The organism is Sulfuriferula nivalis (assembly GCF_009937995.1).
GTDB lineage: Bacteria > Pseudomonadota > Gammaproteobacteria > Burkholderiales > Sulfuriferulaceae > Sulfuriferula > Sulfuriferula nivalis.
Genome location: NZ_AP021881.1, coordinates 2181391 through 2239061 on the forward strand (window position 1 = coordinate 2181391; position 57671 = coordinate 2239061).

The 57671-nt window shown below is 47.3% G+C and carries 48 protein-coding genes (2 of these 48 only partly in view); 25 read left to right on the forward strand and 23 right to left on the reverse strand.

Features of this window, described 5'->3' with window-relative positions; all coding sequences use genetic code 11:
• The 6 genes from mshL to SFSGTM_RS10765 all read left to right on the forward strand — a co-directional run.
• A protein-coding gene (gene mshL, locus SFSGTM_RS10740) for a pilus (MSHA type) biogenesis protein MshL (protein WP_162085163.1) crosses the window boundary here: on the forward strand, positions 1-1035 show its 3' portion. The gene continues 669 nt to the left of window position 1, outside the view; only the last 1035 of its 1704 coding nucleotides appear in the window; the start codon falls outside the window, past its left edge; its stop codon occupies positions 1033-1035.
• A gap of 12 nt (positions 1036-1047) precedes the next feature.
• On the forward strand, positions 1048-1941 hold the full coding sequence (locus SFSGTM_RS10745; protein ID WP_162085164.1) for an ExeA family protein: 894 nt from the start codon (positions 1048-1050) through the stop codon (positions 1939-1941).
• Positions 1938-2918 (forward strand): tetratricopeptide repeat protein, encoded by a 981-nt coding sequence (locus SFSGTM_RS10750; RefSeq protein WP_162085165.1) that lies wholly within the window; start codon positions 1938-1940, stop codon positions 2916-2918. Before SFSGTM_RS10745 ends, SFSGTM_RS10750 begins: the two co-directional genes overlap by 4 nt.
• A 287-nt stretch (positions 2919-3205) precedes the next feature.
• Positions 3206-5101, forward strand: a complete 1896-nt coding sequence (locus tag SFSGTM_RS10755; protein WP_162085166.1) for an ATP-binding cassette domain-containing protein — start codon at positions 3206-3208, stop codon at positions 5099-5101.
• Entirely contained in the window at positions 5088-5843 is a 756-nt protein-coding gene (locus SFSGTM_RS10760) for a DUF3025 domain-containing protein (protein ID WP_162085167.1), read from the forward strand. Before SFSGTM_RS10755 ends, SFSGTM_RS10760 begins: the two co-directional genes overlap by 14 nt.
• Positions 5803-6606: a hypothetical protein gene (locus SFSGTM_RS10765; protein ID WP_162085168.1), complete on the forward strand. Its 804-nt coding sequence runs from the start codon at positions 5803-5805 to the stop codon at positions 6604-6606. The genes SFSGTM_RS10760 and SFSGTM_RS10765 overlap by 41 nt, the downstream gene beginning before the upstream one ends.
• Positions 6607-6621: 15 nt before the next feature.
• On the opposite strand, the gene SFSGTM_RS10770 is transcribed toward SFSGTM_RS10765, so the two are convergent.
• Together SFSGTM_RS10770 and SFSGTM_RS10775 are read right to left on the reverse strand one after the other, a co-directional pair.
• Entirely contained in the window at positions 6622-7746 is a 1125-nt protein-coding gene (locus tag SFSGTM_RS10770) for a pyridoxal-phosphate-dependent aminotransferase family protein (protein ID WP_162085169.1), read from the reverse strand.
• Between the two features lie 141 nt (positions 7747-7887).
• Positions 7888-8412 (reverse strand): DUF302 domain-containing protein, encoded by a 525-nt coding sequence (locus SFSGTM_RS10775; protein WP_162085170.1) that lies wholly within the window; start codon positions 8410-8412, stop codon positions 7888-7890.
• Between the two features lie 82 nt (positions 8413-8494).
• On the opposite strand from SFSGTM_RS10775, the gene acnA reads away from it, so the two are divergent.
• From acnA to SFSGTM_RS10795, 4 genes are read left to right on the forward strand one after another with little or no spacing between them, the layout of a single operon-like run.
• Positions 8495-11170, forward strand: coding sequence for an aconitate hydratase AcnA (gene acnA, locus SFSGTM_RS10780; protein ID WP_162085171.1), 2676 nt, complete (start codon positions 8495-8497; stop codon positions 11168-11170).
• Between the two features lie 2 nt (positions 11171-11172).
• Positions 11173-11544: a YidH family protein gene (locus SFSGTM_RS10785; protein WP_162085172.1), complete on the forward strand. Its 372-nt coding sequence runs from the start codon at positions 11173-11175 to the stop codon at positions 11542-11544.
• A 55-nt stretch (positions 11545-11599) separates the two neighbouring features.
• Positions 11600-13615 (forward strand): methionine--tRNA ligase, encoded by a 2016-nt coding sequence (gene metG, locus SFSGTM_RS10790; protein ID WP_174237443.1) that lies wholly within the window; start codon positions 11600-11602, stop codon positions 13613-13615.
• On the forward strand, positions 13616-14515 hold the full coding sequence (locus SFSGTM_RS10795; RefSeq protein WP_162085174.1) for a patatin-like phospholipase family protein: 900 nt from the start codon (positions 13616-13618) through the stop codon (positions 14513-14515).
• Positions 14516-14517: 2 nt separating this feature from the next.
• On the opposite strand, the gene SFSGTM_RS10800 is transcribed toward SFSGTM_RS10795, so the two are convergent.
• A complete protein-coding gene (locus SFSGTM_RS10800; RefSeq protein ID WP_162085175.1) occupies positions 14518-15870 on the reverse strand; it encodes an EAL and HDOD domain-containing protein in 1353 nt (450 codons plus the stop codon).
• Positions 15871-15921: 51 nt separating this feature from the next.
• Positions 15922-16539, reverse strand: coding sequence for a histidine phosphatase family protein (locus tag SFSGTM_RS10805; protein WP_232525965.1), 618 nt, complete (start codon positions 16537-16539; stop codon positions 15922-15924).
• Between the two features lie 39 nt (positions 16540-16578).
• Here SFSGTM_RS10805 and SFSGTM_RS10810 point away from each other — a divergent pair, with 39 nt between their 5' ends.
• From SFSGTM_RS10810 to SFSGTM_RS10820, 3 genes are all read left to right on the forward strand, one after another.
• Positions 16579-16950 (forward strand): DUF8785 domain-containing protein, encoded by a 372-nt coding sequence (locus tag SFSGTM_RS10810; protein ID WP_174237412.1) that lies wholly within the window; start codon positions 16579-16581, stop codon positions 16948-16950.
• Entirely contained in the window at positions 16947-18635 is a 1689-nt protein-coding gene (gene recJ, locus SFSGTM_RS10815) for a single-stranded-DNA-specific exonuclease RecJ (RefSeq protein ID WP_162085176.1), read from the forward strand. The genes SFSGTM_RS10810 and recJ overlap by 4 nt, the downstream gene beginning before the upstream one ends.
• 152 nt (positions 18636-18787) lie before the next feature.
• On the forward strand, positions 18788-19210 hold the full coding sequence (locus SFSGTM_RS10820; RefSeq protein ID WP_162085177.1) for a hypothetical protein: 423 nt from the start codon (positions 18788-18790) through the stop codon (positions 19208-19210).
• A gap of 101 nt (positions 19211-19311) precedes the next feature.
• Here SFSGTM_RS10820 and SFSGTM_RS10825 read toward each other — a convergent pair whose 3' ends face one another.
• Entirely contained in the window at positions 19312-19869 is a 558-nt protein-coding gene (locus tag SFSGTM_RS10825; RefSeq protein ID WP_162085178.1) for a hypothetical protein, read from the reverse strand.
• Positions 19870-20063: 194 nt separating this feature from the next.
• Here SFSGTM_RS10825 and SFSGTM_RS10830 point away from each other — a divergent pair, with 194 nt between their 5' ends.
• The 3 genes from SFSGTM_RS10830 to SFSGTM_RS10840 all read left to right on the forward strand — a co-directional run bounded on the left by SFSGTM_RS10830 (position 20064) and on the right by SFSGTM_RS10840 (position 23701).
• Positions 20064-21095, forward strand: coding sequence for an aldo/keto reductase (locus SFSGTM_RS10830; RefSeq protein WP_162085179.1), 1032 nt, complete (start codon positions 20064-20066; stop codon positions 21093-21095).
• Between the two features lie 70 nt (positions 21096-21165).
• Positions 21166-21915 (forward strand): MBL fold metallo-hydrolase, encoded by a 750-nt coding sequence (locus SFSGTM_RS10835; RefSeq protein ID WP_162085180.1) that lies wholly within the window; start codon positions 21166-21168, stop codon positions 21913-21915.
• Positions 21916-22564: 649 nt separating this feature from the next.
• Positions 22565-23701 carry a hypothetical protein gene (locus SFSGTM_RS10840; protein WP_162085181.1) on the forward strand — a complete coding sequence of 379 codons (1137 nt, stop codon included), beginning with the start codon at positions 22565-22567 and terminating at the stop codon, positions 23699-23701.
• Between the two features lie 94 nt (positions 23702-23795).
• On the opposite strand, the gene pgaD is transcribed toward SFSGTM_RS10840, so the two are convergent.
• Both pgaD and pgaC read right to left on the reverse strand, forming a co-directional pair.
• The gene (gene pgaD, locus SFSGTM_RS10845; protein WP_162085182.1) at positions 23796-24257 is read right to left on the reverse strand and encodes a poly-beta-1,6-N-acetyl-D-glucosamine biosynthesis protein PgaD; all 462 of its coding nucleotides are present in this window, start codon (positions 24255-24257) and stop codon (positions 23796-23798) included.
• Complete coding sequence (gene pgaC / locus SFSGTM_RS10850) at positions 24254-25579, reverse strand: poly-beta-1,6-N-acetyl-D-glucosamine synthase (protein WP_232525966.1); 1326 nt, start codon at positions 25577-25579, stop codon at positions 24254-24256. The genes pgaD and pgaC overlap by 4 nt, the downstream gene beginning before the upstream one ends.
• Positions 25580-26125: 546 nt before the next feature.
• On the opposite strand from pgaC, the gene SFSGTM_RS10855 reads away from it, so the two are divergent.
• The gene (locus tag SFSGTM_RS10855; RefSeq protein WP_162085183.1) at positions 26126-26572 is read left to right on the forward strand and encodes a PGDYG domain-containing protein; all 447 of its coding nucleotides are present in this window, start codon (positions 26126-26128) and stop codon (positions 26570-26572) included.
• A 1-nt stretch (position 26573) separates the two neighbouring features.
• Here the strand turns inward: SFSGTM_RS10855 and SFSGTM_RS10860 are convergent, their stop codons facing one another.
• From SFSGTM_RS10860 to SFSGTM_RS10870, 3 genes are all read right to left on the reverse strand, one after another.
• Entirely contained in the window at positions 26574-27257 is a 684-nt protein-coding gene (locus tag SFSGTM_RS10860; RefSeq protein ID WP_162085184.1) for a toll/interleukin-1 receptor domain-containing protein, read from the reverse strand.
• Positions 27258-27383: 126 nt separating this feature from the next.
• Entirely contained in the window at positions 27384-28238 is an 855-nt protein-coding gene (locus SFSGTM_RS10865) for a transglutaminase family protein (RefSeq protein ID WP_162085185.1), read from the reverse strand.
• Positions 28239-28243: 5 nt separating this feature from the next.
• The gene (locus tag SFSGTM_RS10870; RefSeq protein ID WP_162085186.1) at positions 28244-29041 is read right to left on the reverse strand and encodes a transglutaminase domain-containing protein; all 798 of its coding nucleotides are present in this window, start codon (positions 29039-29041) and stop codon (positions 28244-28246) included.
• A gap of 181 nt (positions 29042-29222) precedes the next feature.
• Here SFSGTM_RS10870 and SFSGTM_RS10875 point away from each other — a divergent pair, with 181 nt between their 5' ends.
• Positions 29223-29480 carry a hypothetical protein gene (locus SFSGTM_RS10875; protein ID WP_162085187.1) on the forward strand — a complete coding sequence of 86 codons (258 nt, stop codon included), beginning with the start codon at positions 29223-29225 and terminating at the stop codon, positions 29478-29480.
• 6 nt (positions 29481-29486) lie between these two features.
• On the opposite strand, the gene SFSGTM_RS10880 is transcribed toward SFSGTM_RS10875, so the two are convergent.
• Both SFSGTM_RS10880 and SFSGTM_RS10885 read right to left on the reverse strand, forming a co-directional pair.
• Positions 29487-29945, reverse strand: a complete 459-nt coding sequence (locus SFSGTM_RS10880; protein WP_162085188.1) for a cyanophycin metabolism-associated DUF1854 family protein — start codon at positions 29943-29945, stop codon at positions 29487-29489.
• Positions 29938-32199, reverse strand: a complete 2262-nt coding sequence (locus tag SFSGTM_RS10885; protein ID WP_162085189.1) for a cyanophycin metabolism-associated ABC transporter — start codon at positions 32197-32199, stop codon at positions 29938-29940. Before SFSGTM_RS10885 ends, SFSGTM_RS10880 begins: the two co-directional genes overlap by 8 nt.
• 84 nt (positions 32200-32283) lie before the next feature.
• Between SFSGTM_RS10885 and SFSGTM_RS10890 the strand changes: the two genes are divergently transcribed.
• Positions 32284-34422, forward strand: coding sequence for a cyanophycin synthetase (locus SFSGTM_RS10890; protein ID WP_232525967.1), 2139 nt, complete (start codon positions 32284-32286; stop codon positions 34420-34422).
• 7 nt (positions 34423-34429) lie between these two features.
• Complete coding sequence (gene cphA / locus SFSGTM_RS10895) at positions 34430-36997, forward strand: cyanophycin synthetase (RefSeq protein ID WP_162085190.1); 2568 nt, start codon at positions 34430-34432, stop codon at positions 36995-36997.
• Between the two features lie 45 nt (positions 36998-37042).
• On the opposite strand, the gene grxD is transcribed toward cphA, so the two are convergent.
• The gene (grxD, locus tag SFSGTM_RS10900; RefSeq protein WP_162085191.1) at positions 37043-37351 is read right to left on the reverse strand and encodes a Grx4 family monothiol glutaredoxin; all 309 of its coding nucleotides are present in this window, start codon (positions 37349-37351) and stop codon (positions 37043-37045) included.
• Between the two features lie 139 nt (positions 37352-37490).
• Between grxD and SFSGTM_RS10905 the strand changes: the two genes are divergently transcribed.
• The 3 genes from SFSGTM_RS10905 to SFSGTM_RS10915 are packed head-to-tail and all read left to right on the forward strand — an operon-like array spanning position 37491 to position 39735.
• Positions 37491-38978, forward strand: a complete 1488-nt coding sequence (locus SFSGTM_RS10905; protein WP_162085192.1) for a helicase HerA-like domain-containing protein — start codon at positions 37491-37493, stop codon at positions 38976-38978.
• Positions 38978-39259 carry an antibiotic biosynthesis monooxygenase gene (locus SFSGTM_RS10910; protein ID WP_162085193.1) on the forward strand — a complete coding sequence of 94 codons (282 nt, stop codon included), beginning with the start codon at positions 38978-38980 and terminating at the stop codon, positions 39257-39259. The genes SFSGTM_RS10905 and SFSGTM_RS10910 overlap by 1 nt, the downstream gene beginning before the upstream one ends.
• A complete protein-coding gene (locus SFSGTM_RS10915) occupies positions 39256-39735 on the forward strand; it encodes a GNAT family N-acetyltransferase (RefSeq protein WP_232525968.1) in 480 nt (159 codons plus the stop codon). Before SFSGTM_RS10910 ends, SFSGTM_RS10915 begins: the two co-directional genes overlap by 4 nt.
• Positions 39736-39770: 35 nt before the next feature.
• Here the strand turns inward: SFSGTM_RS10915 and SFSGTM_RS10920 are convergent, their stop codons facing one another.
• From SFSGTM_RS10920 to SFSGTM_RS10950, 7 genes are all read right to left on the reverse strand, one after another.
• Positions 39771-42686, reverse strand: a complete 2916-nt coding sequence (locus SFSGTM_RS10920; RefSeq protein ID WP_162085194.1) for a bifunctional diguanylate cyclase/phosphodiesterase — start codon at positions 42684-42686, stop codon at positions 39771-39773.
• Positions 42687-42938: 252 nt separating this feature from the next.
• On the reverse strand, positions 42939-46025 hold the full coding sequence (locus tag SFSGTM_RS10925; protein WP_162085195.1) for an efflux RND transporter permease subunit: 3087 nt from the start codon (positions 46023-46025) through the stop codon (positions 42939-42941).
• The gene (locus SFSGTM_RS10930) at positions 46022-47164 is read right to left on the reverse strand and encodes an efflux RND transporter periplasmic adaptor subunit (RefSeq protein ID WP_162085196.1); all 1143 of its coding nucleotides are present in this window, start codon (positions 47162-47164) and stop codon (positions 46022-46024) included. Before SFSGTM_RS10930 ends, SFSGTM_RS10925 begins: the two co-directional genes overlap by 4 nt.
• A gap of 17 nt (positions 47165-47181) precedes the next feature.
• The gene (locus tag SFSGTM_RS10935) at positions 47182-48660 is read right to left on the reverse strand and encodes an efflux transporter outer membrane subunit (protein ID WP_162085197.1); all 1479 of its coding nucleotides are present in this window, start codon (positions 48658-48660) and stop codon (positions 47182-47184) included.
• Positions 48657-49229: a MarR family transcriptional regulator gene (locus SFSGTM_RS10940; RefSeq protein ID WP_162085198.1), complete on the reverse strand. Its 573-nt coding sequence runs from the start codon at positions 49227-49229 to the stop codon at positions 48657-48659. The genes SFSGTM_RS10935 and SFSGTM_RS10940 overlap by 4 nt, the downstream gene beginning before the upstream one ends.
• A gap of 137 nt (positions 49230-49366) precedes the next feature.
• On the reverse strand, positions 49367-50296 hold the full coding sequence (locus tag SFSGTM_RS10945; RefSeq protein WP_162085199.1) for a hypothetical protein: 930 nt from the start codon (positions 50294-50296) through the stop codon (positions 49367-49369).
• Positions 50297-50385: 89 nt separating this feature from the next.
• Positions 50386-50952, reverse strand: a complete 567-nt coding sequence (locus SFSGTM_RS10950; protein ID WP_162085200.1) for a LemA family protein — start codon at positions 50950-50952, stop codon at positions 50386-50388.
• Between the two features lie 140 nt (positions 50953-51092).
• Between SFSGTM_RS10950 and SFSGTM_RS10955 the strand changes: the two genes are divergently transcribed.
• Together SFSGTM_RS10955 and SFSGTM_RS10960 are read left to right on the forward strand one after the other, a co-directional pair.
• Complete coding sequence (locus SFSGTM_RS10955; RefSeq protein WP_162085201.1) at positions 51093-51692, forward strand: TetR/AcrR family transcriptional regulator; 600 nt, start codon at positions 51093-51095, stop codon at positions 51690-51692.
• 102 nt (positions 51693-51794) lie between these two features.
• Positions 51795-52328 (forward strand): carboxymuconolactone decarboxylase family protein, encoded by a 534-nt coding sequence (locus SFSGTM_RS10960; RefSeq protein WP_162085202.1) that lies wholly within the window; start codon positions 51795-51797, stop codon positions 52326-52328.
• Positions 52329-52791: 463 nt separating this feature from the next.
• Here SFSGTM_RS10960 and SFSGTM_RS10965 read toward each other — a convergent pair whose 3' ends face one another.
• From SFSGTM_RS10965 to SFSGTM_RS10975, 3 genes are all read right to left on the reverse strand, one after another.
• The gene (locus SFSGTM_RS10965; RefSeq protein ID WP_162085203.1) at positions 52792-55338 is read right to left on the reverse strand and encodes a sensor domain-containing diguanylate cyclase; all 2547 of its coding nucleotides are present in this window, start codon (positions 55336-55338) and stop codon (positions 52792-52794) included.
• Positions 55335-56228, reverse strand: coding sequence for a type 2 periplasmic-binding domain-containing protein (locus SFSGTM_RS10970; RefSeq protein WP_162085204.1), 894 nt, complete (start codon positions 56226-56228; stop codon positions 55335-55337). Before SFSGTM_RS10970 ends, SFSGTM_RS10965 begins: the two co-directional genes overlap by 4 nt.
• A 153-nt stretch (positions 56229-56381) precedes the next feature.
• Positions 56382-57671, reverse strand: partial view of an arginine/lysine/ornithine decarboxylase gene (locus SFSGTM_RS10975; protein ID WP_162085205.1) — the 3' portion only. Its footprint extends 951 nt past the window's final position; 1290 of the gene's 2241 nt are visible here — the last part of the coding sequence; the start codon falls outside the window, past its right edge — the gene reads right to left on this strand; the stop codon is at positions 56382-56384.

The window sequence follows — 57671 nt, forward strand, 5'->3', positions numbered from 1 at the left end:
AAAACATCCCTAACCACCATAGTCGGTGATAAAGATGGTCGTAATATTGTTGTTAGCCCGCAATCTGGCGTCGTGCTGATTCATGCCATGCCAAGCGAAATTCACCAGGTTGAAAACTACCTCAAAGCCATGCAATTAGCGGTAGACCGCTCGGTCATGCTGGAAGCCAAAATCATCGAAGTTCAACTCAGTGATGGCTTTCAGACAGGTATTAACTGGTCAGCTTTTAACCGTTATGGGCAAAGTCGTTTTTCAGTCGGCGCAGATCCCAACAGCTTGACAGTTCCAGGCGGTGCCCCCATTGCCAACAGCACGCTGGGCAGCGTATTTTCTGCAGGCATGTCCACCGCCATGAGCACTACCGCTGGTGCGCTGAACATTGCGGCGCAGTCGGACAACTTTGCCGCGCTGCTAAATTTCCTCGGTACCCAGGGCACGTCACGCGTACTGTCCAGCCCACGCATTGCGACATTAAATAACCAGATGGCCATATTAAAAGTGGGTACGGATGATTTTTTTGTGACCAATGTCAGCTCAACCAGTAGCGCCACTTCTACAGGCACCACTGCTACGCCGAATGTCACGCTACGTCCTTTCTTCTCAGGCATTGCACTTGATGTCACACCACAGATATCTGAAGAGGGAGAAATCATTCTGCACATACACCCATCGGTAAGCAAAGTATCTGAGAACTACAAAGTCATTGATTTAGGTACATCTGGCATACTCAAGCTACCGCTAGCATCCAGCACCATTTCTGAAACGGACAGTGTAGTACGTGTGCAGGATGGCAGCATCGTTGCAATTGGCGGCCTGATGCGTGAAAACTCAACCGATGACAAATCTGAAGTACCTGGTTTGGGCGGCATACCTGTCATCGGCTCACTGTTCAAACATACCAACCGTGCATCGCAGAAAAGTGAATTGGTCATCTTGCTCAAAACCACCGTACTTAAAAGCAGTAACGACTGGGCGCAAGACGTACTCCAGACACGCGACCGCATAGAGGGTATGCAACGCGGTGGCAGTCAGTAATTCCAGGATAATATGTACCTAGAACACTTCGGTCTGCGTGAATTCCCTTTCACGCTGACCCCAGATACCAGTTATTTCCTAGCCAGCCCGCATTATCAGGCTGCGCTTAACACCTTACTCATCGCCATCCACACCGGTGAAGGTTTTATCAAAATCACTGGCGAAGTCGGCACTGGCAAAACCTTGCTATGCCGCCAGTTCCTCGACCAGCTCGAAACCAGTCAATTCATTACCGTCTATATACCCAACCCCTACCTCACCCCACATAGCTTAATGCTATCAGTGGCTGATGAGTTGGGATTGGACATCCCCGCTAATACTGATCAGCATTACCTGCTTAAAGCCATCAACCTCGCCTTACTCGATTTCGCCAAACAAGAGAAACAGGTCATCGTCTGTCTGGACGAAGCTCAGGCCATGCCCATAGAAACACTGGAAGCCTTACGCCTGCTGACTAATCTGGAAACCGAAAAACGCAAACTGCTACAAATCGTATTATTCGGACAGCCGGAACTCGACCTGAAATTACAGAATGACAGCATACGCCAGCTCAATCAGCGCATTACCTTCCATTATCAATTACAAGCACTCTCACTCGCAGAGCTCAAAGACTATGTTGCTCATAGACTAAAAATAGCCGAGTATCAGGGGCCACCCCTGTTTACCGCCAGCGCACTCAAAAGCTTGCACCAGGCCAGTGGTGGCATACCGCGCCTGATTAACATCCTCGCACACAAGGCCATGATGTTAAGCTATGGTCTTGGAGCGCGAAATATTACTCCTCAGCAAGTACGCGCCGCTGCCAATGACACACCAGCTGCACGCCCGAACAAATCTATATGGATTAGCATGACTATAGCCCTCACCGTCGTTGCAACGGCAATCACCTGGATGATGTTACGATGAGTTTAATCAATCAAATGCTCAAGGATCTGGAACAGCGCCAGGCCAACCATGCTGACAATTTAGGACAAATCAGCACCGTTACCTTACCTGTTAAACATCATCGTATTACTTATGTCATATCAACCATAATCTTGATTAGCGCCGTCGTCCTGGCTGGCATCTTGTGGCAACAACGATCACAACCAGTGATAGTGCAGACGGCACCAGTTGTTACTCCACTTCCTGCACAACAAGGACTTATCCTGACTCAGGAACTCAGTCATTTACCTGTCCCTAAAACACCGCAAGCTCTACCCAAACTAGCCGCACCTGTAATCAACACCACGACTGTCGCAACAACCACGATTCCAGCACTACCTATTGCAATACCCTCGGTAAACACTACACTCATCAGTAAAAAAATAGAACCGCTCACCACCGCCCAGCTTGCCGAAAACAGTTACCGTAAAGCAGTCAGCCTGATGCAGCAAGGCCGTAACGAAGACAGTATCAACGAATTAAATCAGGCGCTCACTCTGGATCCCCATCATCACGAAGCGCGGCTAACTTTAGTAGGTTTACTGATAGATGCAAAACGTAACACCGAAGCGGAGCACCAACTTCAACAAGCCCTGATACTTGACCCGGCACAATCCGACACCACTATGCTGCTAGCACGCATACAGGCCGATCGTGGCGGTAACGCCGAAGCCATTAAAACACTGCAACGCGGTCTGCCCAATGCAGAAAACCAAGCCGACTATCAGGCACTGTTAGCCACCTTGCTGGATCGCACCGGCCAGCACAAAGCCGCCGTAGAACACTATCTGGCAGCTTTAAGATACGCTCCGCAATCAGGCACATGGTGGATGGGTCTGGGTATTGCCTTGCAAGCTGATGGGCAAGCAGACAAAGCCCGTACCGCATTCCTGCGTGCACGCGCCACCAATAGCCTCAATTCGGAATTATCAGCATATGTAGATCAGCAGCTGAAATAAAATACTATCTGCATGATAAAAACCAGTGCATAAAATCCCGAAATCGCACTAGACAAGTGCGCCAATAACCGATCACAAAAAACATAACTTGATGTTTATAAACAAATAAATATCTGGCACAGCAATTGCTAATGTATGAGTGGGGCGTAGGAATGAGCAACTCAGACTTACAATCCGTTTTCATCCTCCATGCGGTATTTAAGGGCATCTTCGGATGCCCTCTTTTTTGCGACTAACGCATGGCAGCAGCGTACAATAACGACTTTTCGTTTTAGCTCATCCTCACCGTGATACGCCTTACCAACCTCACCCTAGCCCGCGCTGCCAAAGTTTTATTGGAAAACGTTAGCCTCTCCATCCATCCAGGTCAAAAAGTCGGCTTAACGGGTGCAAATGGTACAGGCAAATCCAGCCTGTTTGCACTATTACGTGGCGAATTGCACGCTGAGGCTGGTGACTTGAACTTGCCTGAAACCTGGGTTGTCGCTCACGTCGCGCAGGACACGCCCGCATTACAACAAGCCGCGCTGGATTTCACTTTGGACGGCGACACCAAGTTGCGCCAGATTGAGCATCAGCTAACACTTGCTGAAGCGGCCAATGACGGTCATCGTGTAGGTGAACTACATGCCCAGCTCAGCGAAATAGATGGCTATTCAGCTCGCGCACGTGCGGCTGAATTACTGCACGGACTGGGTTTCACTGATGCCGATTTAAGCAAACCTGTCGCTGCATTTTCGGGCGGATGGCGGGTGCGACTGAATTTATCGCAGGCGCTGATGAGCCGCTCTGATTTATTACTGCTGGACGAGCCTACTAACCATCTGGATTTGGACGCGGTGATTTGGCTGGAAGGCTGGCTCAAAAGCTATCCCGGTACCCTATTACTGATTTCGCATGACCGAGACTTCCTTGACGCAGTGACCAGTCATATCGCTCACATTGAACAACGCGGCATTAAACTCTACACCGGCAGTTACTCTGATTTTGAGCGCCAGCGTGCTGCCCATCTCGCGGTGCAACAAGCCTTGTTTGACAAGCAACAGCGCGATCGCGCCCATCTGGAAAGCTTTATCGAACGCTTCCGCGCCAAAGCCACCAAAGCCCGCCAGGCGCAAAGTCGCATCAAGGCACTGGCACGCATGGAAGACATCAGCGCTGCGCATGTTGATTCACCATTTACCTTCAGCTTCCGCGTTCCCGTCAGCGCACCTGATCCGTTATTAGACCTGCGTCATGCCAGCGTCGGTTATGGTGCACAACCGCTGATTGCCAATATTGAACTCACGGTACGCAGTGGTGAACGCATAGGCTTGCTGGGACGCAATGGTGCGGGTAAGTCCACCCTTATCAAGCTGCTCGCAAATGAAATTGCTTTACTCAGCGGCACCCGTACCGAAGGCAAAGGGCTGGCAATAGGTTACTTTGCTCAACATCAGCTGGAACAGCTACGCCCTGAAGAATCTCCCTTGCAGCACATGACGCGCCTTGCACCTGATACCCGCGAACAGGAACTGCGTGATTTTCTGGGTGGTTTTGATTTTCGTGGTGATGCGGCGACATCGCCATGCGGCCCGTTTTCAGGTGGTGAAAAATCGCGCCTCGCGCTCGCCTTGCTGATCTGGCAACGCCCAAATTTATTATTGCTGGATGAACCTACTAATCACCTAGATCTGGACATGCGTCAGGCGCTCAACTACGCGCTGCAAGATTACCAAGGTGGCATAGTACTGGTATCGCACGATCGCAGCTTGCTCGCTACCACCTGCGACCGTTTCATGATCGTACATGACGGCAAAGCCGAAATATTTGACGGTGATCTGGATGACTATCGCGACTGGCTCAATCAGCAACGCATCAACTTGGCGCAAGCTAACCCCGACAAAATCGAACGCAAACAGCAACGCGAGCAAAACGCACAACAACGTCAGGCACTCATCGCCCAGCGTCGCCCGCTAGTCAAGGAAATCGACAAACTGGATCAGCAACTCGCCAAATGGCACACAGAAAAAGCCAGCCTCGATGCACAACTCGCCGACAGCCAGCTCTATGAACCTGCCCAGCGTGACGCCTTGCAAACCTTGTTAAAACGTCAAGGCGAACTCAGCACCAGTATAGAAACAGCGGAAGAACGCTGGCTGACGCTCAACGAAACACTAGAAACACTGGATGCCGACAATTAACTCAGACTGGCTGCACAGCTCCCCGTTGTACGCGCCCTTGTCATGCCTGCCTAACGCGCTCACACAAACATGTGACATCGCACTGCTCAACGACTACGCACGTAGCCAGAACATCTGCAATGCCCTAGGCACAACCATTCAGTTCGTCAATTGCACTAGTGAAGTTGCTTACGAAACCCACATCAACACCACCGGTGCAATTCCCACCCGCACCGACAACTGGCACGATTACTTTAATGCACTGGCGTGGCTAATCTGGCCACACACTAAGGCCACATTAAACGCGCTGCATATCCGCGCTGGCGTGACCCCGCTACGCAACCGCAGCCGCGACGCACTCACCTTGCTGGACGAAAGCGGCATCATCGTTGCCTGCAGCACACCCGAATTATGGCAAACGCTCACCCAGCACCAGTGGTACGAACTATTCGTCAACCAGCGCCAGCGCGTCAAAACCGATATAGCATTCCACCTCATCGGCCATGCACTCTATGAAAAGCTGCTCAACCCTTACCCCGGCATCACTGGCAAATGTCAGCTGGTTGAGGTCGATAAGGCATTTTTTCAATTGGATACCTGCGCCCGCCAGCGCCAGCTAGACCAACAACTCGCTCAGCAACTCAATGCCGAACCACCACTGACTCCCAAAACATTTCCACCCCTGCCAGTATTTGGCATCCCTGACACCATTGCAGAAAATTGTGAGCCTGCATATTATCAAAATACACAAATATTCCGCTAAAATCATAGGCTATATCACGCTGACGCCACCCATGAAAACACATTTCCTTGCCTGCTCGTTAGCCCTCACCAGTACCATATTCACCAGCAATGTATTTGCCCAGTCCGATCCTGAGGATTCCATACTGACTTTCAAGTTGACCCCATCGTATTACCACATCAGCAATGGCAATGATGGCACCGACTTAAATCTGCGCGCTGAATATGGTGGCCATTACGGCTGGGTAGGTTATTACCATGACCGGCAAGGTTTTGCACAAACCCGTGTAGGTTACGAATATCATGCCGATTTTGGCTATGTGCGCACAGTGGCATCAGCTCAAGCAGCAACGCACGGATTTGTTGGTGGCTCTCTGAACGCAGAAATTGGTGGCGACACTTATGCGCTTGTGGGTTGGGGGCGAACTAATCTGCAGGATTACTACAATCTCAATTTCGACCCCAATGATGCGGTTACCCTGGGCATAGGAACGCGAGCCATACAAGACACGGAGTTATCTCTATTCACTACTGCAGATGACCGCCTGGGCACTGGGCAACGCGTTACTCACTTGATTGCGCGTAAGATGCTGAACAAGCAACAACGGTTGACGCTGGATATCACTCACAAGAGTGGGACAAGCAGCGAGGGAAATAACGTAGCAGGTAACGGCATTTCGCTAGGCTATGATTTTGAACCATGGTTTGTGCGAGTTGCCTACGACCCTTACGTCAATTTCACGGAAAGCCAGATGCTGCTGTTCGCTTTGGGCAAGCGCTTCTGACTTATCCATATCAAATCAAAGTACTTGTTTCAATGCTGACAGGCAATAATCAATATTTTTTACGCTGCTGGCGTGCCCCATCAGGCCAAAACGCCAGACCTTACCCGCCAGATCACCCAAACCTGCGCCAATTTCCAGATTAAATTCATTCAACAATCGCGCACGTACAGCAGCATCATCGACACCATCAGGAATATAAACGGTGTTAAGTTGCGGCAAGCGGTAGTTTTCTTCCACCACAAACTTCAGACCCATCGCCTCAAAACCATCACGCAACATGACATGATTATCTGCATGGCGTGCCCAGCTATGTTCTATGCCTTCTTCAGCCAATATCACCAGTGACTCATGCAATCCATATAATGTATTAACTGGCGCGGTGTGATGATAAGTGCGCTTACCTGCACTACCCCAATAACCCAGTACCAGATTCAGATCCAGAAACCAGCTTTGCACGGGCGTCTTGCGTGCTTTGAGTTTGGCAATAGCACGTTCACTGAAAGTCACAGGTGACAAACCCGGCGTGCATGACAGGCATTTTTGACTACCTGAATACACTGCATCCAGCTCCCACTCATCCACCATAAGCGGAATGCCAGCAAGTGAAGTAACGCAATCGGCAATCACCAGCGCACCATATTTATGCGCAATGGCAGCCAATGCCTGTGCATCGGAACGTGCGCCAGTAGACGTTTCCGCATGCACAAACGCAAGCACTTTGGCATCGGGATTAGCGGCAAATGCAGCCTCGACCTTAGCTACATCCACAGGTGCGCCCCAGGCATCTTCAACTACTATGGGTACGCCACCGACACGCTTGACGTTTTCCAGCATGCGTCCGCCAAACACACCATTTTTACAGACGATGACCTTATCACCCGCCTCCACCAGATTAACAAAACACATTTCCATCCCTGCCGAACCCGGTGCAGAGACAGGCATGGTGAGAGCGTTCTCGGTCTGAAAGGCGTAGCGCAATAATTCTTTGGTTTCTTCCATCATGCCTACAAATGCTGGATCAAGATGTCCAACGGTAGGACGTGCCATTGCATCTAATACACGTTGCGGCACATCAGAAGGACCAGGCCCCATCAATGTACGGAGAGGCGGAATAAAAGAAGTAATATCAGGAGCTTGCATCGTGATTTAACCTAAGATGAATTAAACTGAGTCTATGATTTTAACTTAAATTGCTACTACAGGGATTTTTTAGGTTAGCTTAAAAAAATAGCCAATGAGCGAAAATCACTCATTGGCTATGGTGAGATTGTGCGTTATTACTTATAAGTCGCCATTAGCACCCGCATTGACAATTTCTATCAAGCCGTTACGCACTTTCATGATTTTTGCTGTCAACTCAGGCGACATATGCGAAGCTTTTGACCATGCAGGCACATCCATGTCCATCATCACCAACCACGCTTTACCTGTATTATCTTCTATCAACGCGATTCTGCATGGCAGATAAATAGCAAAATCCACGTTCATATCAACCAGATCTTTAGCCGTAAGCGCATCACAAAACTGGTAGATCTCCATACGCCGCTGTGTACCGCCTACCATCGCCTCAACTTGCTTGGATAAAGGTAATTCTGCGACCAGTTTCAGGTTTAATTCGTTGGCGCGCAGCTTCATGGATTCAACCGCATCATCCATACTTACTCCCTTAGCCAAAGGGATTCTATAAACATTCGGCATGGTGGATACGCTTGCGGCTGGCACAGTACTTGCTGCATGTACTGCAGGAGATAACAGAGCGATACTCAATACACAGGCAGCAGCAAGTTGGTTTAATTGCAGTTTCATCGTTATATCCTTATATTCTGTTTCAAGTTGAATAAAATACAGTAAAATTAACACACTTATACTACGATTGGACATGGTAACTATGAACCAGCATAATTTATACAACACGCTCACCGAGTTCAATTTAGGCAATGGCAAACAAGGTAAGTTCTATTCACTCCCTGCACTTGAGTCCGCTGGCATAGGCAAAATATCTCGACTCCCTGTTTCTATCCGTATCGTACTGGAAGCCATATTACGCCACTGCGATGGCAAAAAAGTCACCGAACAACACATACGCGAATTAGCCAATTGGCAACCCAATGCTAATCGTACTGAAGAGATTCCATTTATCGTTGCCCGTGTACTACTACAAGATTTTACCGGTGTACCACTATTGGCAGATTTAGCTGCTATGCGCACCGCGACAGCAAAAACCGGCAAAAACCCTAAGCTCATTGAGCCACTGGTTCCCGTGGATATGGTGGTCGATCACTCAGTGCAGGTAGACGTATTTAACCAGCCTGACGCATTACAACAGAATATGCAGCTGGAATTTGTGCGCAACCGCGAACGTTACCAGTTCCTAAAATGGGGCATGCAAGCGTTTGACACGTTCAAAGTGGTGCCTCCAGGCATCGGGATTGTGCATCAAGTCAACCTTGAGTACCTGGCGCGTGGCGTCATGGAAAAAGAAGGCGTGTATTATCCTGATACTTTGGTCGGTACCGATTCACACACCACCATGATCAACGGTCTGGGCATCGTAGCCTGGGGCGTGGGTGGTATTGAAGCGGAAGCAGGCATGCTTGGGCAACCCGTGTATTTCCTCACGCCTGACGTGGTTGGTGTCAATTTAACAGGTAAAATCCGCGAAGGCATTACCGCGACTGACGTGGTATTGACCATTACCGAAATGCTGCGCAGCGCAAAAGTCGTCGGCAAGTTCGTAGAATTCTTTGGTGAAGGTGCAGCAGCACTTTCACTACCAGATCGCGCAACGATAGCTAACATGGCACCAGAATATGGCGCAACCATGGGCTTCTTCCCGGTAGATGAATCTACTTGTGCCTACTATACCGCCACAGGCCGTAGCGCAGCACAAGTTGACAGCATCCGTAATTACTTTAAAGCACAAGGTTTATTCGGCATTCCACAAGCAGGCGACTGTGATTACTCACAAACGCTGGAATTAGACTTAGGCAGTGTTGTGCCCTCTGTTGCTGGTCCGCGCCGTCCACAAGACCGCATCGAACTTGATCACGTCAAATCCAAATTTTCCGACTTGTTCTCGCTTCCTGTCAGCGCAGGTGGCTATGGCAAATCGGCTGAAGCATTAACCAGCCGTGTACCCTGTGGCGACAGCACATTAGGTCATGGTGATGTGGTGATTGCAGCGATTACTTCATGTACCAACACCTCCAACCCGAGCGTTATGCTGGCAGCAGGCATATTGGCGAAAAAAGCTGTTGCATTAGGCTTGACCGTACCATCACATGTCAAAACCTCGTTGGGACCAGGCTCACGCGTTGTTACCGAATATCTCAAAGCGGCAGGCTTGATGGATGCGCTTGGCGATGTAGGCTTCAAACTGGTAGGTTACGGCTGCACCACTTGTATCGGTAACTCAGGTCCGTTGCCTGCAGCGATTGAAACCGCTATTCTCGATAACGATTTAATAGCGGCATCGGTACTGTCTGGCAACCGCAACTTTGAAGCCCGCGTCCACCAGAACGTCAAGGCCAATTTCCTCATGTCTCCGCCATTGGTAGTTGCTTATGCCTTGGCTGGCACCATGAATAAAGACCTGAGCACCGAAGCTATCGGTAATGGTAAAGATGGAAAACCTGTGTATCTGAAAGACATCTGGCCTAGCTTGGAAGAAGTTGCAGCAGTGATGAGCACAGCAACCAACCCCGAGACATATCGCGCACTGTACGCAGACTTCACCGCAGACAATCCGTTATGGGCAGCCGTACCTGCACCTGTAGGCAGCGTTTACGACTGGGATGCAGATTCAACTTACATCCAGCAACCGCCGTTCTTTGACGGTGCAGCAGGTGACAGCGGCGTCATTCATGGTGCGCGTGCGCTGGCAGTATTTGGCGATTCAGTCACTACCGACCACATCAGCCCGGCTGGCTCTATTAAACCTAGTTCACCAGCGGGTAAATTCCTGCTGGAGCATGGCGTAGACAAAGCGGACTTCAACAGCTATGGCGCGCGCCGTGGTAACCACGAAGTCATGATGCGCGGCACGTTTGCTAACGTGCGTATCAAAAACCTGATGATCCCTGGCTCAGAAGGTGGCGTAACTCGGCACCAGCCTGACGGCGAAGAAATGGCTATCTACGATGCTTCCATGCTTTATCAGGCAGACAGCACACCATTGATGATATTTGCCGGTGAAGAATACGGTACCGGTTCATCCCGCGACTGGGCGGCAAAAGGTACAAAACTGCTAGGCGTAAAAGCCGTCATCGCCAAGAGCTTTGAACGTATCCACCGTGCCAACCTGGTAGGTATGGGTGTATTACCGTGCCAATTCCACACAGGCACAGATGCCACCACACTCAAACTCGACGGCAGTGAAACGTTTGATCTGCTAGGTCTGGAAAACGGCATTACGCCTCAACAGGATGTGCAAATCGTTATCCACCGTGCCAATGGCACCACGGATACGACCATGGTCAAGTTGCGTATCGACACACCAATAGAAGTTGATTACTACCAGAGCGGCGGTATTTTGCCGTTTGTGTTGGCGCAACTACTCGCCTGAGCGTGTCGGATTTGAATGATCCTCGCGTATTCTTCGCCGCAGAGCGCACCCTGCTGGCGTGGAATCGTACCAGCCTAACCTTGATGGCGTTTGGCTTCGTAGTTGAACGCTTTGGGTTGTACTTGCACATATTAGCCTCGCACACACCGCAACCTTTTCAACGCGGCGTATCATTCTGGGTCGGCATGGGCTTTATTGTGCTTGGAAGCACGATGGCGGTATTGTCTGTCATACAATATCGGCGCGTATTACGCACTTTCAAACCGGTAGAAATTCCCGAAGGCTACTGGACCAACATGGTCGCCATCACCACCCTGATATTAGCTGCTTTAGGCATTGCCCTTTCCGCATACCTGTTTAATGGCTTAAAATAGTCGCTTTACAATGTCCGTCCTCTGGACTGACGAACTAACCACCTGAATAATGACTATGACCCGCAAAATCCTCGTAACCTCCGCCCTGCCCTACGCCAATGGCGCTATCCACCTCGGTCATCTGGTCGAATATATCCAGACCGATATCTGGGTGCGCTATCAAAAAATGCAGGGTAATGAAGCCTATTACGTCTGCGCTGACGATACCCACGGCACGCCCATCATGTTGCGTGCAGAAAAAGAGGGGATCACGCCTGAGGCCTTGATAGACCGCGTACATGGCGAGCACTTGCGTGACTTTACCGGTTTTCACATCAATTTTGACAGTTACCATTCGACCAACTCGATAGAGAATCGTGAACTCGCCAGCCAGGTTTACCTGAACTTGCGCGACGCACAGTTGATCGAGCGCAAAACCATAGAACAATACTACGACACCAGCAAGGAAATGTTCCTGCCAGACCGCTTTATCAAAGGTCAGTGTCCAAAATGTGGTGCGCAGGATCAGTATGGTGATAACTGTGAAGTATGTGGCGCAACCTACTCCCCGACCGATCTCATCAACCCAGTTTCTGCAGTTTCAGGCACGCCACCAGTACGCCGCGAATCAGAGCACTACTTTTTCAAACTGGGTGACTGTGGTGAATTCTTGCGTGAGTGGACACGCTCTGGTGCATTGCAAAAAGAAGCTGCCAACAAACTCGACGAGTGGTTTAGCGCAGGTCTGCAAAACTGGGATATTTCCCGTGATGCGCCATATTTTGGCTTTGAAATCCCTGATGCTCCCGGCAAATATTTCTACGTCTGGCTGGATGCACCGATAGGCTACATGGCCAGTTTTAAACACCTTGCCACGACTAAACAGCTGGACTTCAATGCCTGGTGGAAAGCGGGCAGTGACACTGAGCTGTATCACTTTATCGGCAAGGACATCCTCTATTTCCATGCCCTGTTCTGGCCAGCCATGCTCAAAAATGCAGGTTACCGTACCCCGACAGGCATCTTTGCGCACGGTTTCCTCACCGTAAATGGCGCAAAAATGTCTAAATCACGTGGTACCTTTATCACCGCTGAAAGCTATATCAATAGCGGCATGAATCCAGAATGGCTACGCTATTATTTCGCCGCCAAAATCAATGGCAGCATGGAAGATCTGGATTTAAGTCTGGATGATTTCATTGCCCGTGTGAACAGTGATTTAGTTGGCAAATATGTCAATATTGCCAGCCGTACCGCAGGTTTCATCGCCAAACGTTTTGATGGCAAATTTGCTGACAGCCTGCCGACTTCCGAGCTACTCAACGAAGTCCAGCACGCCGCAACACTTATCGGCGAATGCTATGAAAGCCGCGACTTCGGTCGTGCCTTGCGTGAAATAATGCACCTGACTGACAAGGCTAACCAGTACGTCAACGACAACAAACCGTGGGAAATTGCCAAACAAGAAGGACAAGATGCGCTGCTGCATGAAATTTGCAGTGTCAGCATGAACTTGTTCCGACTGTTGACGCTCTATCTCAAGCCAGTACTGCCCAAGCTCGCAGCAGATGTAGAACAGTTCCTCAACATCCCAGCAATGACTTGGGTTGATGCGCAAACATTATTAGCCCAACACACCATCAACACATACAGTCACTTGATGACCCGTGTTGAACAAAAACAGGTAGATGCCATGATCGCCGCTAACATCGTTGAAACACCAGAACCGGCGAAACCTGCTGTGACCATCGCGCCGATAGCCGAGACAATCAGCATAGATGACTTCAGCAAAATTGATTTACGCGTCGCCCACATCGTCAACGCCGAACACGTAGAAGGCGCAGATAAACTTATCCGTCTGACGCTGGACATCGGCGAAGGCCAAACCCGCAACGTATTCGCCGGCATCAAATCCGCCTACGACCCCGCACAACTCATAGGCCGTATGACCGTCATGGTCGCCAACCTCGCCCCACGCAAAATGAAATTCGGCTTATCCGAAGGCATGGTACTGGCGGCTTCTGGCGACACACCGGGCTTATACATACTCAGCCCTGATACGGGTGCTACTGCAGGTATGCGTGTGAAATAAATGCGTAAAATTCTGTTGCACCTTATCGCACTCTTGCTGGCATTTAGCCTGACAGGCTGCGGTACGCTACTCAATCAACCTGAGCCCATCAAGCCAGTGGCAACCCGCACCGCACCAAAAATTGCACTGGTGCTGGGCGGCGGTGGCACACGTGGATTTGCTCACATCGGGGTGATTAAATATTTGGAAACCCAAGGTATCGTGCCCGATATTATCGTCGGCACCAGTGCAGGCTCAGTGGTTGGCGCGCTATATGCCTATGGCTACAGTGGCTTTGAACTGCAAAAAGTGGCTATACAAATGGAAGAGCAGTCCGTCATTGATTGGACATGGCCTAGTCGGGGTGTATTTAAAGGTGATGCCTTACAGAGCTTTATCAACACAGCAGTAAAACAAACGCCGATAGAGAAGTTAAAACGTCCGTTTGCCGCAGTCGCTACCGACTTAGGCAGCGGTGAGATGGTGGTATTTCGTAGCGGCAACACGGGTCAGGCAGTGCGTGCTTCGAGTGCGGTGCCTGGCATATTTCAGCCTGTGACTATCGCGGGACACAATTATGTCGATGGCGGATTGGTCCGACCCGTCCCAGTCAGCGTGGCCCGTTCTTTAGGTGCTGATTTTGTCATCGCAGTTGATATATCCAACAAACCCAAAAACAACACCACTAACAGTACGGTTGACGTCCTGATGCAGACATTCGATATCATGAGTCAGACCATCAACAGTTATGAAGTTTCCAATGCCGATATCGTAATACGCCCACGCACACAGGATATAGACGTCAGCAATCTGGATGGTCGGCATATGGCCGTACTAGAAGGTGAAAAAGCAGCGGCTGCTATCATGCCCGAGCTTAAAGCCAAGCTGAATAAAATCCGCCAGGGTTTAATATCACCCTAAATTCAAAGCCCGCTGGTTTCTGCCTTAACCATGGCATTAATCATCGCCAGATTCACATCCGTCGTACTAATCAGACAGCGTGTTGCATAGTTCTCTACCATAGCGGTATCACTGCCTTCTGTTGACATGGCCAGCTTCAACATTAAACCATTATTCCCCTTCTGCTCAATTATCGCTGCCGCCAGATCCTTATTCAATGGTAGTGGCCGTATCAGGCTTTGCATACTGTGCCCCAACAACTTGTCCATCACCGACAGCAAACCTATCAGATACATACCTTCCGGATCTTGAACCTGCAAACTTTTTCGAGACAAATCTTCCATAATAAGCGCTCTTGCCAGGCCACGTTTCATCAGGGTAATGGAATGTGGCGTAGGTGGCGTACACGCGTTCAGCAATAAGGATAGCCAGCGCTTCAAGCCTTCTAATTTAAGCTGTTGCAGTGCTTCGGCGATACTGCTGACACTCGCTTCCGAATTAATCGCTTTAACGTACATCAACAATTGATAGACCAAACGCAGGTCAAACTTCATCATGTTTTCTATCACACACAAATCTTGGCGCGAAATCACAGCTGAGATTAATTGTCGTATGCGTGCCGAATCCACCTCTATCAATTTATGACTGAATGCATGCGGCAGATCACAAAAATTGCCTTCGAAGCTATCTACTTTCAAGCGCTGGCAAACCACCAGACTTTCCTGACAGCTTATATTAAACGCACAGATTTTTTCTACCCCTAGTGCACGCAGCGCTTTGATTGTATGTTCAAGGTCTATTACATTCAAATCACCAACATCAAGACGTACCAGTTTAATGAGTGCCAACAACTCTGGAGGCAGCACCTGATTAACTTTACAATTCAGCGCCATGTTAAAACCTCGGCGCAACAATTCCAGTATGGTTGGTAATAGTGAAGTGATTTGGGTAGTGCTGTTCAGATCCAACGCAAACATCACATATTCAGGAGGTAAATAACTCACGTCATCATGACTTAAACTATCTGCAGATATACTGATTAGCACAGGATACTGCAATTGCTTGCCTTCATCAGTCAGCGAAAACACCCCTGCAAACAGCGTCGTATCATCCCCATCCCGTAACGATTTTGCATTGGGCGCATCACCGTTATAAGCCAGACGAATACGCGGTACAAGCTCGATAGCCGTAGCATGCCCCACATTATCGTATATCGTTTGCCGTGCCAGCAGGCGCGCCAGCACCTCCGCCTGATGCGCGTGGCTCTGCTCGCTTTCTATCTTCAACACATGGGTAGCAATCTGTTCCTGATCGCTACGCGATGTATTGATTTTGCTTTCTTTTTTTTCTGACGGCGGTGTCGATTCAATCTTCATTCATCTCTCAACTACAGTTTTATATTTATATTGAGGAAAAAGCGTACAACATTATGCCTCAAGCACACCATCGTGAAACAATAAATTGCTGTGCGACGCACCATCTCGCTGCTCTATACTAAATCGGGAAATAGCAGCACTGCCAACCTGGATGCGATATGCATGTTCAGGCGGCATACCCAGCACATGAGCCAGCATCATGCGTATTACCCCGGCATGCGCGACTATCAGCACGTGCTGTCCACAAAATTGCTGTGTCAGTTCATCCCAGGCAGTACTTACCCGCTGATAAAAATCAGTTATTGATTCAGCATTAGCAGGACGATAAGCGACTGGGTCCCGCTTAAAATTAAATATTAAGGATGCATCTGCAGCGGTAATCTCGGCGCTGGTTTTACCTTCCCAATCGCCAAAACCGACTTCTTGCAAGCGTGGTTCTATAAATAATGGCGTAGCATTTTTGTGCGCCAACTCCTGAGCAAATCCAGCACAGCGCAACAGCGGCGAGCTCACTATCTGCTGCCAGCCAGCATATTCGCCCACCGCACCACGCATTTGTGCCCAGCCTTTTTCAGATAATGGGTCGTCAATCTTGCCACGGTATTTACGCCCACCCACAGGCTCACCGTGGCGTATCACATCAATAATAGTCGAAGAAGTTGTCATCATTTTCAGTTAAAATAGCACGCAATTCACTAGGGGAAATATATGACACAAAAACCAGTTTTAGGTCGCTGGGTAATTGGATTTATTGTCACCAGCATTCTACTCTTCGCCTCTTACACTTGGCTAACTTTACATTGGTCATACTCATCAGGTGAACGTGCAGGTTATGTACAAAAATTCTCCCACAAAGGCTGGCTGTGCAAAACATGGGAAGGTGAATTAGCCATGGTGTCTATGCCAGGCACGCTGAGTGAAAAATTCCAGTTCTCTGTCAATGATGACGCAGTCAGTGACAAAATCAACAAGAATCTGGGCAAACGCGTCAGCCTGACTTACGAGCAACACGTTGGCGTACCGAGCACCTGCTTCGCTGAAACACAATATTTTGTCACTGACGTGCGCGTCGTAGAATGAGCGCTGTACAAATAACGCAACGCTCATATCAGCTCAGTGCCCAACAAAATCTGATTAACGCCGGCATACACCCCGTACTGGCACGCGTTTATGCAGCACGTGGTGTAGAACAAGCGAATCAACTGGAAACTGAACTCACAGGCTTACAGCATTACCAGACCCTGAAAAATATCTCCGCCATGGCCGCCCGCCTGGCGGATGCCATCACTAATCAGCAGCGCATCATCGTCGTTGCTGATTATGATGCCGATGGTGCAACCGCGTGCACAGTTGCAGTACGTGGCTTAGGTTTATTAGGTCTGGCAGTAGAGTTTATTGTCCCCAACCGCTTTGAATATGGTTACGGCTTAACCCCCGAAATCGTTGCCCTTGCTGCCCAACAAAAACCTGACATTATCGTCACCGTTGATAATGGCATTGCCAGTATCGCGGGGGTAGCTGCCGCCCATGACATCGGCATAGAAGTCCTCATTACCGATCATCACCTGCCGGGTGACAGTCTGCCCGACGCACTCATCGTCAATCCTAATCAACCCGACTGCCCCTTTCCCAGCAAAAATCTGGCAGGGGTAGGCGTCATGTTTTATGTGCTGCTTGCGACTCGCGCTGAACTGCAGGCACGGGGAGCATTTGACGGAAAGTCAGTACCTAATCTGGCGCAATTGCTTGATATCGTCGCACTCGGCACCGTCGCCGACGTTGTAAAGCTCGATGACAATAACCGTATTCTGGTCGAACAGGGTCTGCGCCGCATGCGTCAGGGTCGCGCTTGTGCTGGCATACGCGCGCTGTTCAACGCCGCTGCACGCTCAATTAATGTTGCCAATACGGGTGACTTGGGTTTCATGATAGGACCGCGCCTGAATGCAGCAGGACGACTGGATGACATGTCACTGGGCATCACCTGTCTGCTCAGCAACGACGAAGAAGAAGCCAACCGCATCGCCCAACAACTGCATCAGATGAACATCCTGCGCCGCCAGATAGAAACCGATATGCAGGAGCAGGCACAAGCACATCTGGCTAACATCACCACCACAGACAATTACAGCCTGAGCCTGTTCGACGCCACCTGGCATCAGGGTGTCATCGGCATACTCGCCTCACGCCTGAAAGATAAATTTCACCGCCCCGTCATCTGTTTCGCCCGTGGTAATGACGGCGAAATAAAAGGGTCAGGCCGTTCCATCCCTGCATTGCATTTGCGTGACGCACTCGATATCGTTTCCAAACGCAACCCTGATTTAATTTTGAAGTTCGGTGGTCACGCTGCTGCTGCGGGGTTATCTATACGTGAAGTCGATTTTGCTACTTTTAACCAGCAATTTGAAGATGTCGTAACCAGCCTGCTCAGCCCCGCCGACCTCGCCCGTACCATCCCCAGCGACGGTGAACTGAGCGCACAAGATCTCACCATAGACTTCACCAAGCAAATCAACCAACAGGTATGGGGGCAAGGCTTCCCCGCCCCCAGTTTCACTGGCACTTTCCAGGTGACCCAACAACGCCTGCTCAAAGACAAACACCTGAAATTCATGCTCGTAAACTCAGGCCTACGTTACGATAGCATCCTCTTCAACCATACCGACCTGCTGCCTGATACCATCACCGCAGTCTATCAGCCCGAACTCAACGAATACAATGGCCAGACCAAACTGCAGTTAAAGTTACTACACTGGCAATAGCCCCAGACATTACTTGTTAATATCCCCCTGAGTTGTATACTTAAAACAGGGGTTGGAACGGCCATGACTCTTTTCTACAAGCTCAATAACACCACACATTCATGGCAGGCTTCCTCATGGTTAATCAGATTAATTAGTGAAAGGAAAAATCCATGAAACTGAAAATCGCACTACTACTAGCTTCTACACTTTGTGTAGCAACGCCACTGACATACGCAGACGATGCCTCCGCCAATTTTGTCAATGGTGGTATAGGTGTAGACGAACAAACCATGATGCATAATGTCGCCAATGAATATCCCTTACATATCGAGTTTTCAAAAAGTGAGCGAGGTACATTTCTCGCAGACATCCCTGTCAGCATCAAGGATAGCCATGGCAAAGTTGTATTTGAGCTAAAAGATGCAGGCCCTATGCTCTATGTACGACTACCCAAAGGTACATACACAGTGAATGCGGTATTTGATGGAGAAGCGCAATCAGGAAAAGTCACTTTGGACGGCAAGCATAATAAACGAGTTGTATTGCATTGGAAGCGCCCAGCCGATCCGATCACCAAGGATACAGACGAATAGCAGCCTTACTAACAAGAAAAATCAACTCGTATAGATCCAACCCTGCCTTGCACTTGCGAAAGCAAGCGTAAGGTTTGTTCACATTAACTTGCCAACAAAAACTAATTTATAAGAAATTTATTTGATAGTGATGTATTGGCAGTTTGCGCTGCATCAAGTGCACTTTGTGTAGTATTGCCGCTCGACGGCGTCGAGTTTTCTGAATTGAACAAAGAAGTGACACTATCACTGCTGGAAGTCGAACTGGTTGTAGAGTTCGAAAATAGAGAAGCCAGCGTTTCATTCACAACCATTTGCGCATTCAATACACCTTGTTCGGCCTGAGCAGCTGGCGTATTTGCAGAAGCAGCGGCATTTCCAGCAGGTGAATTAGTCAATCCAGGCAGACCAACTGCTGATGAATCAGTTGAAGTCCCTGAAAACAACCCGGAAATTGTATTACTGACATCATTGTTAATGGCCTGTTCAAGTTGGGCAATCTGACTGTTAGCCAGCTTCCCTGACGCATTATAAGTTAGTGGTGCAGGCGTTGCGTTCCCTAAGATCACTGTTGCACTTGGTGAAGATAAGGATTTACTGGTACTGGCTGAGGTTGCAGGCAATACTTGACTGACCGCTGATTGCAGTAGCGTTGGTGCCACGCTGGAAATAGTAGCCATGATAGACCTCGGGGTGAAATATCAGGTAACACTCTATTTATCGTCATAATTTAGCCCAACTTTAGGGCATGTCGAATTATTTCAACAATAGTTTGAGTAATAACACAAACACGGCGAACAATTTAAGGAATATTATCCACACAGACTGTAAAATCAATACTGATCAAACTTCCTCGCATAACCAAGGATACAACATGGAATACCGGCAGCTAGGTAATAGTGACTTAATGGTGTCTGAAATCACTTTAGGCACTATGACTTTTGGTGAACAGAACAGTCCTGAAGATGCTGCACAGCAACTGGATTATGCAGTAAGTCGCGGAGTTAACTGTATAGATGTCGCGGAAATGTACCCTGTACCACCACGGGCGAATACGCAGGGACGCACTGAAGAATATGTCGGCCGCTGGTTACAGAAACAGCAGCGCGACAAACTTATTGTCGCCACCAAAATTACAGGGGCTGGTCGTGGTATGGAATGGATACGCGGCGGACCGCGCATCACTGCTAAACAGATACATGCAGCCATAGATGCAAGCCTGACGCGCTTGAAAACAGACTATATCGATCTTTACCAGATCCATTGGCCTGATCGTAATGTACCCATGTTTGGCAGTAGCGAGTTTGACCCTAGTGCAGAACGGGTTACCACGCCCATTGTTGAACAGCTGAGCGTTTTCGCAGATTTAATTCAGGCGGGGAAAATTCGTCATGTCGGTCTGAGCAATGAAACGCCGTGGGGTGTATCACAATTTATCAGTGCTGCAGATGATGCAGGATTGCCGCGCGTGGCATCAATACAGAATGCATACAGCCTGCTTAATCGCACATTTGAATATGGGCTGGCAGAAACCTGTTATCGTGAACAAGTTGGATTACTGGCTTATAGCCCGCTCGGATTTGGCACGCTGAGTGGCAAATACCTTAATGACGACGGCGCTGGCCGCATGACACTATTCAGCGGCTTTGGCCAGCGTTATAACAAACCTGCAGTCACCACTGCCGTAGCTGCTTATGCTGAACTCGCCAAACAGCTTAATTTACATCCGACCTTGCTGGCACTGGCTTTTGTGCGCAGCCGTTGGTTTGTGACCAGCACCATCATCGGCGCCACCAGCATGGCGCAGTTAAAGCAGAATCTTGATAGCCTGGACGTACAACTGGATGAAGCCATGCTACAGCAGATTCAAGCCATACATTTGCGTTCGCCTAATCCGGCGCCTTGAATTTTCGAATTATGAACTATCAGCTGTGAAAACCTACTAACAGATAGGAAGATAACGTCAGGAGGTCAGCATGATATTCAGACAACTGTTTGAGCCCGTATCCAGTACCTATACCTATTTGCTAGGCTGCGAAGTAACAGGGAAAGCAATGCTGGTTGATGCTGTTCTACCTACTTGGCAACGCGATATGGCGGTTATCAATACGTTGGGATTGACCCTAGCTTACACTCTGGACACTCATATTCACGCCGACCACATCAGTGCAGCACGTAAGTTAAAACAGGAAACAGGCAGCCGCATCGCTCATCCAGCACTGGATAACCTAAGCTGTGCTGACATCGGTTTAGCGCACAAAATACCGTTGAATATGGGTAGCATAACCATTAATCCATTACATACACCGGGGCATACTGACAATCATTTTGCCTATGCGATTGATGATCGCGTGCTGACTGGCGACGCATTGCTGATAGATGGTTGCGGTCGGACTGATTTCCAGAATGGTGATGCACCCACTTTATATCACAGCATACACAATCAACTCTTTACCCTGGAAGAAAGCACGCAAGTGTATCCCGCGCACGATTATCAAGGGCGCCATGTATCCAGCATTGCTCAGGAAAAAATGCGAAATCCCCGACTAGGCAGCAACAAACCATTAGCCGAATTCGTCGACATTATGGACAACCTCAAGCTCGCCTATCCAAAATTCATAGATTACGCAGTGCCAGGCAATCGCGAATGCGGAGTATGCTCGCCGAATGTGCCTGAAGCGTTACAACAGTACTGCGATCAAATACGAGACAGCCAACAAGGCTAAAAAATGCCCCTTCCACTCAGGCATCATACCTTATCCCCACCTGTCAGATCTCCGTCTGCTTGAATGTGAGAACTGACCCCATAATTCGCATATCGACAAACTCGTAATCGATGGCATAAACGCGCTTGATGGCGTGGTGTTCGGATTAATTGGCTGTTGATTGCATTTATTTTCTATAGCAATCTGTCACTACAATCAGATATATCTCCAAAGCAACAGCTGTAGCTGATGTCAGCGCCACCAACTGCATCTGGTTAGCGAATAACAAACTATCGCCATAATCTACCCAATATCATCATCGCATATATACCAGACCCGAACCGCTGACTTATGGGTCTTGCTATTCATAACAGACAATATTTTAAAGAATTTCTGGAAAAAATATGTTATTTTCCATCTGTCATTCCGTGATGTATGCAACAATGTATTCACCGATTTATATTCATGTATTTTATAACGGTCGTGATGATAAACAACCACGAAAGGAATTCACATGAACATTTTTGCAACACATGCTCATACCGAAATACAATTTATTCGGGAAGACAAGATGACAGATCAATTCAGGTGCAAAGATACAAAGATGCAATGACATCATCTCTCGCACTTTCTTCACGAACATACTCTAAATATTGAACAGGAAACGTAAATGAGCCTGCAATTACCCATCATCCATATCACAAACTTTCTGGCCGCTCAGGGCGTGGAAATGAGTATTTCAGAATCGCAAAAACTTGCCGCATTCTATGAAGAAAAATTTCCTGTCAAAACATCACTACTTGGTGGGTTATTTGTTCGATTCAAGAAACTGCTACAGGAGGAAAAAATCACAACCGGCATAGTCAAGTGTCTTAAAAGTGATGCCGACTGGGTAGATATGCCGACCTATGCAGCCTACTGGGAGGATCACAAGCTTTTTGATGCGCTGTCAAACTATTACGGCAATCTGTATCGTGGATCTTACATTTTTAATTACCTGATGGGGGCACTGGCCGTATTATTAGCACTAATCCCCATTGGATTTGAGATTGAACATGAATATGGATTGATATTTTCAGCGTTAGAATTGGCAACCATACTGATGATATTGGTGATTCACAAAATTGGAGCCAGTCCGCAGAAGGATACCAATTTACATACTGTTGCGGGCATTAAACTTAATCGACGCTGGCACGAAAAATGGATTGAATACCGCATACTGGCTGAGCGATTTCGGTATATTGAAATTCTCTACCCCAATCCGATTGGCATTAATCTGCTTACACAGGGTGAAGCCAGGAAAAATGAGCTAGGCAACTGGATCAACGCCTATTATTCAGCCCGTATCTCTCTCGAAAACACTGAATGTCAGACTGACCTGGTCACCTATAAGGCCAGACTTTCCCTGATCATGAAAGGCCAAGGTAACTATCACCACAAGAGCACGCTAAGGTATGAACATATTCATCATAGACTGCATAGCTTCGCCACTTGGTTGTTTTATGGGACATTGGCAGCGTGTTATATGCATTTTTTTTGGCACAACCCTATACTAACCTTGCTTGCCGGTGTTTTTCCTGCCGTTGCTGGTGCGATGCACGGCATTCTGGCTAGTGGTGAATTCAGCAAATTAGCTCAAGTCTCCGAGCGTATACATATCCACATATCCACATTGCTGGAACGACTGGAAATTGCAAACGATACAGATCAAATTCGTGACATAGCCATAGACTTTCACAACATTGTTATTCGTGAGGCAATGAGCTGGAGGGCAATGTTTAAAGATAAAAATGTACCCCTGGCATGAGATAACAAAGTCATGCCATAACTTTTAGTATCGTAAAAAAGTACAACATGACGCACACTTCAAGTTAGCGCTACTGTTGTAACCAGCCACTGAATTAAATTCTGGTTTCTTCGATATTGATGACCTGCCCGCTATCATTATGAGTAAAGGTAATTAATCGATGGTGCTGGGCAAACAACACCTCTGCTTCTGTCAACCCCATCCCCAACCCAATATCTCCAGCGCTGGCAATTTGCGGCGCCCCCCGACGATGACTTTTTGTGAATCTTATCCAGTTATAAACCGCCCAAAAAATAAACAACAATCCACCGATAGCAATCGCAACTGCATAAACGCGAAGCGTTGTAACCAAACCTACAGGATCATTCAATACATATTTGCTTAACTGCACATATCCGAACCACCATGCCAGCAATGAGAAGACGGGAGAGATGATGTATAGCCAGATTCCCCAGCCTATCATCGCCACAACAGCCAACAGCTCTTTTCTTGGCGACTCAACCAAATCACTGCGAAATATAAGTTCGGGAATACGGGGTGGCGGTTCCTGAATCATGACATTAACTCCTCAGTTGGACGGATACCACGATCCGGGCTATTCCAGCGTGCACGAATATTTTTACGTTTCAGAATCGCTTTTGGCACGGCAACTATAGTGGTCAACAATGACAATAGCCAGAATGCCAGCGGATACCAAATCACCCAAAAATAATTACGCAGGAAACGTTTCTTCGGTTCATAGCGACGATCTATGATTAAGCTGACAGCGAACTGCAACATCGCTGTCAAACCAAGGATTACCCCATTCCATTCTGGCAATAAAGTATCAACCTGCCAGGCAGGCTGGAGGGGAACGACTAAGCCCAAGAAATATAAAATAATGATGGCAAACATCGAATACGCCCAAATCACCGATGCCATATACTCAACACCCACCAGGAAGAATCTGCGATTCTTCCAATACAGCAACTGTGCCGAATATTTCATCAACACCTCAGCGCCGCCTTGCGCCCAGCGCAGGCGCTGCTTCCATAAGCCAGCAAAAGTTTCCGGCATGTAAATATAACAAAGCGCATCAGGTTCAAAACGGATATCCCAATGATCCATTTGCAGCCGCCATGAAATATCAATATCTTCCGTCACCATATTTTCTGCCCAGTAACCGACCCGATGCAATGCAGTTCGACGGTAGCCTGCGATGACACCTGATACCGTGAAAATACGACCATAAACACGCTGAGCTCGTTTCATCAGACCTATGGTCGACGAAAACTCACCCACCTGTAATTTTCCCAGCAAGGTAGATCGATTAATAACACGTGGATTGCCAGTCACCGCACCGACACGGTTACCTGAACTTAAATGATGCACTATCCAGCTCACCGCCGTGGGATGTATTAACGCATCACCATCAATACAGACGAGAAATTCATATCTGGCAGCAGTTGCGCCTGCGCGCAAGGCCATCGCTTTACCCTGATTTGCAGCCAGCGTCACCACGCGCAGATTAAAATGTTGCATGGCAAGTTCGCTCAATATCTGACCAGTGTTATCCGCAGAGCCATCGTTGATGGCTACCACTTCAAAATTAGGATATTCACTTGCCAAGGCGTACCGGATAGTATCCCGGATATTGTCTTCCTCATTGAAACACGGTATCAATATGCTTACGGGCGAATAGCCGTCCACTGGCGGTGGTGGAAAGTCCACTCCTTTTTTATATCGGTTTTCCCAGCGTAAAAAGTACCAGATGCCCCCTATCATCCACATCCAGGCCATTGCTAATGGGTAGTAAAATGCATAACTGAACAGGATATCGCGGAAACTTATAGTGTCCCATGCAAACAGGCTCATCACTTCTGCAATAGCGGCTTCCACATTAATACCCTCCTTCAAAATGTGGAAACTCGCTCTGTTGTAGCCTTACGTAAGCAGGTAGGAACTCTGGAGGATTAATTCGGTAATGCGCATCTTCTGGATGATACGTTCTTAACAGTGGCAATAGTCCTGTCTGTCGGCCTACTGATTTTGGCATAACACTTCCCCTATCAACTTGAGTTAATCAATATCAACATAGTCTTTATTATTGATATATTAATTACACTCCATGACAGGCAATTCTTATCTTATTGCATACATCGTAGCATACATCAATTGGTTTGCGAAATATTAGAATCACGACATGATTGCCAAATCAAACCTATATAAGAAAGTGACGGCGCATCAGACAGAATGCATCGTGCAAGAACATAAGGTATTGATGTGACAAAAATTTTGCGACAAGCAGAAGATGGCCTTACAATCGTGCACGACCTTGCATTTGCGCAGTGAATCAGACCAGCTAAAAAATTGGCATTAGCAATCTGGATTTTAGTTGTAAGATTGCATTTGAACGGTGTACATATCAAATCGAGCGCAAACCGCATGGAAATAAACAAAGAAAAACGAATTCATGATATGGATTTATCATTGGATCCCATGGCGAAGAAATATGAAAAAATTTCAACAGTCCGAGTAACTTTTGCCGAGGACAATGGAATAATCAAAACCCTGGAAGGAAATGTGGCTTATGAAAAAGGCGATGCCATACTAACTGGCATCCACGATGAAAACTGGCCGGTAGAAAGACATATATTTGACTCCCAGTACGAACTCGCCAATTTCAGCATCGCCAATGAATATCGCAAAAGCCAAGGTGCTATTATCTATGCAAAAAAAATAAAAAATACCTTCTGTATCAAAATACGCAACGGCACTTCAATCATAGAAGGCAAGCCTGGTGACTGGTTGGTTCAATACGCAATGAAGGACTGGGGAATCATCGATGACGACATTTTCAAAAAAAGCTACCGTATCGTGAGTGATAGCTGATTTACGTTTTTTTCAACATGATGGTATCGATAAAGTGACCCAGTATTTTTATATATTTGTGCATTACTAATTCAATATCATGCATGCCCGAATGTTTATAAAATACAACGTAAATAAACCCAACGATAATCGCAATAAAAATCCCCATTTTAATCAAGTCAAATATCAACCCGACCAGATGCCGCAGTTCATGGAATAGACCAGACTTGACCTTGGTAGCGGTATATTTTGGTGGTGTTAATGCAGCATTGTACTTTTCCTCCGGCTTTGACGCATCTGCCTGACCTGTATTAACCAGTGCCAGAATGGAAGCAGCAAGCTGATCCATCTTGATATCCATAGGTGGTTGCCAGGCATCAATCCAGTGCGAAGATGAAATAAAAAGCTCTAATCCTTTTGATGGTGCAACATTACGCACCCGCACCGGAAACACCGGTTTTAACTTACTGACAGCACGCTCAATTTCTTTGCGCACAAAAATAGACTGATTTGCGCTTTCCGACAGCAACAACACGGTCGCAACACAGTTTTCGATACCAAGTATAATTTCTTCACCATAATCCTTGCCAGGATCAATATCACGAGGCGCAATCCAGCAACTGAGTCCACGCCTTTCAAGCTGCGCACAAACTTCATCAGCTAACGGTTTATCTGCAGAGGAATGGCTAATAAATACTTGTTTCAAAATAATTTACCCACTATTAATTTATACGCCTCAAAATACCACCAAGGATGTATACAACAATAATCGAATCATATCTCGTTGTAGTGCAGGTTGTATATACCAACTACATTCCATCATTTTTTAGTTTTATTCCAGCAAATTAACCTGCACATTGATTTTCATCGTAGTCGTTACCGCACCTAAACCAACAAAACTACCTGAAACAGGTGGCACGGTTTCTGAGTCCCTTGCGACGGCTACGGCAATATGTTGACTGCCGGTAACTACACCTGATGTTGGATCAAAGCCTTTCCAGCCTGTGCCTGGCAAATAGACTTCTGCCCAGGCATGGGTAGTGGCGTTACCAGCTTCTGTAGCCGGGGCGTGTAAATACCCGCTGACAAAACGGCTGGCCAAACCCAGATAACGACAAGCCTCGATGAAGAGTGTCGCATAATCTCGGCAGGATCCGCCACGCTGACTCAGTGTCTTTGAGGGTGACTGCACACCAGCTTCTTCTCGTGTCCGATATTGAAACTGGGTACTGATACTCTGATTTAATTTAACCAGCAAGGCGAAGGTTTCCAGACCAGTCAAACTCAGTTGTTGCAGCCAGTTATTTACCGCCTGCCTATCCTCGACAAAAATGGACTGCTGAAAAGCGAACAGATCATCTTGCTCATTTTCCGCATATTTGAAGGGAAACCTCACTGCATAATCTTCCAGTAAGAAATCAAAAGGCGCCTGGCCATAGTGCTGAATAATGACTTCACTGGCAATAATCAGCTTACTCGTGCGACCAAGAAAATTCACCACTGCTAACGAGTTATCAAATACATCTCGCTGCCATTTGATGGTATAGACTGGCGTAATGTCCAGTTTAGAAGCTTCAATCCTGACATCGTGCCCCTCACGAGGACGCAGCAACAACCGATGTGGATTAAGCGCCACTTCGGTCGAAAAAACATATTCGGTCAAATGTCTGATTCGTATTCTTTGCATAGCTTTTAATCCGGCGCTGTTGCCAGCATCTCAACATGAACTGCCATTTTACGAGGATACAGAGCAGGGCCAAACTGATTAAATATAGCCACATCCGCCGCATCACGCCCATAAGCCACCGTCACACGCCCACCTTTAGGGCAGGGCTGAGTTGCATCAAACGTGTACCAGCGGCCACCCACATAGGCCTCAAACCAGGCATGAAAATCCATAGGCTCAAGTTGATACAAGTATCCCACTACCATACGCGCCGGGATGCATAGCCCACGACAGAGTGATATACCCAAATGCGCCAAGTCACGACACACACCTTCACGTTGCTGATTGACCTCTACTGCGGATTGCTGAAACAGTGTGGAATTGGAATTAAAACGAATATGTTCACGCACCCAGGCTTCTATAGCTGCTACCTGATCATAGCCTGGCGTCAGACCCATCACGATTTCCTGACCAAGCTCAATAAATCGATCCGACTCACAATAACGTGAAGGCAAAAGATAGGTGAGCACCTCATCAGGCAGATTTTGCACATCGTCGAATGGCGCACCAGAACCTACGCTGATAGTGTCGGCAGTAAAAATATCGGCAGAAGTACGAATGGAAAATTCACCAGGTGGCGCAACCAGCCGCTGGCAAAGATTGCCATAGTTATCGGTATATTCAACCGCCAGCACACTAGGCTTCAATGTATAAGATTCACGCGCCACCCATTGCTGTGCGCCACTACGAGGGCGCAACATGAGGATGAACGGCGTATCGACGCTCACGTCAAAAGTGATATCACATCCGGTACGGAGCCACACAACAGCATTCCTCTTCAACGCCCAGCAATCCATGAACTATGTAGCTGGGATCCAACCTGATGTTACTATTTCACGCTAAACCACTGCGCGATACATACTAAAAGATGTGTAGATATCTTGAGCTACTCCCATTATAGTGTAGTTAGGTCACGACCATACAATTCATGCAGAAAGACAGTATATGAACAAAATTAAATGGATAGCCTTGTTACCTGTATTGCTGTTATGGGGATGTAACAGCCAGTTAACCCTGGAAAACTACAATAAAATTAGTGTAGGCATGAGCTTTGACGAAGTCACCAAACTAATAGGCAAGCCTGAAAAATGTGATGATCTGATGGGTATCCGCACTTGCCATTGGGGTGACGATAAAGGTGGCATCAACGTCAATTTTGCGGGAGATAAGGCAATGATATTCTCGGCAGAAAATCTGCATTAAGCTGTTTCACAGAAACCGATCCAGCCGCCTGCGGCTGGCATGATCCAGCTTCTCAATATCGTTAATTACAAACTGCAGTCCGTTACTGTCTGCTATTAGCAAACGGGTGTGCGTTAAACGCCTGATATCCTCTTCGCCTTTAAGCGTGAATTCAGTTTCGCCTTTATCGGTCATCACTGCCCACACGCTGGGCGTTGCATAACTGGAAACAGTATTAATACTCAGAATTTCGGGCATGAATTCACGTTGCGCCAGCAAGGTAGCAAGCGTCATTTGACTAGCATTGTCTAAGTGCGCAAGATCTTCTATCCACTGCAATTCATGACCTGCGCTGCTGACGATGGAAACCCCCTGTTCGGGCGCAGATAGCGGGAAAGCACGTACAGCGACAACATCGACATGCTGCTGCCCTTCACTATCGGTATAACACCACTGCGCCTTGGCATTCTGTATAATATCAAGCATCCTCGTCCCCCTCTTCGGTATCTATCTGACGCGCTTGTGCTTCGTAGAGTTGCGTGTACATACCATTACGCGCCAATAAATCATCGTGATTACCCACTTCAACGATATGCCCTTTGTCCATAACCACCAGTCGATTAGCATGGCGTAAAGTACTGAGTCGGTGAGCAACCGCGATAGTGGTACGCCCACGCACCAGATTTTCCAGCGCAGCCTGAATTTCACGCTCGGTAGTGGTATCAACCGATGAAGTCGCTTCATCGAGTATCAGAATACGCGGATCAATCAGCAAGGCGCGCGCAATTGAAATACGCTGACGTTCGCCACCAGACAGCGCCTGCCCACGCTCACCAACGAGCGAATCATAACCATGCGGCAAACGTAAAATAAAATCATGCGCATGCGCTGCACGTGCAGCAGCAACGATTTCGGCACGACTGGCACCCGGTTTGCCATAGGCGATATTTTCCGCAATGGTACCGAAAAACAGAAATGGCTCTTGCAACACCAGCCCGATATGACGACGATACTCGGCAACTGGTAGTGAACGTATATCCACTCCATCTATCCATATCGCCCCTTCAGTCACATCATAGAAGCGGCACATCAAATTCACCAACGTACTTTTTCCTGAACCGCTATGCCCTACCAAGCCTATCATTTCACCTGGTGCGATAGTCAAATTCAGACCACGGATTACACTGCGATTGCCATAACGGAAACCTATGTTACGCAACTGTATCTCACCACGCACTGACGGCAAGTGCACAGGTTGCACAGGCTCTGGTACGCTGGACACATTATCCAGAATATCAAAAATCCGCTTCGCCCCTGCTGCAGCTTTTTGCATAACCGAAACGATACGGCTCATCGAATCCAGACGCGCATAAAAACGACTGATATACGCCAGGAAAGCCGTCAACACACCGACAGTAATTTCATTATGCGACACCTGCCAGATACCAAACGCCCACACTATCAACAAGCCGATTTCCGTGAGTAACGATACCGTAGGCGCAAACAGCGACCATACCGCGTTGACCTTGTCGTTAATCTGCAAATTGCGCTGATTCGCGTCGCGAAAACGCGCCATTTCCCGGTGTTCCTGCGCAAATGCCTTAACTACACGGATACCGGGGATAGTGTCGGTGAGCACATTGCTAATTTCCGCCCACACTCTGTCAGCCTTTTCAAAACCAAATTTCAGCTTGTCGCGCACTACATGGATCATCCAGATAATGAACGGTATCGGCAGCAAAGTAACCAACGCCAGCCACGGATTGATAGACGCCAGTATCACTGCCGTCATTATTATCACCAGCACATCAGTGGCAAAATCGAGTAAATGCAACGATAAAAAGACAGAAATACGGTCGGTCTCGCTACCCACGCGGGCGATTAAGTCGCCTGTACGCTTGCCACCAAAAAAAGCCAGTGACAAAGTATGCATATGCTCGTAAGTCGTCAATCGCAAATCCATACATATACGTTCGCTTATCCGCGCCAGCAAGTAAGTTCGCCACCACCCCAGGCCCCAGGCCAGTACAGCGGCACCGAACAAGCCCATCAGATACAAGGTAACCAAATGCGTATCTATGGGCTTGCCATTCTGGAACGGTATTAACACATTATCCATTAGCGGCATGGTTAAATAGGGTGGCACCAGCGTCGCTGCTGTTGCGCCCAGCGTCAGCATGAAACTCAGTATCAGTTGCCATTGATAAGGCCGCGCAAAACGACCTAAACGCAGCAACGCCCAAGTAGAAGGTGCCGTTGTCGTAACTTGCTCACATATCGCACAATCAGTTTCACCTTCAGGCAATGGCGCAAGACAATTGGAACAGACAGCACCATCAGATTCGACCACAGGGGGATGTAATCGCGTCGCAAATATCTGTGTAAGTCGTTGTGCTGCGGAGTTATGCGCCAAGGTATAATGCCAGGTCGCCTGACGTCCCGACGTATCTTCCACATCGATACTTGCCACACCTGCATGATCACGTCTGTGCATGATGCTGTTAACTGAAATATCGACAACCTGCCAACTCGAATTTTGCCGTATATGGGTTGCCAGCAAGCGCTTATTAGTCAACACCAGCAATCCATCAACAAATTGTAATTGTGCGTTTAAGTCCAGATGCATCCAGGCGACGACCTGCTCATCAGACGCAAGTTGCGTGCGAATTTCATCTGCCCATGCAGCGGGAAAGTCTTCAGTAAGGATAGAATTTGTCACAGAAATCGCAGAGACTGTCATAAAGTTGTAAGTTGACGTAAACGTAAATTCTACTGGTGCGTTAAGTAACAGTACAGCATTATTAAATGAACCATACCGCACAAAATGATGATAACTCCTAAACGTGACATGACGTTCTTGCGCACCATGTCGTTACAAGGTCCTAACATTTGGACATACCGCCCCGTGCTTGAAGTCTGGGTGGATATAGGCGATCTCGAAGATTCGCCATCTAACACTATACCCGGCTTTACCGAGCGCTTAATCGCCTGGTTACCCAGCCTGATAGAACATCGCTGCAGCATCGGTGAACGCGGTGGTTTTATCCAACGACTACGCGATGGCACATGGCCTGCCCATATCCTTGAGCATATTACGCTGGAACTGCAAAATCTGGCAGGCATGCCTGGCGGCTTTGGTAAAGCTCGTGAAATGGATCAACGTGGCGTGTACAAAGTGGTCGTCCGCGCATGGCATGAAGATGTCACTCGCGCCAGCCTGCACCACGCGCGTGAACTGGTGTTAGCAGCAATGGATGACCGTCCGTTCGACGTCGCGGCAGCCATTGAAGATTTACGTGATTTAGCCGAAGCCAAGCTGCTCGGCCCTTCTACCAACAGTATCGTTGAAGCCGCTGACGACCGCAACATTCCCGCTATCCGTCTTAATACAGGCAATTTGGTACAGCTCGGCTACGGTGCCGCGCAACGCCGTATCTGGACAGCAGAAACAGGGCAAACCAGTGCGATAGCTGAGTCTATCTCGCAAGATAAAACTCTGACCAAGCGCCTGCTTAAAGACGCCGGCATTCCCATCCCGGAAGGGATAGACGTCAACAGCGCAGCCGAAGCATGGGAAGCTGCCGAAGATATAGGTTTACCTGTTGTCGTCAAGCCATGCAGTGGTAACCACGGTCGCGCGGTATTTACTAACCTCACCCTGCAATCAGAAATTGAATCTGCCTATCAGGTCGCATATGAAGAAGACTGTGGCGTCATAGTCGAGCGTTTTATCCAGGGACAAGAACACCGTCTACTCGTCATCGGCGGCAAGCTCGTTGCTGCCGCCCGCGGTGAAATCGCCAGTGTCACCGGCGATGGCATCCACACGATTAATCAATTAATTGAACTGCAATTAAACAGCGACATCCGCCGTGGCACGACTGAAGAACATCCGCTCAACCTTATTCGTATTGATAGCGCAGCCAAAATAGAACTGGCACGCCAAGGTTTAACAGCAGACAACATTCCCGCTGTGGGCGATAACGTGATTATCCAGCGCATCGGCAACGTCGCGTTTGACTGCACTGATGAAGTCCATCCCAGCACTGCTGCTATCGTCGGGCTGGCCGCAAAAGTAATTGGTCTGGATATTGCAGGTATCGATTTAGTCGTCGAAGACATTAGTCGCCCACTTGCCGAGCAGGGTGGCGCGATTGTGGAAGTCAATGCCGGACCCGGCTTGCTCATGCATCTCAAACCAGCCGCAGGCAAGCCGCGTCCAGTTGGACAGGCCATCGTTAATCAACTATTTCCTGTACAACAAGATGGCCGTATCCCTGTAGTTGCAGTAGCGGGTAAATCCGACACGACCGCAGTAGCACAATTGCTCGCGCATATCGTTTGCCTGAACAACATCCATGTAGGACTAGCCAGTCAAGCTGGTTTATTTCTGGGACGACGTAAAGTGTTGCCTGACAATCGGGCTAACTGGCATGAGGCGCGTAAATTATTACTCAATCCTGCTATAGAAACGGCGATTATTGAAACACCTGCGCGAGTACTGTTAAGCGAAGGCCTGCCCTATGATCGCTGCCAGATCGCCATATTAACCGGCATAGATCAGAACGAAGATTTGAGTGAGTTTGCTATTAGCACCGATGAAAAACGCTACAACACTTATCGCACTTTTGTAGACGTGGTATTGCCCTCGGGTGCCGCAATCCTTAACGCAGCTGATGCGCAATTAGTTGAGATGGCCGAGCTGTGTGATGGGGCTGTCATCTTTTATGCTGAAGATAACCTTTGCCATGCGCTCAGCCACCATCGTGCAGCACAAGGTAGCATTGTTACTATTATCGATGGCAGCATCCATTTGCAACAAGGTGATGGCGATATTGATTTTGGCAGCGTTACCCAATTCAGCCACATCCCCACACCGGTCTTACTCGCCAGCCTCGCAGCAGCGTGGGCACTGAACATTGATCTAGAACTCATCCGTGCAGGCTTGCACGCTTATCCTTAGGCAGAACATGGAAATATCTCGCATACGCGCCCTACGCGGCCCCAATTTGTGGAGTCTTCATACCTCTATTGAAGCAATAGTTGTATGTACACCGGCTGAAACCGACCTTACTCGACTACCGGACTTTGAAACTCGTTTACGCGCACGCTTTCCTGCAATAGGTGCATTAGAACCAATAGGCGGCGATCACCACATTCCTATGGCGCACGCACTGGAAATAGCAACACTGGAATTACAAGCTCATGCTGGCTGCCCCGTCACTTTTAGCCGCACCACGCCGACCATAGATGCCGGCACCTATCAGATTGCTGTCGAATTTACTGAAGAAAGCGTAGGTCGTATGGCACTGGACTATGCCTACGCATTATGTCTGGCTGCAGCTAACGATACCCCTTTTGATGCTGAAGCCGCACTGACTGCTTTGCGTGAACTTGACGAAGACATACGCTTAGGCCCAAGTACTGGTGCCATAGTGCAGGCTGCAGTGAACCGTGGCATGCCCTATAGACGCCTGACTGAAGGCAGCATGGTACAAATTGGCTGGGGTAGTCGCCAACGCCGCATCCTTGCCGCCGAAACCGACGCAACCAGCGCCGTTGCCGAAGCCATCGCACAAGATAAAGAGCTCACTAAAATGCTGTTGGAAGCTGCCTGCGTACCCGTACCCGCAGGTCGACCAGTGACGGATGCCGAAGATGCCTGGCTAGCTACGCAAGAAATCGGCAGTGCAGTCGCGATCAAGCCGCAATTTGGTAACCAGGGCAAAGGTGTTGCAGTTAATCTGGAAACCCGTGAACAAGTAATAGAGGCTTATCATGCCGCCAGCAAAATCAGCTCTTCAGTCATCGTAGAACGTTATATCACTGGCCACGATTACCGCTTACTGGTCATTGGCAACCAGCTTGTTGCTGCTGCGCGCCGTGATCCACCGCATGTATTCGGTGATGGCGTCCACAGCATAGTTGAGCTTGTTGAAACCGTTAATCAAGACCCGAATCGGGGTGATGGTCACGCCACCTCACTAAGTAAAATCCGTCTGGACGAGATAGCACTGGCTACGCTGAGCAAGCAAAATTACACCATAGATAGCATACCCACGATAGGTGCATTAGTCGTACTGCGTAACAATGCCAACCTTAGCACAGGCGGCACCGCGACGGATGTCACTGATGACGTCCATCCAGAACTTGCTGCACGTGCAGTCGATGCTGCACGCATGATAGGGCTGGATATCTGTGGCGTGGATGTGTTGTGCAACAGCGTACATCACCCGCTGGAACAACAAGGAGGTGGCGTCGTTGAAGTCAATGCAGCGCCTGGCCTGCGTATGCACCTCGCGCCCTCATTTGGCAAACCCCGCGACGTAGGCTCTGCAATTATTAACAGCATGTTTGCAGCTGACGACAATGGGCGCATTCCCATCGTTGCTGTTGCCGGCACCAACGGCAAAACCACCACCGTACGTCTGACTGCGCATCTGCTCACACACAATGGTTTACGCGTAGGCATGACCAATTCGGATGGTGTCTATATCAGCGGACAGCGCATAGACACAGGCGATTGCAGCGGCCCTAAGAGTGCGCGTAACGTATTGGCACATCCGGAAGTCGACGCCGCAGTGCTGGAAACCGCACGTGGCGGTGTATTGCGTGAGGGTTTGGCATTTGACCATTGCGACATCGCTATCGTCACCAATATCGGCATAGGCGACCATCTGGGCTTAAACTACATCAACACCACTGACGAACTCGCAGTGGTTAAACGCGTCATTGTCGAAAACGTGTCACCTCAAGGTTATGCAGTACTCAATGCCGCTGATCCTGCTGTCGTCAAAATGGCTAACAGTTGTCCCGGCGGCATCATCTATTTTGCCCAGGAACGCAGTAACCCAGTGATTGCCACCCACTGTGCACGCGGGCAACGGGTCATCTTTGTCGAAGACGGCTACATCGTTGCCAAACAGGGCGATTTAATTGAGCGCATTGCACTCGCCTATATTCCCCTGACGCGCAATGGCAGCATCGGCTTCCAGATTGACAACGCCATGGGTGCAATCGGCGCGGCATGGGGGTTAGGCATGGACTGGGCAGTTATCCGCCGGGGTGTCAGCGACTTCGTCAATGACGCGCAAACTGCGCCAGGTCGTTTTAATGTATTCGACTACCGTGGTGCCACGCTCATCGCTGATTACGGTCATAACCCCGATGCCATCATCGCGCTGGTTGCAGCCATAGAACGCATCCCCGCCAAACAGCGCCATGTTGTTATCAGTGGTGCCGGTGATCGTCGCGATCAGGACATCCGCCAGCAAACCGAAATTCTGGGCGCCGCGTTTGATCAGGTCATCCTCTATCAGGATCAATGCCAGCGTGGACGTGCTGATGGCGAAGTGCTGGCACTGTTACGCGCAGGCTTAGTCGGTGCAACTCGCGCTAAACAAGTTGATGAAATTAATGGTGAGTTTAATGCGATAGATTTGGCACTCTCGCGCTTATCAGCTGGCGATGTGTGTTTAATATTAATAGATCAGGTAGATGAGGCGCTGGCACATATTGCGCAGCAAATTAAAGAATAAATAATGAGCGCTGCACAACGCATGCTGTGCAGCGTATTTACTAAATCAAGCTGCAATCATCTTTTGCAATTCACCTGATTGTGACATTTCTTTCATGATGTCTGAACCACCGACAAATTCACCGTTGATATACAACTGTGGAATAGTTGGCCAGTTTGCATAATCTTTAATACCTTGACGGATATCGTTATCGGCTAATACGTTAACGGTAAACACATCAGCTGCACCTGCGGCTTTCAGCAATTGCACTGCATTTGCTGAAAAACCACATTGTGGAAACTGTGGCGTGCCTTTCATATACAGCACGACTTTATGACCTGTTACTTGTTCACGAATAATATCTTGTACACTCATTTTCACACTCCTAAAAAATACCTGACTAAATCAATCAACTATATTACGCGAGTCTAATCAAACTCGTCAAGTCTGGCTATCCGTCGGTCACTATATTCGCGTAAAATATTATTCATTATAGCTTACTCCCCGCCCTGCCATGATTAACCCTATACACATTGCCCAGTCTGAACACGCCATATATCTGCTGCCACAAATGGCCAATCGCCATGGTTTGATTACTGGCGCGACAGGAACGGGTAAAACCGTCACCCTGCAAGTGATGGCAGAACAGTTTTCGCGCATCGGCGTACCTGTATTCATGTCAGATATCAAAGGTGATTTATCTGGCATATCAGTAGCAGGTGGGGATAATAAAAAAGTTGCAGCGCGAGTAGAACAACTGGCACTTACCGATTTCGCCTACAGCGCCTATCCCGTTACTTTTTGGGATGCTTTTGGCAAACAAGGCCACCCCATGCGTGCAACAATTTCGGACATGGGGCCATTATTGCTCGGACGCATGCTCAACCTGAATGAAACGCAGGCCGGCGTCTTAAATCTGGTTTTCAAAATCGCCGACGATCACGCCATGCTGCTGCTTGATCTCAAAGACCTGCGTGCCATGTTGCAGTATGTCGGCGACAACAGCAAAGACTTCACCACCGAATATGGCAATGTCTCTATTGCCAGCATAGGTGCAATACAGCGCGGATTACTGTCACTGGAAACTCAGGGCGGCGAGCATATTTTTGGTGAACCTATGCTCAATATCGACGATTTGCTGCAAACTGATGCAAAGGGTCGCGGCATGATCAATATCCTCGCTGCCGATGACTTGATGCAATCACCTAAAACCTATGGCACGCTGCTGCTTTGGTTACTCTCTGAACTCTATGAAAATCTGCCTGAAGCGGGTGATTTGGACAAGCCGAAATTAGTGTTTTTCTTTGACGAAGCCCACCTGCTGTTCAACGATGCACCAACTGCACTAGTTGATAAAATCGAACAAGTTGTACGACTGATACGATCCAAAGGTGTGGGTGTTTATTTTGTCACCCAAAATCCCGCAGACGTGCCCGATAAAATCCTGTCACAGCTAGGCAACCGCATCCAGCATGCATTACGCGCATTCAGTCCACGCGATCAAAAAGCCGTCAACGCTGCCGCGCAGACCATGCGCGACAACCCTGCACTCGACGAAGCTGCCGTGATTACCGAGCTCGGCGTAGGCGAAGCTTTAGTTTCCTGCCTGGACGAAAAAGGTCGGCCCAGCATAGTCGAACGTGCGCTGATATTGCCGCCGACTGCGCAAATTGGCCCCATTACTCCAGAGCAACGCGCATCAATTATACAAAGCTCACTGCTCGCGGGACACTACGAACAAGTCATAGACCGTGAATCAGCCTATGAAAAAATCAAACAAGCCAAAGCAACAACAGCCGAAGCCTCAACCACACCAGCGCCTGCAGAAAATGGCGGCTGGCTGGATGGCATTTTAAACAGCAACAATGGCGCTACTTCCGCCCGCCGCCGCGAAAACATGCTCGAATCTTTCGGAAAAAGCGCAGCGCGTGCCATCGGATCGGAAGTGGGTCGTACACTGATACGCGGGATTCTAGGTTCATTCCTGAACGGAAAGAAATAATGCCGCACGTACTCATCATTCACGAAGTCGCGGAATATGCTGCATGGAAAATTATCTTTGACCAAGCCGCAGGCATCCGCAAAATCGCAGGTGAACTAAGTTATCAACTGCTACGCTACGACAGCGATGCCAATAACATAGTGCATTTCTCCGCGTGGATTTCATTAGACGCTGCGCGCCAATTTTTTGAATCTCCCGAACTAGTCACCATTCGAGAAAAAGCGGGTGTCAAATCGCCAGAATTTATTTATCTGCATGAAATAGAACACAAAGCATTGTGAACTCACCCACCTATATTCATCATGCATCAGTAGAAGATGCCCCACAAATCGCCATTATGGTTGGCGAGTTGCTGCACGAAATCATGGGCGTCATTGGTGTAGCTGCGTTTAATTTTGATGAAGCTCAGACCAAAGCACAGCTGATTTATCTCATCAAAAACGATAAATATTTCCCATTCATCGCCAGAGATGAAGCTGAAAATTATCTAGGTTTCATTACCCTGTGTGAAAGTTATGCGCTCTATGCGGAAGGTGTTTTTGGCACCATTCCTGAACTTTATGTGCGCCCCGCTTTCCGCTCACAAAAAATAGGATTTAACCTGTTACAGCACGCCAAGAAATTTGGTAAAACCCGAGACTGGAAAAGACTGGAAGTCACAACACCACCCCTGCCACAATTTGACAAAACCATCGCATTTTATGAACGTGAAGGTTTTACTGTTGCCGGGGGTAGAAAACTGAAAATATTACTATAACGCTCGACATCCTGTTATACAACGCTTCATATAGTTCACTGTTGTTTCATAAACAGCTCAAATTCAGCGACTGGCAATGGCCGACTGAACAAATATCCCTGATAGGAAAAACATCCTGCATTTGCCAGGAAGTTTTGTTGTGCATTAGTCTCCACCCCTTCCGCAATCACCGACAACTCCAAGCCATGTGCAAGAGAAACGATAGTCCGGGCGATCGCGGCATCATTAGTATCGGTAAATACATCACGCACAAAGGATTTATCAATTTTTAACTGATCCAGTGGCAGACGTTTCAAATATGACAATGAAGAATAACCCGTCCCAAAATCATCCAATGAAAAACCCACACCGTGATTTTTAAGCACATCCATTTTGGTAATAATATCTTCCACATTATCCAGAATGATGCTTTCAGTAATTTCCAGTTTTAGTTTGTTTGGATCTATGCCCGCCTGATCTATTACTGCAAGTACCTGCTCTACAAAATCTTCGTGCTGAAACTGGCGCACACTGATATTCACAGCCAAAGTTAAATGAGCCAGTTCCGGTTGCTTTGCCCAAAGTGCAAGCTGTGCACAAGCGGTTTCCAGTATCCATTTTCCCAAAGGCAGTATGAGCCCAGTTTCTTCGGCAACGTGTATAAATTCGTCTGGCGGTACCATACCTCGCTGAGGATGCAGCCAACGCACCAAAGCTTCGGCTCCAGTCATACGGCCATCACGGTCAACTTGTGGCTGGTAATAAAGAATAAACTCATGATTAGGTATGCTGTAACGTAAATCATTTTCCAATGCGGCGCGAACTGTCACTGCCGATTGCATCCCCAAATCAAAAAACCGCATGACATTGCGACCCGCTTCTTTGGCCTTATACATGGCCATGTCTGCATGTTTTAACAATTCCTCTATAGGATGTTGATGCCCATCAAACAATGTCGCGCCTATGCTGCTGGTACTATGGTGAACATGTTCATCAAGCTGATAGGATTGATTAAGTGTGGCAAGTATTTTTTCTCCCACATTTTTAGTTACTGTAGCCGCTTCATCCATGTTTTCGCTAAGATCAACCAGCATCACTACGAATTCATCACCACCAAAACGTGCCACGGTGTCTCCTTGACGCACGCAGCCTGCCAGTCGTTGCGCGACTTGTTGTAGCAACAAATCGCCCTGATCATGACCTAATGTGTCATTGAGGGTTTTAAAATTATCAAGATCTATGAACAACAATGCGCCCTTACGACCGCTACGTGCGCTGGTGGCAATTGCCTGACTTAACCTGTCGGTCAGCAAACGTCGATTAGGCAAATTGGTGAGGGTGTCATAAAAAGCCAGATGCTTGATTTCATCTTCAGCCTTGAGACGATCAGTCACATCGCGCGAAGAATAGAACATGACGGGTTTCCCATCCAACTCCAGCGGGAAACCACTGATTTCCACATCAAAACTGTGCCCATCTTTACGCTTATGTTTAGTTGTAAATTCAGATCTGGCCTGTTTATCGTACTGCTGTTTGATCGTTGGTTCAATTTCAGCAACAGGAAATTGCACATCCCAGCGTGTAACATTCATACCTGCCATTTCTTCACGTCTATAGCCCAACATCGTACAGAAAGAATCACTGACTTCAAGAATATTGCCTTTCATATCCAAGATATGAATACCGTCACTGGCATTGCGCAGCAACGCCTGATTTTTCTCATTCTCTCTACGTAAAGCCAATGCCGACCGCTTACTGATAGTAATATCTTCCACGATAGACCAGATCTGTTGCTTGCCATCACTAGCAGTAATGACCATACCATTGAGCCGCAATGGAATCAGATGACCATCTTTGTGGATATATTCCTTTTCATAAGGACCATAACACCCTATTCTTTGCAATGACGCCAGCTGCCTAGCCTCGTCAGCTTCATATTTTCGCGGTGTAAGTTCCCAATAATCCAGTGTGTGTAATTCCTCCGTGGAATACCCACAGATATCCTGAAATGCCTGATTAAATTCAATAAATTTACCATCCATATCAGTCAGCACTATCCCCAGTGGGGATAATTCATAAAGCCCTCTCAGCTTCGCTTCACTCTCATGCAAAGTTTGCACTACCTGCCAGCGTTCAGCCTGCATTGCCGTAATCAGCAAGCCTGTCAGCACTATAGTTGCCATATAGCTCCAGATCAGAAACAAACTGACATGCGTATCTTCCATGTAAAAAGCACCATGCCCGGTAGCCGTTGCCCAGGCCGCAACCACCGAAAAAGCCAAACCGGATAGTGTTGCTCCGGTATTGCCAAAACGCAATGCCGCCCATGCCAGCATCGGTAAGGTCAAATATGCCAGCGGCAAAGTCTGGCTCCCCCCATGATAGTCATGAACAAAGGCAAACCAGGCTGTCGGAGTAGCAACCAGTATCCAGAGTACAAATTCTTTATGATATTTGATGATAGGGTGTACGAAACGCTTTTTCCCCAGACTAAGTACTATCGGTGCGGCCAACAATACACCTATTGCGTCCCCCATCCACCATGTAAACCAGGCAGATGCAATAAAGTCCACAGGCAGAAGTCCAGCAAAATACAGACTCATTACACCACCAGATGCGGATACCATCATGCCTATCATCGCGCCACTGATAAATAGCGCGACATCCTTCTGCCGAGCAAATGAAGTTTGGAAACCTACACGTTTTAACCATGTCGCAGTCAGCAACGGACCCAAGGTATTGCCGATTGCGATACTGGCTGCCAGCGGCCAAGCCGAACCTATAGCAAGATTTACGAGAAACGCACCCAAATAAACACCGGGCCAGACACCACGCCCCCAGAGCAATAAAGCCGCAACTGCGATTCCCGTAGGTAGCCATACCAGCGTGATATGCGTGCCAATAGAGGGTATTTGCAAGCCTAACCAACCAGCAGCAAAGTAAGCAGAAGCGAGTAGTAATTGTTTAATCATGATGTGTGGCTCAGTACAATATATTCAGCTGGAAATTTGGCTTCACGCCCTATTTATTAAAATTGCACATCGCACTATCTAGATTAGCAACTCTATTAACGCTTTACTAGTAAAATAATTTACCAGTTGGATGTTAACCACCAAATTAGAAAATTAGCCAAATAAGGAAAAACAAGGGGTCAGTTCTAACAATAATACAACCCTAGTCAAAAAAATCCCCTCATCATGAGGGGATTTCGGAAGCAGAAACAACTAAGCTGGCTGATCAACCTTATCGTGCGTATGATCTGCCGCCATCAGCATGTACATGCCAGGTACAACAAATAATGTAAACAGGGTGCCAATTGCCAAACCGCTGGCAATTACCAGACCCATATTGAAACGACTGACTGCACCTGCACCGCTGGCTGTTATCAATGGCACCACACCCAGCACCATCGCGGCAGTCGTCATAAGGATAGGACGCAAACGCAGACCAGCAGCTTTCTCTATCGCAGCACGTTTTGTCAATCCTGTACGTTGCAGATTATTGGCGAACTCCACAATCAGTATGCCGTGCTTGGACACCAAGCCTATCAATGTCACCAGACCAACTTCGGTATAGATATTCAGCGTCGCATGACCGATACCCAAGTTAATGAAGATTAACGCACCTGCTATCGACATAGGCACAGATACCAGAATAATCACTGGGTCACGGAAACTTTCAAACTGTGCTGCCAATGCCAAGAAAATAATGATGATAGCAAAGAAAAAAGTCAGCACCAGTCCACCTGATTCCTGCATGAACTGACGTGAAGCACCTGCATAGTCAAAGCTATAACCTGCTGGTAAGGTTTCTTTCGCCAGCTTTTGCAGTGATTCCAGTGCTTGTCCCTGTGAAACTGTTGGGAATGCCACACCCTGAATAGTTGCCATATTCTGCTGCTGGAAATGGTTAATGGTTTCTGGTTGTGTCTTAGTTTCCAGATGTGCGACTGTTGATAATGCTACCATTTGCCCACTGGCGCTACGCAAATAATACTGCTCCAGCTGTTCTGGATTTAACCGGAACTTCTGCTGCACTTGCGGTATCACCTTGTAAGCACGCCCACTATATTCAAAATAATTGACGTAACCACCACCCAGCATTGCCGACAATGCTGAACCTATATCCTGCATATTCAGACCCAATTGTGCGGCCATATTACGGTCTATCACCACGGTGGTTTGGGGTAAATCGATACGCAAATCAGATTGCAAAAAGATGAAATTCCCTGTTTTTTGCGCCGCTTGCAAGAACTGCTGTGACACTTCAAACAATTTTGAGAACGGTTCTGTCGTGGTAATCACAAACTGTACGGGCAAACCACGAGGGCCTGGCAATGGTGGCGGTTGAAAGATCGCATTCTGCGATCCTGCAATTTTTCCAAGTTCCTTCTGCACCACAGGCTGTAACATACCGGCAGTTTTTACCCGTTCATCCCAAGGTTTCAGTACCATACCGCTGATAGCCTGAGTCGGCATATTCAACTGAAATATATGCCCAGTTTCAGGATGCGAGCGGAATACATCATGTACCTGTTGACCATAGGACTCACGCTGTTTCAAAGTCGCATCAGGTGCATTAAAAGATGCCGCAATTAACACGCCTTGATCTTCTTGCGGTGCCAGTTCCGTCATCGACGTGGTATACAGAAAATATATTCCACCCAGCATGATGAGCGCGAAGACCACAATCACGGGCACATGATTAAGCACGCCATCCAGTTTGCGCTCATATGCCACATGCAAACGCATAAACTGCTTGTCCAGCCATAGCACCAAGTGATCTTGCCAATTACCACCTTCTTGTTTTGGTGCGCGTAACATGCGAGACGACATCATAGGAGACAAGGTCAGCGCAATAATTGCCGACATGGTCACTGCGCCAACCAATGTAAACGCAAACTCGGTAAACAATGCACCGGTTAAACCACTCATAAACCCTATCGGCACATATACCGCAATCAGCACGATAGTCATGGCGATAATCGGGCTTGCCAGTTCGCGCGCGGCCAAAGTCGCTGCGTCAAAAGGAGATAAGCCCTCTTCCAGATGGCGACTGACGTTTTCCACCACGATAATCGCGTCATCCACCACCAAACCGATCGCCAATACCAGCGCCAGCAAAGTCAGCAAATTAATTGAATAACCTAGCGCCAACATTACCGTAAACGTTCCTACCAGTGACAATGGGATCGCAATGACTGGAATAATGACCGAACGCAATGAACCCAAAAATACAAACACAACAACAGTCACAATTAAAATCGCTTCTATCAGTGTTTTCACTACTTCGTGTATGGACGAGTTCACAAACTTGGTCGAGTCATACACAATATTTGCCTGCAAACCTTTAGGTAATTGCGCCTGCACATCCGGCATGACTTTACGTACCCGCGCCACAACATCTAGCAGATTCGCACCCGGTGCAACTTGGATACCGATATAAACAGCTTTTTTACCGTCAAATGCTACGCTAGAATCATAATCATCAGCGCCCAAAGTCACATTCGCCACATCCTGCAAACGCACTACTGCACCCGCATTCTGTTTAATGATCATTTCCTTGAATGCAGGTAATGAATTAACTGCTGTCGATGCATTGAGATTAATCTGCACCATTTGCCCTTTGGATTGCCCGCTGGACGACAGGTAGTTATTTGCGGCCAATGCACTATATACATCAGCTGCGGTCAGCCCTACTGAGGCCAGCTTCTGTGGGTCTAACCAGGCACGCAAGGCAAAGTTTTTAGCACCTAACAACTCAGCATTTTGCACGCCTTCTACCGCTTGTAATTTCGGCTGTACTGATCGCACCAGATAATCCGTCACCTGATTTGGTTGCAGCACATCACTATAAAAGCCGATATACATAGCATCGATAGTCTGGCCTATGCTCACCGACATCGTCGGCTTTTGCGCCTGTGGTGGCAGTTGATTGAGCACTGCATTCACCTTGGTATTAATCTCGGTCAACGCTTTATCAGGTTCATAATTCAGACGCAGGTTGGCAGTAATCGTACTTACCCCGGCCACGCTGCTGGAGGTCATGTAGTCGATACCATTTGCCTGCGCCACTGCATTTTCCAGTGGTGTGGTAATAAAGCTCGCTACCAGACTTGCATCTGCACCAGGATACGCGGTGCTCACCGTGACCACGGCATTTTGCGTGAACGGGAATTGCAATATAGGCAAAGTACCCAATGAACGCAGCCCCAACACCAGTATCACCAAGCTGATTACCGTGGCAAGAACGGGGCGCTCAACAAATATATCGGTAAATTTGCGCATTACCGTGCGCGCAGGCGTACTCATAGATCATGCACCGTAGGATTAGGGTTGTTATCTGGCTGTATGCTGTTATTCACAAACACAGTTGAGCCATTGTGCAACTTGAGCTGCCCTGCAGTGACAACCGTTTCACCCGCTTTTAAGCCCGAAGTAATTGCAACCTGGTCGCCCCGGGTCATGCCTGTCGTCACGAAACGCTGCTCTGCAGTCAGCTTGTCTTTACCATCCGCCCCCTTACCTGCTGATTTCACCACAAACACTGTACTTCCGTATGGGTTATAAGCAATCGTCACATTAGGCAAGGTAATGTATTGCTGCACAGCACCATCGCCCACTCGCGCGGTAGCAAACATGCCAGACAATAATTCGCCATGTGGATTCGCCAATTTCACACGTACTTTCAGATTGCGTGTTGTCGTATCAATTTGCGGTTCTATCGCCTCTATATTTCCGTTATAGGTTTTATTTGGCTGAGCATTAGTTGCCACACTGACTTTTGCACCTAATCGGATTAACCCCATTTGACCTTGTGGCACAGTAAAATCAAGGTTAATCGGATCCAGCTTTTGCAGACTCACTATCGCTGTACCAGGGCCAACATATTGCCCCAAGTCCACCTGACGTATGCCCAACTGACCGGTGAACGGCGCACGTATCGTTTTCTGCGCTATTAACGCCTGCTGTGCCGCAACTTGTGACTGTGCAACTTTGAAATTCGCTGCACTGGTATCTACTTGCGCCTGACTGACTGCCTGTATTTTGAATTGCGCCAAATCACGTTCGTAGTTGAGTTTTGCCAAGGCCGCATTCGCTTGTAACTGTGGCAATTGCGCAACGAGCGGCGCAGCATTCAACTCAACCAGTATCTGTCCCGCTTGTGCAGTTTTGCCCGAATCAAAATGAATCGCCGTAACCAGACCACTCACTTCCGCTGCTAACGTCGCGCCCATCGCCGCACGTAACGTTCCCACGGCTTCTACCGTAGGCTGCCAGCTTGCCAATTGCGCCGTCGTAGTTGAAACAGCCTGAGGTGGATTCGCCTGAGAACCTATGCCTTGCTTAATCATTTTGTTACGAAACTGTTGAAAGCCGTATATTCCGCCAAACACGATTGCTGCCGCTGACAGCATGATGACCATACGTTTAGTTGTGCCCTTGCTCATCTTCATATACTCCGTAATTATTTCGCTGTTAAAGTAGATTGTTCGATATTTTCATCATTTTTCCAGCCACCACCCATCGCCTGATACAGTGCTGCGGTATCAATCAGTCGCTGCGCCTGCGCGGTTGCCAGGGCGATTTGTGTTTGCTGAGCTTGCTGCTGGGCAGTCAATAACTGCAAATAACTCACGCTACCTAATTTGAACTGCTGTTGTACCAGACGCAATGCTGCCTGTGCGGACTGGTCTGCGGTGGCTTGCGCTTGCAAAGTTTGCGCATCCCCGTCTAACTGTTGCAAGGCATCAGCCACGTTACGGAACGCCTGCAATACAGTCACACGATAGTTTGCAGCCGCCGCATCAAAACTGGCTTCTGCGCCCTTAATGCCTGCTTTAAGCCCACCATTAAATATGGGTTGCACCAATTGACTGGCAAGTCCCCAGACTATAGAACTGGCGCCAAACAAACTGGATGCTGCCAGCGCCTGCGAACCCAGATTCGCCGACAAATTAATTTGTGGGTATGCACTGGCTATAGCTACGCCATATTGTGCGCTAGCCGCATGGAACAACGCTTCGGAAGCCTGAATATCTGGCCGCTGCCGCACTAATTCTGAAGGTACAACTACAGGCAATTCTGTAGGCAACTTAAAATCCGCCAGCGTAAATTGCGGCAGTTGCACTTCGGCTGGCGTTTTGCCGATGAGCGTTGCCAACAAAGTACGGGTTTGTGCCAGTCGCGTATGCAAAGCAGGCAAGGTTGCACGGGTTTGTGCAACCAAAGTTTGTAAATTTAGCACATCACTTTGATTAATTGCCCCCAGCTTGAAACGCTGTTGTGCAATATCCAGTTGATGTTGTTGTGATGCAATTATTGACTCGGTAGCTGTAATTTGCGCATCATATTGTGCTTGCAACATGGCTGTCGTCACCACATTCGCAGCCAAGGTTAAACGTGCGCCCTGAAACTGGTACTGCTGGTAATCAGCCTGCGCAGCATACGCTTCCAAACTGCGTTTATTGCCACCAAACAAATCGAAGGTATAAGTGACATTCACTCCGGCATTATAAAGGTCATAAATGCGCTCACCCCCATCCATACCGATAGACGAATTATTCGATTTTTGTCTTTGCGCACCTAATTTTGCGTTCACCACTGGGTAGCGCGTCGCTCCCGACTGTGCAGCATACAGTTGCTGAGCCTGCCGCAAAGTCGCTTGCGCCGCAGCCAGACTCGGGCTGGCAGTCAGCGCCTGGTCAACTAAGGCATTTAATTTATCTGAATGAAACGACTGCCACCAGGCAGATGGTACTGCTTGTCCTGCCACGAACTGCTGACCAGCACCCAAAGCGACATTAGTCGCAACCGTTTTGGTTGTAGTTTGCTGAGTATAGCTAGTCACCGCAGGTGCCGCAGGCTCATTAAAATCAGGGCCAACGGCAGTACATCCCACCAAAGGCAGCCCAGCCACCAGCCCCGCGATCAACCGCATTTTCATCGTTTCACTCCCTTATTCTGTACACTCGTACACATTGCTACTGCTGACTTATCTGGCTGCGAAAATGCATCAAAACTACCCAATGTGTCTAATAATTTACGTTGTAAGTTTTCCATCAGGTCCTTTTCACCAGCACTAAAATCCTGCCAGATAGCTTGATAGACTGACCATTGTTTAGGCATGATTGCCTCTACCAAGGCAATACCTGCGGCTGTCAAAGTAAGTACTGTTTTACGTCTGTCTTCTTCATGCTCACGCCGACTTAACCACCCTTTTGCAACCATTTCATCTGCGAATCGTGTGATATGTGTACGTGATGAACCCAGTACATGACTTAAATCACTGGGATATAACCACCGCCCAGTACTGGAATAGATCATCACCAATGCAGTCCATATCGTGTCATTAATACCGTATGGCTGTAAATTATGATTCATCAGCTCTTGCAGTTTTTTTGCAATCATAATTTGTATGCGAGACAACTTCACTTCTTGACGTGGCTGTCCAGAAATTTGCTCTGCAATATTATCCAGGCGCTGCTCGAAAGCATTAAAACATTGATTTACCATAACGTACCATAAGTGAACATAACTTAGTTTATAGTAACCTACGTTACTATTTTTCGTCAAACATATAAATTATGTTCATAAACTTATTAACTAAGAATTTAATCCATTACGAAAACGATACAACCAGCAATAAATTATCATGGCCAAACAGCACCATGTTGCAGCACCCATCCGATTCCACTCAACGCACCAAAAAAGATGATCAGATGTGCCCATGACCAGAGCAGAAAACGACGAGTTAACTGTTGCTGTGAAATATTACCTATGAGGTATAACCGACCATCCGCAGGTTTTCCCATGTAATGAACATCGGGTTGTAATTGCATCTCCGCCATCGTTTTATCTATTTCGCGTTTGGCCGCTTGTTGAACGAGCGTCCATTCATCCATACTCAGCTCACCGTCCTTATTGAGATCAAAACGTGCAAGCAACGTAGGCATGTCTTTCTTCCACTCAGTCAGCAATGCATTCATTTCCATACGCGGATTAAACGCCAGCGTGCTACCACCTTGCGTACTAAATTGGCCAATGACATAAACAATGTCGCCTTCCAACAACTGCCATTCAGTGTAACGATAACTATCTTCTTGCCATTGATTGTAATGCTGGGTAACGATCTCAGCCTGCTCTGGGTCTATGATACAAGTGCCAGTATCATCACGCAGCACAAAAGAATCATCGGTTTGACCACTACCCGCTGGTTCCCAGTTACCCCTGCTATCACGTTGCTCAATTTTATATCGACACCATAAACACGGACGCCGACTTAGCACACTGTACAAGGGCTGTTCACAATAAGCCTGGCCACGCCCTGTCAACTCAACATAACCTTGAGCAGCAGAAGCAATTTTAGAGGTGGGAGTGTTGCGCAAGGCACGCAATCTGTACAACGTGGATAACCAAGCAAAAACGCTGATCAAGGCAATAGCCGCAAAACAATAAAGCCAGCCATCACGCGTTTGCAATCGCATGCCAAGCAACACCAGCAACAACTGCGCACCCGAAGTCAGCAGTTGCGCATATTCACGATGTAGCCAATCTTGCAAGGAAGATACCGAAAAATTCATAAGAAAATCTGCCTCATACAACTGCTAGTCAATCATCACCATGCATGAGGATAGAATGTTGAACAACATTTACCGTGCTATTCCGCCAGCTAATTAAATAACTGCTTGATATCTACATCAGCCTTTTCCCCAGCCGAAAATACCAGTAATGGCTTTTCTTCAAAAGCAAACAACTTTGCAATAACACTGGCTGGAAAAACTTCTATTTGTACGTTGTTGATATTTACTGACTCATTGTAAAACTCACGACGGTCAGCAATCGCATTCTCTAGTGAACTGATACGGTTTTGCAATTGCATAAAATTCTCATTGGCTTTCAGATCCGGATATGCTTCTGCTACTGCAAAAATACTCCCCAAACCAGCCCGCAACATACCTTCCGCCTGCCCAAGTGCAGGGATGTCCTGTTGCTCACGGGCAACTTGTACCTGGGAACGCGCCTCGATGACTTTCTGTAGTGTGCTTTGCTCAAATTGCTTATATTGTTTGCATACCTCTACCAGTTTCGGTAGTTCATCATGACGCTGTTTAAGCAACACATCTATATTTGCCCATGCCTTAGCAACAGCATGCTTCACGCTTACCAGACTGTTATACAAACTTACCGTGTAAATCAGAATAACGACTACGACCCCGAAAAAAAATAGCGTATGCAATTGTTGTCTCCCTTTATAGTTCTACGATACTTAGCTTTTAATGATCACATCATAATACAAACAATTAGAGTTTTCCCAAATAATACCAGAGCAAACTAAAACGCTTGACACATACATACCGGTCGGTATCTAATTGCGCTATGGAAAACATTAAACAAGACATAACACGCCAAAAATTATTGCAATCAGCCTATTGCGAAATACACCAGCACGGCTTTCAGGGTGCGAGTATTGCCAATATTTTAAAATCGACTGAATTAACGAAAGGGGCGTTATATCACCACTTTCCAACCAAGCATGCACTTGGTTTAGCGGTGATTGACGAAATCATCGAGCCACAGTTAGATGCTCTTGTCTTTCAACCCCTATTAAACAGCCCCCACCCCGTCACCACGCTACTGGAAATCATCTCAGGAGTTGATACCTTTATGGGGGAAGAAGGCATTAAGCTCGGCTGCCCACTGAACAATTTAATGCAGGAAATGAGCCCACTGGATGATCAGTTCAGGCATCAGCTCAATGTCGTGCTTGAAGCATGGCAACAAGCTGTTTATAGCGCACTGGAACATGGTCAACAACATGACATCATTAAGGCTGAGATTGATATCAAAGCTGCTGCATTATTTGTAGTCTCTGCATGGGAAGGCTGTTTAAGTATCGCTAAAAATAAGCAGTCGCCCTCCGCTTTCAGTTTGTGCATGACCCAACTACACGGCTATGTGCGTAGCTTGTTAATTTAGTTTCAGTTAAACGTTTTTGACGTTTTGCTAGTGTGATATTAATCGTTTTAATATCACTTTTAAGATACCGAATGGTCGGTATCTACATTTAAGGAGAAAGAAATGCCGTTAATTAATACTTACACCCCAGAGAATGCTGAAGGTCAGGTTAAAGTCATTTATGACCAAATTTCAAGTGCATTTGGCAGTGTGCCCAATGCCTTACAAATTTATAGCAGCAGCCCCGTGCTACTCGCCGAACACTGGCACAACATAGGCTATTACATGCAGCACCCAACATTGAGTTTTAACTTGCTTGCTTTTATGCGCATGTTGATTTCTGATCATGGCCGATGCGAATACTGTGTAGGCTTCAACGAAGCCATGTTAATTAACATGGGTGGCGTAAGTATTGAGCAAGTCGCCGCAACCAAACAAGATCCGCAAAATGCACCGCTATCGGAAAAAGATAAAGCCATGCTGATGTTTGTATTAAAAGCGACGCAAACATCTGCACCCGCCTCCCCTGCGGACATCTCCACCCTCAAGGCACTGGGCTGGAACGACGGTGAAATTCTGGATGGGTTAGGACATGGTGCAAATATGGTAGCAGCAGATATCCTGCTTAACACGCTACAAATCGAAAGAGATTACTAATTCAACTCGATGCGCGCATGGATGTTAAGTACAGACTTGCGCGCAACGATTTATGCAACCAGACACATTAATACAATAGTGTTTTTACAAATGGGTATATGCACGAATAGCTATCGTAGCCACAATACCCACTACTGCTAGAATCCCCATCAACATCAATATGGTCAATCCTTGTTGACCATGTCTGGATCTGTTCATACTTATTTCTCCTGAATAACAAAAAATTATTTGCATATTGCCTATTAATTTTATATCATAAAAACATATAAAGATAATCTTATCTTTATATTGTGAATTTGGCAGTTAGATACGTTGACAAACTGGCTCTGCGAACTATTATTTAGATGCAGGCTTCTACTTTAATCTGGTAAGGAGATGATGATGAAAGAATTTTTATTTGGCTACGAAAGCCCACTACCATTAGGAATTACCGTAATATTAATCGGCGTGGCTTGGTTAAGTATTATATCAGTCGTAGTGGTTGGCATATCCAGCTAGGGCCCTGTTGCATCTGAAGATGGCCATCGCCATCTTCAGCGTTTTCAATCCAGTCATTCCCTGACCAGCAACTGTGCTGGCTCATAGAAATAATAACCTTGTGATGCATCAATGCCAATTTCACTGACCTGCCTGTAATCTCCTCGTTAGACACAAACTCAGCCACCGTTGATATACCCATTTCGCCAGCAAAATCACAAATATGCTTCACAATAATCTGAGCATTGCGGTCATGTGGCAGGTTCTTGATAAGACTGCCATCAATTTTCAGGGTGTCGATATTCAATTTAAGCAGGTGATCAAAGTTGGAATAGCCTGAACCGAAATCATCAATCGCAAAACGACAGCCTATGGATTTAAAACGCTCTACAAAGGCACTCACCTCGACATAGTTTTCTATCCCTTCGCTTTCCAGTATCTCAAATATGATGATTTTTCCTATCTGATTCAAAAGAATAGTCCGCTCCAGATAATCAGCAAGTTCGCCATTCAGCAAGTCTTCGGTCGATAAATTGATACTGACAGGGATATCACTGTCCTTGAAAACCGCTATCACCTTATCGACCATCATCTTTGTTAATTGACCATAAAGTTTGGTTTTCTTGGCTATGCCTAAAAACTCGTATGGACTAACCACATTCCCATCCCGTTCAATAAGACGCATTAATGCTTCATATTTCACTATGCGACGAGTTTGGTTATTAACAATAGGTTGAAAGTAAGGGACGATACGCGACTCCTCAATCGCCTCTCTGAGCCGCTTGTACCAGGCGATGTTACTTTCCTGCCCCCTTTTAGATAATGTGCTGTCATACATCTGTATGCTCTGACGAGCCAGTTTGGCCTGTTTCAGTGCCGAAGTAGCATGTTCAAGCACTTGATCTGACGCAGCCGCCATACCCACAGTTACAGTCAGCACAATTTCAACATCGTCAATCACGAAACTTGCTTTAGCACTCAGCATAATCAGGTGATCCAGAAACTCTTTACACTGCATCAAATTAATACATTCACTAAAGACAAGTACATATTCATCACTGCCTATTTTGAACAGAGATATATCATCCCTCGAGTCAAGCAAGTGGGAAAGCCAACGCCCATACTCAGCCAACACCCCATCCCCAATAACAACGCCATATACTTCATTAATGTCGCTAAAACGATCAATGTTGATAATAGACAACATAACATTAGGATCAGCAACAAGCCGATCTGCCAATGCCACGCGATTGGGTAATTGTGTAGTAGGATCAGTCGTCAGATGATTCTCGAGTTGATCACGTTGCATAAAAGCTCGGATTGCGAATCCAACATCCCCAGCAAGCTCTTCAAGCATCGCAATCTCTTTGGCCGCAAAACCAATTGTGGGTAAAGAATATAAACCAAGCACCCCTATAGGTTTATCATGAACACTGGGTAACAATGGCAGTGCGATAAATGATCCATGAGTGTCGTTCTCAGCAAATAAATACCATGGGGTGTTAGCCGCATGTGACTGCAGCTGATCAACCACTATTGTTTTGCGCTGCCCAAATGCCTGTATGACTGGACTGTTCAAACTATCGGTTCCATCATCCAGTACCATACCCACAATTAATTTGCTCGATAAAGACGACGAAAGTGCCTTAATCTCTATACGATCATTAGGATTACTAGTAGCCAGCCAGCATGCGGCATAACCAGGGTGCTGCGACAAACGCTGCACACTTTTACCTATCAGCTCTTCAACCCCACTGGCTGTAATCAATAACTGATTAATATCAGCAACCGTACGCAGTATCTCATCCAGGTAATGTGATTCATCTAGTGCTATTTGGAGATTGTGTTGCTGATTACGCATATGCGTGAACGAGTCACTTAATGTGCAATCCAGTTCTGCAAGCTCATCAATAAAGTAAGCTTCTTTTTTTGAATCAGCAGATTGAGCATGCTGCGTCAGCATCTCCAATGGAATAACCAGTACACGCCGTATAACCAGAAACATAATGGTACCTAACAGCACCAGCGTCAAAAACACCGCTAGCCAGTAATAGCTAGCTATTTTTTGCAAATGTCCAAATACATACTCTTCGTTGACCTGTATCAATAATGTTGCATTGTATTTCTGTGCACCTTCAAAATAATAAAAATCGTCCCGATAAAACAGATGGTTACGACTGGTCAGACCAATTTTCATTTGGGATAAAGGCAAATATGCACGACTGATTGCCGACCCATTGAGCGAACGTGATGAAGAAGCTTCAATAGTGCGCCCATTCCTGGAAAAAGACGCTTCTGCAACAGCCTTATTAAGCACGGAAACCTGGTCGAGTATGGCTTGCACATCTTCACCCCGATCATTCTGCAAGGCTCTACGGGTATTGCTCTCCAGATCAAACAAACTCTGCTCAAGTCCATCAGTTATCTTGCTGATCATCTCAATACGGGCAATCGTGTAAAACCCTATGGACAAGATAATCAGCGCTAAACCTAACGTTACTATCCCAACCAGCGTCAGTTTATGAATTTTCATGGCAACAACCGATCCGTGCCTATATGCTGAGATTGCAATTGTTGCAAAATAGCTGCGTTTTTACTGTGATCCAGCCAAGCAATCTGGGTCGTTGTAGCCATGAACTCATCATAACTTTGCCCCTCCAGATACCCATGTATGGTTTCATAATACTCTTGGGGGTTTGTGTGAAAACGTTCCAAAGCACGATCAAAAATTTCCTTGAGAGCCTGATATTGCTGTTCACGCTGATCTACATAGCGCTCATCCATGTACAAAGCATCAATCACAAAAAATGACTGCATTGTTTGAGTGGAAGCGATAGCCGAAAACCCGTGCCGAATAAGTTCAGACGCATATGGCGCATACGACAATACGATAATAGGCACCTGCGCAGGCTGAATCTTAACCATCGATTTTTGTGAACTATTGGTCAGAACGAACTTCAAATTTGCCAAACCATTTTCTCGAACGAACGCCTTGAAAAAATCATCCTGCAGCGAACCTACTTCAAGATAAACAGTAATCGGCTGGTGCGTGTGACGCAAACTATCCAATGTCCAGTTAGACAGAACCACATCTGCCCCAGCAGAGCGATCAATCAGAAAAACAGGTTTGATATGACTACGGTCTTTGAAATGCAACAGTTCATACTGAGTTGCCGTGAAGCCTTGGGTAAACCCACGTTCATAGAGTCTGGAATTTTCTGTTAAATCCACCTGCCAGACGAAGCGAAAAGGCGTCTTCTCCAACCACCCTTTCTCCTGCGCATAAATAAATGGCGTAAATCCGACCCATGGATTAGATGAAATTCGTATCTCATCATGAGGCCGGCTGGTGACGTATCGATATTCAAAATAACTACCGATCAGGACTACAAATAAAACGATAAATAATATTATTTTTTTCATTTTTATCCATGCTCTTAACAGCGGAGACGTTTAAATAATATACTTATTTAAACGTCTTTGCACAATAAGAACAGGGATTTTTACAACATCAAATCTACAGATCAACTTTAAAAACAACGTAAGATACATACTTACAAAAATCTGACAAATTGATTATCGTACGCAATCCACATAATAAACCGTCTTGCCATCCACTTCCCCCTTGATCAAGCCATGCGTGTCAGTCTCGAAACCAGGGAAACGCTCATTAAAATCACGTACGAATTTCAAATAATTAACAATGGTGGCGTTGAAACGCTCACCCGGAATAAGCAATGGGATACCCGGTGGATATGGTGTGAGTAATACGCTAGTCACACGACCTTCCAGATGATCAATTTCTACACGATCAATTTCACGATGCGCCATTTTGGCAAACGCATCGGTAGGCTTCATCGCTGGCTCCATGTTAGACAAATACATTTCCGTAGTCAGGCGAGCGATATCGTTAGCTTTATAGATACCATGGATTGCATCACACAAATCCTTCAGTCCCATACGTTCATAACGCGGATATTTAGCAATGAATTCAGGCAGGACACGCCATAATGGCTGATTGCGATCATATTCATCCTTGAACTGCTGCAACGCAGTCAGCATGGTATTCCAGCGGCCTTTGGTGATACCAATGGTAAACATGATAAAGAATGAGTACAAACCAGTTTTTTCAACTATCACACCATGCTCAGCCAGATATTTGGTAACAATAGCCGCAGGCATGCCGGATTCAGCGAAGTCACCATCAACATCCAGACCCGGTGTGATAATAGTTGATTTAATTGGATCCAGCATATTAAAGCCGTCAGCCAAATCACCAAACCCGTGCCAACGCTCATTAGCACGCAATATCCAGTCATCACGCTCGCCCACACCTTCTTCGGCCAAATACTCAGGGCCCCATACTTTAAACCACCATGAATCACCAAATTCCTCATCAACTTTACGCATAGCACGGCGGAAATCCAGCGCTTCCATAATGGACTCCTCAACCAGCGCGGTACCACCTGGAGGCTCCATCATTGCAGCAGCAACGTCACATGACGCGATAATCGCATACTGAGGACTGGTAGAAGTATGCATCAGGAAAGCTTCATTAAACACATCTCTATCAAGTTTGCGCGTTTCTGAATCTTGCGCCAGAATTTGCGACGCCTGCGATAAACCAGCCAACATTTTATGGGTGGATTGTGTAGCAAATATCATTGATTCTTTACAATTTGGGCGGTCACGACCAATGGCATGCATGTCATGATAAAAGTCATGGAAAGTTGCATGCGGCAACCAGGCTTCATCAAAATGCAAAGTATCAATCTCGCCATCCAGCATCGATTTAATGGTTTCCACGTTGTATAGCACACCGTCGTAAGTACTCTGCGTCACAGTCAGCACACGTGGTTTGGTTTT

Coding starts and splice junctions, on each gene's coding strand:
- SFSGTM_RS10745 (WP_162085164.1), top strand. CDS start 1,048: ATGTACCTAGAACACTTCGGTCTGCGTGAATTCCCTTTCACGCTGACC.
- SFSGTM_RS10750 (WP_162085165.1), top strand. CDS start 1,938: ATGAGTTTAATCAATCAAATGCTCAAGGATCTGGAACAGCGCCAGGCC.
- SFSGTM_RS10760 (WP_162085167.1), top strand. CDS start 5,088: ATGCCGACAATTAACTCAGACTGGCTGCACAGCTCCCCGTTGTACGCG.
- SFSGTM_RS10770 (WP_162085169.1), bottom strand. CDS start 7,746: ATGCAAGCTCCTGATATTACTTCTTTTATTCCGCCTCTCCGTACATTG.
- SFSGTM_RS10775 (WP_162085170.1), bottom strand. CDS start 8,412: ATGAAACTGCAATTAAACCAACTTGCTGCTGCCTGTGTATTGAGTATC.
- acnA (WP_162085171.1), top strand. CDS start 8,495: ATGAACCAGCATAATTTATACAACACGCTCACCGAGTTCAATTTAGGC.
- metG (WP_174237443.1), top strand. CDS start 11,600: ATGACCCGCAAAATCCTCGTAACCTCCGCCCTGCCCTACGCCAATGGC.
- SFSGTM_RS10795 (WP_162085174.1), top strand. CDS start 13,616: ATGCGTAAAATTCTGTTGCACCTTATCGCACTCTTGCTGGCATTTAGC.
- SFSGTM_RS10800 (WP_162085175.1), bottom strand. CDS start 15,870: ATGAAGATTGAATCGACACCGCCGTCAGAAAAAAAAGAAAGCAAAATC.
- SFSGTM_RS10805 (WP_232525965.1), bottom strand. CDS start 16,539: ATGATGACAACTTCTTCGACTATTATTGATGTGATACGCCACGGTGAG.
- SFSGTM_RS10810 (WP_174237412.1), top strand. CDS start 16,579: ATGACACAAAAACCAGTTTTAGGTCGCTGGGTAATTGGATTTATTGTC.
- recJ (WP_162085176.1), top strand. CDS start 16,947: ATGAGCGCTGTACAAATAACGCAACGCTCATATCAGCTCAGTGCCCAA.
- SFSGTM_RS10820 (WP_162085177.1), top strand. CDS start 18,788: ATGAAACTGAAAATCGCACTACTACTAGCTTCTACACTTTGTGTAGCA.
- SFSGTM_RS10825 (WP_162085178.1), bottom strand. CDS start 19,869: ATGGCTACTATTTCCAGCGTGGCACCAACGCTACTGCAATCAGCGGTC.
- SFSGTM_RS10830 (WP_162085179.1), top strand. CDS start 20,064: ATGGAATACCGGCAGCTAGGTAATAGTGACTTAATGGTGTCTGAAATC.
- SFSGTM_RS10835 (WP_162085180.1), top strand. CDS start 21,166: ATGATATTCAGACAACTGTTTGAGCCCGTATCCAGTACCTATACCTAT.
- SFSGTM_RS10840 (WP_162085181.1), top strand. CDS start 22,565: ATGAGCCTGCAATTACCCATCATCCATATCACAAACTTTCTGGCCGCT.
- pgaD (WP_162085182.1), bottom strand. CDS start 24,257: ATGATTCAGGAACCGCCACCCCGTATTCCCGAACTTATATTTCGCAGT.
- SFSGTM_RS10855 (WP_162085183.1), top strand. CDS start 26,126: ATGGAAATAAACAAAGAAAAACGAATTCATGATATGGATTTATCATTG.
- SFSGTM_RS10865 (WP_162085185.1), bottom strand. CDS start 28,238: ATGCAAAGAATACGAATCAGACATTTGACCGAATATGTTTTTTCGACC.
- SFSGTM_RS10875 (WP_162085187.1), top strand. CDS start 29,223: ATGAACAAAATTAAATGGATAGCCTTGTTACCTGTATTGCTGTTATGG.
- SFSGTM_RS10880 (WP_162085188.1), bottom strand. CDS start 29,945: ATGCTTGATATTATACAGAATGCCAAGGCGCAGTGGTGTTATACCGAT.
- SFSGTM_RS10885 (WP_162085189.1), bottom strand. CDS start 32,199: ATGACAGTCTCTGCGATTTCTGTGACAAATTCTATCCTTACTGAAGAC.
- SFSGTM_RS10890 (WP_232525967.1), top strand. CDS start 32,284: ATGATGATAACTCCTAAACGTGACATGACGTTCTTGCGCACCATGTCG.
- cphA (WP_162085190.1), top strand. CDS start 34,430: ATGGAAATATCTCGCATACGCGCCCTACGCGGCCCCAATTTGTGGAGT.
- grxD (WP_162085191.1), bottom strand. CDS start 37,351: ATGAGTGTACAAGATATTATTCGTGAACAAGTAACAGGTCATAAAGTC.
- SFSGTM_RS10905 (WP_162085192.1), top strand. CDS start 37,491: ATGATTAACCCTATACACATTGCCCAGTCTGAACACGCCATATATCTG.
- SFSGTM_RS10910 (WP_162085193.1), top strand. CDS start 38,978: ATGCCGCACGTACTCATCATTCACGAAGTCGCGGAATATGCTGCATGG.
- SFSGTM_RS10920 (WP_162085194.1), bottom strand. CDS start 42,686: ATGATTAAACAATTACTACTCGCTTCTGCTTACTTTGCTGCTGGTTGG.
- SFSGTM_RS10925 (WP_162085195.1), bottom strand. CDS start 46,025: ATGAGTACGCCTGCGCGCACGGTAATGCGCAAATTTACCGATATATTT.
- SFSGTM_RS10930 (WP_162085196.1), bottom strand. CDS start 47,164: ATGAGCAAGGGCACAACTAAACGTATGGTCATCATGCTGTCAGCGGCA.
- SFSGTM_RS10935 (WP_162085197.1), bottom strand. CDS start 48,660: ATGAAAATGCGGTTGATCGCGGGGCTGGTGGCTGGGCTGCCTTTGGTG.
- SFSGTM_RS10940 (WP_162085198.1), bottom strand. CDS start 49,229: ATGGTAAATCAATGTTTTAATGCTTTCGAGCAGCGCCTGGATAATATT.
- SFSGTM_RS10945 (WP_162085199.1), bottom strand. CDS start 50,296: ATGAATTTTTCGGTATCTTCCTTGCAAGATTGGCTACATCGTGAATAT.
- SFSGTM_RS10955 (WP_162085201.1), top strand. CDS start 51,093: ATGGAAAACATTAAACAAGACATAACACGCCAAAAATTATTGCAATCA.
- SFSGTM_RS10960 (WP_162085202.1), top strand. CDS start 51,795: ATGCCGTTAATTAATACTTACACCCCAGAGAATGCTGAAGGTCAGGTT.
- SFSGTM_RS10965 (WP_162085203.1), bottom strand. CDS start 55,338: ATGAAAATTCATAAACTGACGCTGGTTGGGATAGTAACGTTAGGTTTA.
- SFSGTM_RS10970 (WP_162085204.1), bottom strand. CDS start 56,228: ATGAAAAAAATAATATTATTTATCGTTTTATTTGTAGTCCTGATCGGT.